A 57,016-nucleotide genomic window follows, 5' to 3' on the forward strand; every position below is an offset into this window, starting at 1 on the left:
GACGGCGGCGGCGAGGCCGTCGTCGGGCACGCCGGAGGAGCCGTGCAGGACCAGCGGCACCGCTACGGCCGCATGGATGTCGTGGATGAGCTCGTTGTCCAGCACGGCATCGCGCGTGAGCATCGCGTGCGAGCTGCCGACGGCGACCGCGAGAGCGTGGATGCCGGTCGACGCCACATATCGCGCCGCTTCGTCGGGATCGGTACGCACACCAGGCGCGTGTACGCCGTCCTTGCCGCCGACCTCGCCGAGCTCGGCCTCCACACGTGCGCCGAAGTCGCCGCACCAGCGTACGACCGCCGCCGTCGCGGTCACGTTTTCCTCGTACGCCAAAGCGGAACCGTCATACATGACCGACAGAAAGCCGAGTTTCACCGCCTCCTGAATGAGATCCTCACGCGTCGCATGGTCCAGGTGCACCGACACCGGCACGGCCGCGGCCTCGGCGATCGCCAGGCAGGCGCGGCCGATCGGCGCCAGCCGGCCGTGAAACTTGACGGTGTTTTCGCTGATCTGCAACACAACCGGCGCGCCGGCCCGTTCGGCGGCGGTGACGATCGCCTCGGCGTGTTCGAGCTGGATGACGTTGAAGGCGCCGACTCCGTGGCCGGCTTTCGCGGCTGGCAGGAGAATCTCGGCGATGTCGACGTGCGCCATCAGATCTCCCGGATCCATCGGCCGGCGCGTACGACTCCGGCCACGTCCAGATTTTCGTCCCACACCACGAGATCCGCCCGCAGGCCGGTGGAAATCGCGCCGACATCGGACAGGTTGTGCAGTCGCGCCGGCGTGAGAGTCGCGGCGCGTACGGCGTCGGTGAAAGCGACCCCCATGCCGACCGTACGAGCGACGACCTGCGCCAACGTCGCCGTACTGGAGGCGATGGAGCCGTTTTCCAGCCGTGCCACGCCATCCACGACGTGCACCTTGAGGTGGCCGAGCTGAAACTCGCCGTCGCCGACACCGGCGGCCGACATCGCATCGGTGACCAGTGCGATCCGGTCGGCGCCGAGTGTCGCGAAGAGCATGTCGACGGTGCCTGGAGCGAGGTGTACGCCGTCCGCGATCACCTCGCAGATCGCGCCGGCGGCGGCCATCGACGCGGCGATCGGACCCGGATCGCGGTGGTGCAAGGGCCGCATGCCGTTGAAAAGGTGCGTCGCCATCGAGGCGCCGGAGTCGAAACCGGCGCGCACGTCCTCGTACGACCCGTCCGTGTGGCCGACCGCCGTCACCACGCCGTGGTCGGCGCATCGCTTGATCAGGTCGAGGCCGCCGGGCAGCTCCGGCGCGATCGTCACCTGCCGCACGTGGCCGCGGCCGGCCTCGAGCACCGACTCCATCAGCTCGACGTCCGGCATCCGCAGCAGCTCGGGATCGTGCGCGCCTTTTCGTGCCACGTTCAGGAAAGGACCTTCGAGATAGATGCCGGCCAGCTCGCCGGCGTCGCAGCTGTCGGCCACCACGGCGGCGGCCGTACGCATGTCGTCCGGCTTGCCGGTCACCAGGCCGCCGAGCATCGACGTCGTACCAAAAGAGCGGTGGAAGTCGGTGACGGTCTGCACGGCTTTCGGCTCTGCGGCGTTGAACGCGGCGCCGTTGCCGCCATGGACGTGAATGTCGATCAGCCCGGGCGTCAGCCACCGGCCGCCGAGGTCGACACCGTCGGCCGGTCCCTCGCCGATCTCGGCGATCCGGTCGCCGTCGATGCGCAGCCAGCCGGCCTCGACCACCCGGTCCGGCAGCACCAGCCGAGCGTTGGACAGCACAGTCATGTCGTCTCTTTCCCGTTGAGGTTGTCCCAGGCCAGCAGGCCGGCGCCGATGACGGTGGCGCGCGCCCCGAGCTTGGCCGGCACGAGCGCGGGCAGTTGCTGGAAAGTGACCCGAGCGGCCATCGCCGCGTGCAGCGGCTCGAACAGCTTCGCGCCCGACTCGGCCAGGCCGCCGCCGACCACGATGACGCTCGGCGCGAGCAGGCTGACGTACGACACGAGTGCGCGCGCCAACGCCTGGACGGCCTCGTCCCAGACCTTGTCGGCGACCGGATCGGTGCCGAGCCGGTCGGCGATCTCGGCGGCCGTACGCTGCGTGCCGGCCTTCGCCGCGTAGTGCCGCGCGATCGCCGCGGCAGAGGAGATCGCCTCGAGGCAACCGCGGGCGCCGCAGCCGCAGAGCGGACCGCCTTCTTCCACGATCACGTGGCCGATCTCACCGGCCTGGCCGTGGCCGACGGTGATCGGATGTCCGCCGGCGGTGATCGCGCCGGCGATGCCCGTACCGATCGCGATGAACAGCTGGTCGGCGACTCCGGCGCCGGCGCCGATGCGCGCCTCGGCGAAGCCGCCGACCGCCAGGTCGTGCACGACCGTCGCGTTGATGCCGAGGCGCTGCTCGACGAGCTTGCGCAGCGGCACGTCGCGCCAGCCGATGTTGGCCGACCACAGCGCGATGCCCTGCTCGGCGTCGACCAACCCCGGCACCGCGAGCGAGGCCGCCTCGACCTCGTACTCGGCGGTCAGCTCGGCGCACAGCCGCAGGATCGTCTCGACGACGGCGTCCGGCCCGCGCTCCGGACCGGTCGGCGTCGTACGCGCGGTGACCGGCCGCAGCTGCTCGTCGAGGACCTCGGCCTTGATCCCAGTGCCGCCGACGTCGACGGCCAACACGGCTCGCATTCCCTGAGTCTGCCTCAGGTCAGGATGACCGAGCGGGTCAGATGCCGCGGGTTGTCCGCATCCAGACCGAGCGCGTTGGCCTTGGCCAGCGCCACGCGGTGCAGGCGTACCAGGTCGGCCAGCGGGTCCAGCTCGCTGGTCTCGAACCGGCCGCCGGTCGCCGCCACCTGCTCGGCCAGGCCTTCCGGCGCCGTGCCGAACATCCAGCTGACCCGGCCGGTCGTGGTGATCGCGATCGGACCGTGGCGATATTCCATCGCCGGATAGGACTCGGTCCACGACTGCGTCGACTCGCGCATCTTGAGCGCGGCCTCGTGCGCCAGGCCGACGGTCGCGCCGCGGCCGAGGAAGGTGTATTGGTCGGCCTTCACCAGGTCCTCGTCGATCGGCGCGTCTAGGGCCTTGCGGCCGTCGGCGATCGTCGCGGTCAGGTCTTCGCCGAGGTGCGCGCGAAAGGTCGCGATCGCGGTCGTGGCGAAACGCGTCTGCACCACCGACTTCTCGTCGGCCCAGTCCAGCGCGACGACGTCGGTGGTCAGGTTGGCGAGCGGGGTCGAGGTGTCGGCCAGGATGGCGGTCGTACGCGTGCCGCGAAGCTGATCGGCGACTTCGAGGACCTCGGTCGTCGTGCCGCTGCGGCTCAACAGGACCACGCGGTCATAGCCGCGGCCGAGCCGGTGCTCGCTGGCCGCGTACGCGTCGGTGAGGCCGTGGCCGGCGTCCTCGCGCAGCGCTGCGTAGACCTGCGCCATGAAAAACGACGTGCCACAGCCGACGACGGCGACCTTCTCACCGGCCGCCGGCAGCGCCTGCCGGACCTGTTTTGCCTGGTCGACCGCGCGTTGCCAGGCATCCGGCTGGTCGGCGATCTCGGCGGCGAGATACTGGTTGGCGTCGGTCACGAAGTCTCCTCAGTTGCGCGTTTCTGCTCGATAAGCGTCTCGTACGAACATGTCTGCGCGCAATTATTACCCTCATCACAGCGGGTGTACGCAGGTATGGTCAGTTTCATGGCGTACGAATTCGTGCTTGTCGAGCAGGATGGCCCGGTCGCCACCATCACGATGAACCGGCCCGGGCGCCGCAACGCGCTCTCGCTCGGCCACCTGCGCGAGCTGCAGGCGGCGTTTGCCGAGGTCGCGGCGTCGGAGGCGAGCGGGATCGTGTTGGCCGGGGCCGGCAAGGTGTTCTCCGCCGGCCACGACTTCGCCGACGTGGCGTCGGCCGACCTGCACGGCGTACGTGCGTTGCTGCGCACCTGCACCGACCTGTGCCAGACCATCCAGTCGGTGCCGCAGGTCGTCGTCGCACGCGTACACGGCCTGGCCACCGCCGCCGGCTGCCAACTGGTCGCCACCTGCGACCTCGCCGTCGCCGCCGAGTCGGCCGCTTTCGCCGCTCCGGGTGGAAAAGGCGGTTGGTTCTGCCACACCCCAATGGTCTCCATCGCGCGCAACGTCGGCCGTAAGCGCGCCATGGAGCTTGCGCTGACCGGCGACATGATCGACGCGCGCACGGCGTACGAGTGGGGACTGGTGAACCGGGTCGTGGCCGACTCGGATCTGGACAAGGAAGTGGCGTCCTTGTTGGCGGCGGCCACGCGGGGGAGCCGGCGGAGCAAGGGACTGGGGAAGGAAACGCTGTACGCCCAACTCGACCGTCCGGAGGCGGATGCGTATGCGTTGGCGCTGGAAGTGATGGCTGCGGCCAGCCAGACGGAGGAGGCGCGCGAGGGGATGGCGGCCTTCATGGAGAAAAGGTCGCCAGTCTGGCCCGGGTGAGTGGCTGGATTTATGGTTGTTGCGGTTGAGGGTTGAGTTTTCCTGATTGTTGCGTTTTGGGGGTGGTTGGGTTTTCGCCTTCGCGGCGGGCGCTCCTGCGCGGAGGGCGACCTCAAGGGGAGGGGCGCGCGGGGTTTCGCTGTTGGTCCGGTTGGGTGCCGCGGGTGCGGTTTCGTACGTGGTGTGGACCAGGAGTGTGGCTGGGGCGCCGGAGCTGCGGTGGCGTCCCGGTGGGTGGCGTGAGGGTCCAGTATGCGGGACGCGAAGGCGTGTGGAGCGCTAAATGTCCGGCTTGTGAGGGTCGCGGATGGCATGAATGTCGAGTTACTTGCGTTGGACGCAAGGAACAAGGCTTTCACGCCACAGTGATCCCCGGAGGCTGTGACGGGTGTGACTACTGAGGCTGATAATGCTGTTGTGGCTGTTGGGCTGCACCAAATGTCTATTTTGATGTCTTGTTAAACAAGTATTACGCAGCCGATCCGCCTCACCCGCATTGCCAGCCACAGTAGCCACACCAGCACCACCCGGACGCTGTGATGGCGTCCATGCCGACGGGTTGCTTCCCATACGTGACCGAGCAAGCCCAGAAAACCCAGCCCCGCCCACAAACCACCGCCCGCACCCCCATGCACACCGATTGGCATCCACGCGCCCCCTCCCTTGAGGTCGCCCTCCGCGCAGGAGCGCCCGCCGCGCAGGCGAAAAAACCAACCACCCACCCAACGCAACAAACAGAAAACCCAACCACCCACCCAACGCAACAAACAGAAAACCCAACCACCCACCCAACGCGACAAAGCAGAAAACCCAACCACTTCACCAACGCGACAACCAGGAGACGCACCACCTCACCAACGCACCAACGCCATCAATCCACCACCAGCCCTCAGCCCGCCCCTTAATGCGCCCCACTAGCAACCAACACCTTCGCCAACCCAGCCCGAGTCGCAACCACAAAAACAGTCTGCCCACCAACCAATCGATGCGCCAGCTCCGGCTGCCAAACAACCCCGCCTTCCTCCGTACGCACCCCAAAAACCCGCAACCGACCCGCCGCGTCCACTGTGGACAGTGCCGCACCGTCCAAGTCGCTGCCAGCGCCGACTGGGACGGCGGCGACGAGGAGGACGCGGCGGCCGGCGGGGATGGCGGCGAGGACCTGGCGGCCCATCATGGCGGCGGCGAAAACTGGCGCGGCGGCGTAGGAGACGCTGCGTGAGACCGACAGGCCGAGCCGGCGGTCGACGCGGTCGGCGAGGTCGGGGTCGAAGAGGCGGAGTACGACGCGCGTGTCGGGGCGCAGCGCGCGTGCCGTCAGGCCGGCTTCCAGGTTGACGACGTCGTCGTCGGTCACCGCGACGACGCAACGCGCGCGACCGGCGCCGGCGGCGGCCAGAGTGCTGGCGTCGCTGGCGTCGCCGCTGACCATCGGTACGCCGAGCCGTCGCGCAGCGGCGAGCATCGCCGGCGAAGGATCGCGCTCGATGCCTACGACCTCGACTCCAGCCGCGCGCAGCTGGTCGCAGACGCGCAGGCCGACCGTACCCATGCCACACACGACGATGTGATCCTGTGGCCGGCCGACCGGCGGTCCCAACGCGCGTACCAACCGCGCGCCGACCAGGTTGTCGACGACCGCGGCCGTGAGGAGCGCGACGACGAGTACGCCCAGCAGCATCACCACGACACCGGCGAGCTGCAGCCAGGCCGGCGCCTCCGCCAGGTTGATGTCGCCATAGCCGGTGGTCGTCACGGTCGTGACGGTGAAATACAGCGCCTCGACCCAATGCAGCCGCAGGCCAAACTTGAACAGTACGGTCGCCAGCACCACGACGACCGTGAGGCTGGCCAGCGCGAGCCGCAGTCGCTGGTCGGTGAACTGACCCAATACGCCGAACCATTCCGTCAGCCGCCGCTTGACGGCACCCGGTTGCGCGGCGGCGGCTGCGACCACTGTTCGCAACAGGGACGCGGATGGCGTGCCGAGCACCAGGAAAGCATCGTCGGTGGAGGCCGGCAGCATGCTGATGTTGCCGTCGTCGCGATAACGCGCGAGCGGCACGACGACATCGTCGACGGCAGTCGGTGCGCCGGCGGTGAAGGTGCGGTCGGCGGCCGCGATTGGCCGGCCGCGGCCGTCGCCGAGGGCCGCCTCGACGAAGGACGGCGCCGCGATGGCCGACGCCGACAGGACCGTACAGTCGTCGAACAGGTCGTCGATGCGCTGGCCGAGTCGCAGGTTGAACATCCGCATGACCAGCCGCAGCCGCGGGTTGAGCTCGGCGGCGACCAGTGCGGCGTGCACGTTGGTCTCGTCGCCTTCGCCGACCAACGCGAGCGCTCTCGCGTTTTCGACACCGGCTTTGACCAGCACGGCGGCGTCGGTCGGTGAGCCGGTGACGACCTCGGCGCCGAGTTCGCGGACCAGCCGTACGACCTCGGGATGGCCGTCCGCGATCACCGCGACCGCGCGCTCGTCGAGCATGGCGAGCTCCTCGAGCATCCGTACGACCAGCGTGTCGTCGCCGCAGACGATCATCCGCGGAGCCCTCGCGTCACTGGTCACGCGCGGATCGTACCGATGGCCGCATGGCCACCATGCGTGCATCGAACGCAAGCATGGTGGCCATGCGGACTACAGCCCGAGGTGGTGCGGAGCGGCGGCCAGCGCGCGCCAGTGGCTGGCGGGGTCGGGGAGCAGCCGGCGGGTACGCAGGTCGAGCAGGCCGCCGACGCTGCTGACCTCGGCGACCGCGGTGCCGTCGGCGAGCGTGAACCGCTGCGAGACGCGGCTGGTTTTGCCGCTGCCGTAGGAAAAAGCCGTTGCGATGTGCACCTCGTCGCCGGCCCGCAGCTCATGCTGGAAACGGACCGTCGTCTCCAGGTTCACCGGTCCGACCCGTGCCTCCGCCAAGGCGTCCAGCGACACGCCGGCCGCGCGTACGCACTCCCAGCGCGCGTGGTCGGCGTAGTCGAGATACGCCGAGCCGCGCACGTGTCCGTTGGTGTCCAGATCCCACAGCCGTACGGCGATCGTGACCATGTCGCCAGCCTGCCGGCCGCGGCCTCAGCGGTCTGGAAGATTCCGGCCAACCTCGCGCTGCGCCGACCAGCGCCGCACCAACGCGCCAGGCGACGACCCGGACAGCGCCAGGCACTCGCGACCCAGATGCGACTGGTCGGCATAGCCGAGATCGGCGGCCACCGCTGCCAACCCGAAACCAGCGGCGACCGCCGGCAGCCGTCGTACGAACCGCTGGAAGCGCAGCACGCGATGCAGCGTCTTGGGGCCATAGCCGACCTGGTCACGAAACACGCGCCGGAGCTGCCGATCGCTCAGACCGACCGCGTCCAGCCGCGACACGCCACCGGCCACCAGCGACGCGGCCGCCAACGCCACCCGGTCCGGCTCGCCGGCCAGCTCACCGACCAGCCGGAGCAAGGCGAGCCGCGGATCGCCGGCCAGCGACTCCTGCCACCGGCGCGCGCGTCGACCGTGCAGAGCCTCGAGCCGGCCAGGCAGCTCATTGGCCGGACAGCCGAAGACCGTACGCGCCGCACCTGGCCGCAGCCGTACGCCGACGCTCACCACCTCGGCCTCGACCGGCTCGCGTACGGCGTGCGCGACCGCGCCGGCGACCAGCAGCTCGCGGCCGTTCCAGACCAGCTCGGTGCAGCCGTCCGGCAGCACGCGCAGCCGCCGCGACCAGCCGGCCTGACCGCGCCAGCTGCCGGCGACGAGGTCCCTCAGCGCTGGTGGCGGTGGATACGCGACGTATTCGGTCAGCCGCCCGCCGGCGCCGGCCAGCCGTCCACCACGCAGCGGCGACGGCAACTCAGACGCCTGTCGTCGCGGCGATCCGGCCGTTTTTCGCCGCGGTCGCCAGCGCCTCGTGGTCGGCCTCCGTGCGGTCGGCGTACGCGACCGCGAAGGTCTCGGTCGCCTTGTCGAACGCGTCGCCGTCCTTGCCGGCACCGAGATAAGCGTGCAGCAGCTTGGCATCGACCGACATGCAGTGCGCGCGACCGAGCACCGCGCCGGTGATGCGCGCGTAGTCATCGAGCTGGTGCGCCTTCAGCAGCGCCGGATCCACGCTGCCTTTCATATCGCGGAACTGGCGGACGAGATAGGGCCGGTCGTCGATCGTCGTCCAGCCGAGCAGGATGTCGTTGACGGTCTGCATCCAGCGCTGGCCGCGGATGATCCGCTCGCCCTGGTGATCATACGGGCCGGGATCGGTCCACGGCGCCAGAGCGCTCGTCCGAGCCTCCTTGACCTGCAGGATCAGCACGTCGTCGTCGCCACCGTTGCCATGCAGCAGCACAACGTAGCCGCGGTTGCCGACGCTGCCGAGACCGCTGACCCGGAAGGCGACGTCGGCCACCGCGAACCGGCCGAGCAGGAAGCGCAGCTCCGGTCCGAGGCCGGCCGCGTACGTCCCAAGACCGCCGAGGATGCCGTCGCGCTCCTCGCCGTGCACGCGCCGCAGGATCGGCGGGTCCTCGACGAAGTGGAACTGGTCCGTACGCGGCCGCTGCGCGAACTTCGTCGCCGCGCGGTGGCTGGTGTTCTTGCGCGCTTTCTTCGACACGCGCTCAAAAGTGTCCTCAAGATCGTCCAGGTCGAAGTGGCCGAGCGTGGTCTCGTCGTTGGTGACATACCAACCGTCCATGGTCGGCAGCGTCGCGATCTCGTGCACGGCGGCGCGATACGTACGCGCGGCGTGGCGTGCGGCCTTGCGGCACGCGTCGTCGTCGGCGCCGGCCTCGCGACCGGCGACGACCAGGCTGGTGGCCAGCCGGCGCAGGTCCCATTCCCACGGACCGCGTACGGTCTCGTCGAAGTCGTTGAGGTCGAAGACCAGCCGCCGCTCCGGGGAGGCGTAGAGGCCGAAGTTGGCGGCGTGCGCGTCGCCGCAGATCTGCACGTCGACGCCGGTCTTCGGCGCTGTCGCCAGGTCGGCCGCCATCAGCGCCGCCGAGCCGCGCAGGAAGGCGAACGGCGAGCTGATCATCCGGCCGACGCGTACGGCGGCCAGGTCGGTCAGCCGCTCCGCGTTGGTCCGCTCGGTGATCGCCACCGGATCGGCGCCGGTGCGGTCCGGCAGCACGGCGTGCCGGTCGTGCGGACACGACTCGCGCAGCTTCTCGCCGGCCGCGCGGACTTGGTCAGGATCGATATGGACGGAGAAGGGATTCGCTTGGGTCACCTCTGGCACGTTATAACCCCGCGGCGACAGTCCGCGGCCGATTCACCTCGGCGGCAGCCGGTGTGAGATCTCGCGGGTCAGCGCTGAGGCAGCGGTGCGGACGGCCGGTGCGAGTCGCTCCGCGTCCAGCCGGCGCGCGTTGCCGGTGATCGAGATCGCCGCCACGATCCGCCGCCGGCTGTCGAAGATCGGCGCCGCGACCGCCGACACGCCGACTTCAGCCTCCTCGTGATTGACCCCGTAGCCGCGCTCCACGACCCGCGCCAGGTCACGTTGCAGCAGGCCAGGCATCACGATCGTGCGCGGTGTGTGCCTGGTCAGGCCGGCGCTGACCGCCTGCCGAAACCACTCCGGCGGACCGAGCGCGAGGAAGGTCTTGCCGGTCGCCGTGCAGTGCACCGGCATCCGGCCGCCGGCACCGGACAGGATCGGCGTCGACCGGTGGCCGTTCAGCTTTTCCACGAACAGTGTGTGTACGCCGTCCGGCACCGCCAGGTGAATGTTTTCGTGCGTGGCCTCGTAAAGATCCTCCAGATACGGCAGCGCCGCCTCACGCAGGTCGCGCCGCCGCGGCACCCGGTGGCCGAGCTCGAACAGCTTCATGCCGAGCCGATAGCCGCCGGCCGTGCGCTCCACGCCACCCCACTCGGCCAGGCCGTTGACCAGCCGGTGTGCGGTGGGTTTGGGCAGGCCGGTGCGCGCGGCCAGCTGCGCGAGCGTCAGCTCGGTGTCCGCCTCGCCGAACGCGTCGAGCAGCAGGAGACCACGAGCCAGCACCGACTTCGGCAGCTCCATCCGTCGATGATGCTACTGGCGGCGGTGGCTTGTCACCGGAACGTCGACCAACAGCGGACCGTCGCGCCGAATCGCGGCGCGCAGCTCGTCGGTGTCGGCGACTCGTACGGACGGAATGCCGAAAAAGGCCGCGGCGGTCGTCCAGTCCAGCCCTCCGAGCGTCAGGCCGGTGTATTCGCCGAGCTGCGTCGACCTGCTCTTGTCGCGGTCCAGCGTTTCCTTGAGCGTGCGGTATTCGCCGTTGTTGATCACCACAAACGTCACCGGCACGGCGTAACGCGCCGCGCTCCACAGTCCCTGCAGGCCGAACATCGTGCAACCGTCGCCGAGCACCGCGACCACCGGCCGGTCCGGCGCGCCGAGTTTCGTACCGATGGCCGCGCCGACTCCCCAGCCGAGGCCGCCGCCGATCGTGTGGACGTACGACCGGGGCCGGTCCTGCCGGAGCACCTGGCGCAGGTGTACGCCGGCGGTGATCGCCTCCTCGACCACCACCACGTCTTTCGGTAGTGCCGCAACGATCGCGCGTACGGCCGTGAGTGGATCGATCGGCGCGTCGGCTTTCGCTACTTCTATCGCTGCTTGTGCCTTATGTGGTTTTGGTTGTGATGATGGCAAAAGCTCGGCGATGGCGGCGAGCGACGGTGCGAGTCCACCGACCAGTCCGGCGCGTACGGCGAAATTCCGGCCGATCTCGGCGGCATCGGTGTCCAGCTGGACAACCGTCGCGCCGTCCGGGATCGGCGAGCCGGGTGTGTAGTGGTGCGGCATGAATGCGTGGCAGCCGACGATCAGCACGACGTCGTATGGACTCAGGGCCGCGCGGATCGCCGCGTTGGTCGGAGTCAGCGGACCGGCGAAAAGCGGATGGTTGCCGGGAAAGTTGACGCCGTCGTTCATCGGCTGGTGATAGACGTGCGCGTCGAGCGCCTCGGCGACCGCCACCAGCTCGTCGACAGCGTCGTCGCGGCCGACGCCGTCACCGGCCACGATCACCGGATTTCGCGCATTCTTGAGGATTTCCGTGGCATCGGCGACCTCGGCGGCCGCGAACGGCGCGACCGTGGAGCGGCCCGGCACCTGCACCGAGGTCTGCTCGGCGAGCAGATCCATCGGGATGGAAAGGAAAACCGGTCCGGTCGGCGGCTGCGTGGCCAAGGCGAAGGCGCGCCGCAGCGCTGTCGGCAGATCGTAGGCGTGCTGCACCTCGTACGCGTGTTTCACCGCAGCGGAAGCCAAACCGACCAGGTCGCCGGACAACATCGGGTCCTGCAACCGGTGCCGGCGGTCCTGTTGGCCGGCGGTGACGACCATCGGCGTACGCGACCGGCTCGCGTTCAGCAGGCCGATCAGGCCGTTGGCGACGCCGGCGGCCACATGCAGGTTGACGAAGGACGGCCGGCGGGTCGCTCGCGCATAGCCGTCGGCCATCGAAACCGCCGACAACTCCTGCAATGCGAGCAGATACTCGAAGTCCGGGTTGCCGGCGAGTGCGTCGATCAGCGGCAGCTCGGTCGTACCCGGATTGCCGAAGATCCGGTCGACGCCTTCCTCGCGCAGGATCTGGAACAGCGCTTCAATCGGTGTCACGGCGGTCCTTCCCAGACGCTAGACGAAAGCGGAGCCGCCATCGACGTTAATCGTCTGTCCGGTCAGAAAACCGCTGCCGTCGGCGCAGACGTAGAGCAGAGTGGAGATCAGGTCCGCCGGGCTTTCGGTGCGGGGGATCGCCTGCATCGCGCGTACGCGCTCAAACCCGCCGTCCGCGCCGGTCGTACGCGCCGCTGTCTCGGTCGACGCGAGACCCGGTGAGATCGCGTTCACGGTGATGCCGTCGGCGCCGACGGCGTTGGCCAGAGCCCGGGTGAAACCGACCAGGCCGGCCTTGGATGTCGTGTATGCCACCAAATCCGGCGGTCCGAGAAAGACGACCGCCGACACGATGTTGACGATCCGGCCCCAGCCGGACGCCTTCAGATGCGGCAGGGCCGCGCCGGTCACCAGAAACGGACCGTCCAGGTTGAGCCGCATGATCCGGTGCCAGTCGTCGATGGTCGTCTTCTCGAACGGGATCGGCGGATAGATCCCCGCGTTGTTGACGACGATGTGCACCGCGCCGAATTTCCTTATGACGGCCGCGATCGCCGCCCGCACCTGGGCAGGCTCGGTGACATCTGCCTTGACCGGCAGGAACTCGCCGCCGGTGTGCGCGATCCGCTCGGCCGTCTCGGCCTGGTCGGCGATGTCCCAGCCGGCGACCGGATATCCACGCGCCGCCAGCGCGACGGCGAACTCCTGGCCGAGTCCACGCGCGGCACCGGTGACGACCGCGATCCGGTTGGTCTGCATGCGGCCAGCCTGAAACGTCCGGGATGTCGCGGACAAGAGTGGCGTTTCTTTCAGTGAAACGCGCGCCTTGCCGGTCGCGTCCGCAGCCTCGACGCTGACGCCTGTGACGCACGCCGCAAACCGAAGCCGCTCGCTCGGCATGCTGCGCGACCAGCTCGGTGTGGTCGTCGTCCTGGTCATCCTGGTGGCCGCCGTCGGCATCGCCCAGCCAAACTTCCTGCGTACGTCCAACCTGCTCTCCACGGTGCAGGGATCGGTCTACGTCGGCCTGATGGCGGCCGGCATGGTTTTCGCTTTGGCGATGCGGGAAGTCGACCTGTCCGTCGGTGGCACGTACGCGCTGACGGTCGTCGTCGGAGCGGTGTTGATCCGCGACGGGTTCTCGCCGTGGGTCGCGATGCTGGTCATTCTCGCCCTGGCCGCGCTGCTCGGTGCCGGCAACGGCGTGGTCACCACGTATCTGCAGTTGCCGTCCTTCATCGTCACGTTGGCCAGTTCGTTGCTTTTCCGCGGCGTCGCGCTGGCGATGGCCAACGGCAAGCAGATCAGTGGCCTGCCGCAGGACCACCCGTTTTTCGCCGTACTCGGCGGAAACGTCGCCGGAGTGCCGGCGTCGATCTGGATCCTGCTGATCGCCACGGTGGTTTTGGCGGTGTTGTTCGCGAAAACGCGGTTTGGCGCGCGCGTACGCGCGGTCGGCTCGAATCCGGACGCGGCGCGGTTCAGTGGGCTCCCGATCGCGCGTACGCGCATCTTGGCACTCGGCCTGTCCGGCCTGATGGCCGGCGTCGCCGGCGTGCTCGGGCTGGCTTTCTACACGGCCGGCGATCCGACCATCGGCGGTGGCTACGAGCTGACCGCGATCGCCGCCTGCATCATCGGCGGCACACCGCTGGCCGGCGGCCGCGGATCGGTGCCTGGTGCGGTGATCGGCAACCTGATCCTGTCGACGGTGGCGGCCAGCCTGGTGTTCTTCCAGGTGCCGATCAACTGGACGACCTTTGCCACCGGTGCGGTGATCCTGATCGCCGTCGCGTTCGACAGCGTGTTGCGCCGCCGCGGCTTTTCCTGGTTTCGCAGGCAAAACTCCGGGAGGACGGAATGAACCGGAAAGCGACCGTCGCCGTGGTCATGGCGTGCGTGCTGTTCGCGGCCGGATGCGGTGGATCCGGTGGTGCGTCCGGAAAGCTCAGCATGGGGATCGTGGTCGCCAACATCAGCCTGAACTTCGGCCACGAGATGGCGCAAGGTGCCACGCTGGCCGCGCAGCACGAAGGCGGTGTGGACTTCAAGGCGGTCGGCCCGCCGAACACCGATGGTCCGGCGGAGGTGCAGCTTTTCCAGAATCTCACGACGACCTCGCCGGACGGCATCATCGTGATGAACCTGGATCCGCCGCTGTTCACCAGGCCGGAGTCGCAGGCCATCGACAAGGGCATCCCGGTGTTGGCGCTGGACACCGCGCCACTCAGCGGCAGCAAGGTGAGTTTCTACGTAGGAAACGACAACTACGATCTGGGTGCGCAGCTGGCGCAGGAGGCGATCAAGCGGCTGCCGAAGAATCCGACCGGCCAGGTCGTTGTCGGCGTACCGAATCCCGGCACGCCGGTGCTGGACTCGCGCGCTCTCGGCATCAAGGAGACTTTTGCCAAGCTGGCGCCAAATGTGCAGGTGCTCGGACCGTTCCAGACCTACAGTGACCCGAACCAGAACTACACCGCGTGGAGTGCGTTGGTGCACGCACATCCGCAGGCGCTGGCGTTTCTCGGGGTCGGCGACGCGGACAGCTACGACCTGGCCAAGATCAAGCAGACCGAGAAGGGAAGATATCTGGTCGCCGGCACCGATGTCGACGCGCAGACGCTGCGATATGTGAAGGCCGGCGTGGACTTCGTGACGATCGATCCGGAGCATTTCCTGAAGGGCTACATCGCTGGCGCACTGCTGGTCCGGTTGCGCAAGGCCGGCAAGCCGTTGCCGCAGGGATGGCTGCGGATGCCGGGTCTGGTGGTCGACCAGTCCAATGTGGACAAGGTGATCGCCAGGGAGAAGTCGCCGCAGGCCGCGTACGCGTTCTACAAGCCGCAGATCGACCAGATTCTCGGCGACCAGGCGGCATACCTGAAACCGCTGACCTCGGCGCGCTGACATGGTCGTGCTGGCCGCCAGCGGGATCGTCAAACGCTATGGCGGTGTGACCGCGCTGGACAATGTGGACATCCGGTTGCGTCAGGGCGAAGTGCACGGACTGGTCGGTGAGAATGGCGCCGGAAAGTCCACGCTCGTACAGGTGCTGTGCGGTGTCACCCGGCCGGACCGCGGCACCATCGAGCTGGACGGCGAGCCGGTCACGTTTGCCAACGCCCGCCGTGCCGCGGCCAACGGTGTGGCCATCGTTTCGCAGGAACTGAGCCTGTTTCCCGACCTGACCGTGCCGGAAAACCTGTTTCCGCACGACCTGCCGGTCTTCCTGCGGCCGCGGCGGATGGAGCGAGCCGCGCGACCGGTCCTCGACGAGCTCGGTCTGGACGTGCCAGCACGCGCTCGGGTCGGCACGCTGAGTCTGGCCGACCAGCAGTTGCTGGAGATCGCACGCGCGTTGCTGCAGAATCCCCGCGTACTCATCCTGGACGAGCCGACTTCGGCGCTGCCGAAGGAATCCGTCGACCGACTGGAGGCGGTCATCCGTACGCTCGCCGCTCGCGGCATCGCCGTGCTCTACATTTCGCACTTTTTGGAGGAAGTGCTGCGGTTCGCCGACCGTATCACGGTTTTTCGCGATGGTCACACGGTTGTCGACGGCGCCGAGACCGGCACGGTCACTCTCGACAACCTGGTCGCCGCGATGCTCGGCGGAAGTGTCGCCGCAGCTGAGATCGTGCGCTCGTCGAAGGTCGGCGCAGTGACCGTACGCTTCGACCACGTCAGCGTTTCCGGCTATCTGGACGACATCTCTTTCACCGCCGCGGAAGGCGAGATCGTCGGCCTGGCCGGCCTGCAGGGCGCCGGGCACCTGACCGCACTGGAGGTCCTATGTGGACGGACCGCCGTCACGTCGGGATCGGTGTGGCCGGCATCGCGCTCGTTGCGCGCCGCCGTACGATCCGGCGTCGCCTTTGTCTCCAGCGACCGCAAGCGTTACGGGCTGATGATGGACAAGCCGGTCTGGCAGAACGTCAGCGCGGTAAGCTGGCTCGGCATCGGTCGCGGCGGTTGGTGGCTGAACCGTGGCCGGTTGACTCGTGTGGCGACCGAGCATGGCCAGCGCCTCGGCATCCGCGCCACCGCCGACGCCGTGACGGCGAGCCTTTCCGGTGGGAACCAACAGAAAGTCGTCTTCGCCAAGTGGCTCGTCGCGGATCCGTCGGTAATAGTCCTCGACGACCCAACCCGCGGTGTCGACGTTGGCGCTCGCGCGGAGATGCATGCCGTGACGGCTCGTCTTGCGGCGGACGGGAAGACGGTGTTGTTGGCGTCCAGTGACCTGACTGAGTTGGTGGAGCTTTGTCAGCGCGTGTTGGTTTTCCAGCGGGGACGGTTGGTGGATGAGCTGGCGGGGCAGAGGCTGAGTGAGCAGGAACTGAGTGTGGCAATGAATGCCGGATTCGCGAGTTGAGCCGAGGAGAATGGCTGGTGACCAACGCGCGGCTCACCGACCGCGAGCTGAGCCAGCTCGGCAAACAGGTGCACGGCTGGATGCGCCGCGGCATCCAGCCCTTCCATACCGAGAACGATGGTGATGTGCTGTTTGCCATGACGACCGACGAGGTGGACCTGACCGGAGTCGAGCCGACCGGCCTCGGCGCGCTGGCGTCCGAGCTGGCGTGGGACGCGATTCTGTGTGGTGCGGCATGAGTTTCCCGGTGACCGACCTGACCGGACGCGCGTTCGGTGAACGCTGGCACGCCGACATCCACGCGACCGTCGCCGGCTATGCGGAGCTTTTCGCCGCGCACAAGGCGAAACGCGTGCGCGTGTGGAGTGAACAGGCGTTGGCGGCGATCGATGCCTGGTCACCGGATCTCGCGACCGAGATCCGCGACATCGCGGCCGGTGCCGGGTTGGAAGCGTGGCAGGTCGCGTCGCTCAACGCGCGTACGGAGATTTTGGCCGCGGCGCGGGTAAGCGGCGTTGGCGAGTGCTCGACGGCGGTGCTGCTGGACCCGGTGCCGCGGACGATCCAGACCTGGGACTGGGTCGACAGGCTCAGTTTCACGCCGGTTTTGTGGCACTTCGGCAAGGTGCGGACCTTCACCGAGTTTGGTGTGCTGGCAAAGATCGGCCTGAACGCCAACGGTCTCGGCCTACATTTCAACATCCTGGAACACGTCTCGGACAGCGACCAGATCGGCGTGCCGGTGCACGTGCTGGCGCGGCGGATCCTCGACGAGGCCGCCACGGTCGCCGAGGCGGTCGACATCGTACGGTCGGCGCGCACGTCCGCATCGACCGCGATCACCGTGGTGACCGGGAAAGAGGCCGCGACGATCGAAGTCTCACCGGCTGGGATTGGCGTCGTGCCGGCGCGGGACGGTGTTTTGTTGCACTGCAACCACTTCCTGGATGACGCGCTGGCCGACGGCGAGCGGCTCGGGCCGGTGCGGCCGGGGACCTACGACCGGCTGGCCTATCTGCGCGAGCACGCCGACGACCTGCGTACGGACGACATGACCAAGCGTGCGACCGCGATGCTCAGCCACCGGCCGGCGGCCCCGGTCTGCGCGCATCCGGAGCCGGACGTGCCGTTCCAGGAGCGCTGGGAGTCGGTCGCGACGATCAGCCTCGACCTGGCCAACGGCCGGCTGCTGGCACATCAGGGCGGTCCGTGCCGCGTACGACCGTCCACCTGGCAGGTCATCTGACGCGCCGCCAGGCGGTCGGACTCTGGCCGTGCCTGCGTTTGAAGGCCGCGCTGAAGGCAAAAGCGTTCTGATAGCCGACCTGACCGGCGACCGCGGCGATCGTGTCGTCGGTGTCACGCAACAGATCCGCGGCCAGGGTCAGCCGCCAGCCGGTGAGATAGCTCATCGGCGGCTCGCCGACCAGACCGGCGAACCGCGCGGAAAACGCGGCGCGCGACATGCCGACCTCGCCGGCCAGCGCCGCCGTCGTCCAGCCGCGTCGCGGATCGGCGTGCAGGATCGTCAGCGCCTCGCCGATGGCCGGATCGGTGGCCGCGGTCAGCCACGCCGGCAGCCGCGATCCGTTGGCGCTCCACCACCGCAGCGCGACGACGAGTACGAGGTCGAGCAGCCGGCTGAGCACCGCGTCCTGTCCCGGCTCGTCGCGCTCCGCCTCGGTGGAGAGCAGCTCGAGCGGTCCGCGCGTACGCGGTCCGGCCGGCACCACCGTCACCGTCGGCAACATGTCCAGGAGCCGGTCACCGACGCTGCCGTGCAGGTCATAGATGCCGTGCAGCATCACGATCGCGCCGGGACAGCGGTCACCGTACGTGCGCGACGAGATCTTCCTGGCTCGCGCCGTGGCGACCGCCTCCGGGCCGCCGACGATGTGCTTGACTCCCTGCCGGATGACCACCTGGTCCGGCGTGGTCGGATCGTCGGCGATCGTGTACGCGCCACCTTTGACCAGCGCGATGTCACCGGTCTGCAGCGTGACGCCGCCGGCATTGCGCGGCGACACCGACACGCCTCCGGCCAATGCCGCGACCACCGACAGCGGTTGGCGGTCGGCGAGCGTGATCGACCACGGTGGCTGCTGGATGAACTGCCGTACGACCGCGTTCTTCGCTCGCGCGCGGTGCAGCAGATCGCTCAGGACGTCCACGCCCCGACCGTAGACGATCACGAAGGAATCGTGGACAGACAACCATTCATCGTCCGCCGCGGAGACGCTTTGCTGGCAGACATGGACGACATCCTTCTCATCGGCGGCACCGGCACGACCGGCCGTCGCGTCGCGCAACGGCTTCAGCACGTACGTGTCGCCTCCAGGACACGCGGCGACGTACGTTTCGATTTCGACGATCCGTCGACCTGGCCGGCCACCTTTGCCGGCATCGCCGCCGCTTACATCGTGTTTCCGGACATGCGCACCGCCGCGGCGGCACCGCGGCTCGTGAAGACCGCCGTGTCGGCCGGCGTACGGCGGCTGGTCATGCTGTCGGCGCCCGGCGTCGACGGCAACCCCGGTCATCCGCTCTGGCCAGCGGAGCAGGCGGTGCGCGGCTCGGGTCTGGAGTGGACGCTCGTACGGCCCAACTGGTTCGCACAGAACTTCAGCGAGACCTTCTGGCGGTCGGGGATCGTCGATGGCACGCTGGCGCTGCCGACCGGCGATGGAGCGACGGCGTTCATCGACGCCGAGGACATCGCCGACGTGGTCGCCGCCGCGCTCACCGACGATGGCCACGACGGCGAGGCGTACGTGCTGACCGGGTCGCGCGCGATCACCTTCGGCGAGGCCGTCGAGATCATCGGCCAGGCGATTGGCCGCACCGTCCGCAATCTCGACGTCGGTCCGGACGAGTTCATCGAGGCGCAGGTCGCCAACGGCCTGCCCGCAGATGCCGCCAAGCAGCTGGCGAGGCTCTACACCTCGATCCGCGACGGCCGTGCGACGGCGATTTTCGATGGCGTACAACGTGCGCTCGGCCGGCCGCCGCGCTCCTTCGAGGATTACGTCCGCGCCGCGGCAGCCGCCGGGGCCTGGAACGTGGCCGCCGGCTGATCTTCTACGCTGGGCCGGGTGCGCCTGGTGATTGCTCGCTGTTCCGTGGATTACGTCGGCCGGCTGACGGCTCACCTGCCGATGGCCGAGCGGCTGTTGATGGTGAAGGCCGACGGCTCGGTGCTGGTGCATTCGGACGGCGGCTCGTACAAGCCGCTGAACTGGATGTCACCGCCGTGCCGGCTGGAGGAGGACACCGGGGCCGGTGTCTGGCGGGTGATCAACAAGGCCGACGAGAAGCTGATCATCACGCTCGACGAGGTGCTGCACGAGTGGCACTACGACCTCGGCGTCGATCCGGGCCTACAGAAGGACGGCGTCGAGGCGCACCTGCAGGAGCTGCTGGCCGAGCACGTCGAGGTGTTCGGCACCGGCTGGCGGCTGGTGCGCCGGGAGTATCCGACCGCGATCGGGCCGGTCGACCTGATGTGCCGCGACGCCGACGGCGTACACGTGGCGGTCGAGGTGAAGCGACGCGGCGAGATCGACGGTGTCGAGCAACTGACGCGCTATCTGGAGCTGCTCAACCGCGACACGCTGCTGGCGCCGGTACGCGGAGTTTTCGCCGCGCAGCTCATCAAGCCGCAGGCTCGTACGCTGGCCGAGGACCGCGGGATCGACTGCCTGACCGTCGACTACGACGCGCTCCGCGGCGCCGACGACCCGTCCGCTCGCCTGTTCTGAGGCTTGTGGTCGCATGGCCCCATGCGTGCGCTGGATGCACGCATGGGGGCCATGCGGTCGTACGTGGGGAATGCCACCCGCACAGCCGCCGGGGTCGTGACAGACTCACCAACAGTCCGTAACTGCTGGGAGGGATGATGGCGCGAGAGTTCTCGACGGTCGGGGTGGTCGGCCTGGGCACGATGGGGGCCGGCATCGCCGAGGTGTTCGCGCGGGCCGGCCTGTCGGTGATCGGGGTCGAGGCCGACCAGGACGCCAAGGAGCACGGCCGCGAGATCCTCACCGCCTCGACCCAGCGCGCGGTCGACCGCGGCAAGCTGGAGGTCGCCGACCAGCAGGCGCTGCTCGGCCGCGTGTCGTACTCGACCAGCCTCTCCGACCTGGCCGACGTCGACCTGGTGGTCGAGGCGGTGCCCGAGCACCTGGAGCTCAAGCAGCAGATCTTCGCGCAGCTGGACAAGGTCTGCAACGACGACGTGATCCTGGCGACCAACACTTCTTCGTTGTCGGTCACCGAGATCTCGGTCGCCACCGGGCGGCCGAGCCGGGTCATCGGCATGCATTTCTTCAACCCCGCGCCGGTGATGAAGCTGATCGAGGTCGTACGCACCGTGGTCACCGACCAGCAGGTGGTCGACGACATCGAGAGTTTGGCGCGTACGCTCGGAAAAGTCGACGTGACGATCGGCGACAAGGCCGGTTTCATCGCCAACGCGCTGCTGTTCGGTTATCTCAACCACGCGGTCAGCTTCTACGAGTCCAAGTACGCCTCGCGCGAGGACATCGACGCGGCGATGAAGCTGGGCTGCGGCCTGCCGATGGGGCCGCTCGCGCTGATGGACCTGATCGGCGTCGACACGGCGTACGAAATCCTTGACACGATGTACAAACAGGGTCGTGACCGGTTGCACGCGCCGTCGCCGCTGATCAAGCAGATGGTCACCGCCGGCCTGCTCGGCCGCAAGTCCGGCCGCGGTTTCTACACCTACGACAAGCCGGGCTCGCCGAAGGTCGTCGATGACCTGGAGACGCCGGACAACGGAAAAGCCAACGGCTCGGCCAAAAAGGTGGTTTCGGTCGGAGTCGTCGGCTCCGGCACGATGGCCTGCGGCATCGTCGAGGTCTTCGCGAAGGCCGGCTATGAGGTCACGTTTGTCACGCGTGCGGCGGAAAAGGTGGCCAAGGTCCGGTCCACTGTGGAGCGTTCGCTGGAAAAGGCCGTACAGCGCGGAAAACTCGACTCGGCAGACCGCGACGCGGCGCTGAAACGGCTGCACGGCTCGACCCGGCTGGACGATCTGTCCACTGTGGACCTGGTGGTCGAGGCGGTGGTCGAGGAGCTGGCCGTCAAGCAGGCACTTTTCGAGAACCTGGACGAAATCTGCAAGCCCGGCGCCGTACTCGCCACCACCACGTCGTCGTTGCCGGTGATCGAGTGCGCGCAGGCCACCAGCCGGCCGGCCGACGTGGTCGGCCTGCATTTCTTCAACCCCGCGCCGGTGATGAAGCTGGTCGAGGTGGTGCACACCGTGTCGACGTCGCCGGAGACGCTGGCGACGGCGCGCACGGTCACCGAGCAGCTCGGCAAGCATCCGGTGGTCTGCCGCGACCGGTCCGGCTTCATCGTCAACGCGCTGCTTTTCCCGTATCTCAACGACGCGGTGAAAATGCTGGAGGCCAATTACGCCTCCGCCGACGACATCGACGCGGCCATGAAGGTCGGCTGCGGCTATCCGATGGGGCCGTTCGAGCTGCTGGACGTGGTCGGCCTGGACGTGTCGCTGGCCATCGAGCGCGAGCTCTACCTGGAGTTTCGCGAGCCCGGTTTCGCGCCGGCGCCGCTGCTGGAGCACCTGGTGACGGCCGGATATCTGGGTCGCAAGGCCGGTCGCGGTTTCCGCACCTACACGTGAGTCTCGGCGGCATCCTGCGTGCCGCCGCCGACGGCGAGTTTCCGCCTGTCGACGGCAAAATCGAAGTGGTGCCGCCATATCGCACCGGCCTCGAGGCGGTCGTCGCGTTCACCGGTCACGCGGTTTTCGCGACGACGCTTGACGTCGAGGTCATCCGTGGCCTCGGCGCGGACGGTTATGGCGGCGCGTACGCGCCATCGGTGATGGCCGCTCTCGGTGGCGCCGGCGCGCGGCTTGACTGCCTGGACGCGATGTTGGTCGCGCGGGGGACCGGCGGTGGTGGGTTGGCCGTACGCGCCGATCTCGACGACCATCCGCGCGTACGGTTGGCGCGGTCGCTGCGCGACGACGTCGCCGTCTATGGCTCGGGTGCCGGCTTTGTCACGCTCGGCCGCGGTGTCGGTGGTCTGCCTGAGCTGAGCGTCGAGGTGTCGGCTCCCGGTCGCGGTTTCGGTCGTAGGCTCATCCGCTCGGCGCTCGGTCTGGTGCCGGCTGGCGAGGTCGTGGTCGCCTGCGTGGCGCCTGGCAACGCCATCTCGACGCGTGCCTTCCTGGCCACCGGCTTCACGCCGATCGGCTCGGTGCAGCTGGTCCACCCTGGTGTCCGAATGTGACCGCCGCCGGCATCCCCCAGCTCACCCACCCCCCGAGGTTCCAATCGGCTTCCGATTGCGTCGTCTGATGCCGGGGTTAGCGGCGGCCGTAGAGCATGCGGGCGAGCCGCAGCAGCTGGCGGTCGTCGGACGCGCGGCGGGTGAACGTCGTCGTACGCACCGGCGACGCGAAGCGCTGCCGCGTGATGGCCTTGGGCCGCGCGAACTCGCGCAGGCCGTCCGGTCCGTGGATGCGGCCGAAGCCGGAGTCGCCGACGCCACCGAACGGCAGCGACGGTACGCCGGCAAAGGTGATGACGCCGTTGACAGAGGTCATCCCGGACCGCATCCGCCGCGCCAGCTCCAGGCCGCGCGCGCGTGAGAAGACCGCGCCGCCGAGGCCGTACGAGGTGGTGTTGGCGCGCTTGAGCGCCTCGTCCATGTCCGGCACCTTGGCGATCGTCAGCGTCGGCCCGAAGGTCTCCTCGCGTACGGCCGCCGACTCCTCCGGCACGTCGACCAGCACGGTCGGCTGCACGTAGCGGTCGCCGACCGCGTCCAGGCCGCCGACCAGCGCGCGGCCGCCGTGCTCGATGGCGTCGGCGATGTGCCGGCGGATGATGTTGAGCTGCGACGGCATGGTGATCGGACCGATCGGCTCGCCGTCGCCGGCCTTGAGGTCCTTGGCCAGTCCGACGACCTTGTCGACGAAGGTGTCGTAGACGCGCTCGTGTACGTACACCCGCTCGACCCCGACGCAGGTCTGGCCGGCGTTGCTCATGCCGCCCCAGACCGCCGCGTCGGCGGCCGCGTCCAGGTTGGCGTCCTCGTCGACCAACAGCGCGTCCTTGCCGCCGGCCTCGATGATGACCGGCGTCAGCGTCTCGGCGCAGGCCATCATCACCTTCTTGCCGGTCGCCGCGGAGCCGGTGAACGCGAGCTTGTCGACGCCGGAGCGGCAGAGTGCGGCACCGGTCGCGCCGAGGCCGGTGACCACCTGGAACAGCGGCAGGTCGCCGGCCACCTCGCGGAAGCTGTCGGCGAGCCACTGGCCGACGCCCGGCGTGTATTCGCTCGGCTTGAAGACCACCGCGTTGCCGGCGGCCAGCGCGTACACGATCGAGCCGGCCGGCGTGAACACCGGATAGTTCCACGGACCGATCACGCCGACCACGCCGAGCGGCTGGTATTCCAGCGTCGCGCTCTGGTTGATCATCAGCATGCCGGACGACACGCGCCGCTGTCCGAGCGTCTTCTTCGCGTGCTTGCTGGCCCAGTCCAGGTGGTCGGCGGCCAGTACGATCTCGATCATCGCGTCGGCGTGCGGCTTGCCGTTTTCCTGGTGCATCAGCTCGGCCAGCTCGGCCGACCTGCGGATGAGTACGGACCGCCACGCGCGCAGCACGCGGCCGCGGTCGGCGAAGCCCAGCTCCGCCCACCACGCCGCCGCCTTGCGCGCGCGTTGGACGGCCTCGTTGACCTCGGCGTCGGTCCAGATCCGGTGCCGGCCGACAACGTCGCCGGTCGCCGGGTTGAGAGAGTCGAAGGTCTGCTCGGTGGCCGCGGCGGGCTCGGTGACAGTCATGTGAGGCAGCTTATTACCGGTGAGTACGGTTTGCCGAGCGTCCAGGTTCGATTCAGCTTCATACTGGACGCATGGGACGGCGTAACCGGCGATCGCAACCGGCGTCACGTCGGTCGGCACAGCCGGTGCGTACGGACCCGGTCGAAGACGCCGACGACGGTGCGTGGGTCGTACGGCCGATCGCCGGTGGCATGTCGTCGAAGGCCTATCGCTGTCCCGGCTGCAACCAGGAGATCCGTCCCGGTCAGGCGCATCTGGTGACCTGGCCGGCCGACGGTGGCTTCACCGCCGTCGACGGTCCGGACGACCGCCGCCACTGGCACCGCGCGTGCTGGCAGGCCCGCGGCCGGCGCCAGCCGCCGGTCGACCGTACGCGCAACGCACCCCGCTACGGCTGATCTGCCACAACGGGGTGAGGCAGGATGGAGGGTGTGGTGAGCATCCGAGCCAACACGATCCTGCCGGCGCAGCGTACGGACATCGAGCTGCAGACCGCCGACGGCCTCAAGCTGGTCGGCGAGATCGCCGTGCCGCTCGACCGCGAGCTGGTCGCCACCATGGTCTGCCTGCACCAACTGCCGACGCACGGCGGCATGATGGACAGCCATCTCTACCGCAAGGCCGCCTGGCGACTGCCGGCGCTTGCCGGCCTCGCCGTACTGCGGTTCAACACCCGCGGCACCTGGTCACTGCGGGGGACCAGCGAAGGCAGCTTCGACGGCGACCCGTCCGGCGACGGCATGCTGGAACGCTTCGACGTGGCGGCGGCGCTGGAGTACGCGGAGTTCGAGGAGCTGCCGGCGCCCTGGCTGGTCGGCTGGTCGTTCGGCACCGACCTCGCGCTGATGTACGGCTGCGATCCGGCGGTGGTCGGCGCGATCCTGATCTCGCCGCCGCTGCGCTGGGCCCAGGATGCCGACCTGCGGCGCTGGGCCGACTCCGGTAAGCCGGTGACGGCCTTGGTGCCGGAGTTCGACGACTACCTGCGCCCGGCCGAGGCCAAGCAGCGGTTTGCCGCGATCCCGCAGGCCGACGTCGTGCCGATCGACAACGCGCGACATCTGATGGTCGGCCACGCCGAGCGGGTACTCGACGAGATCGTCAGGCGGCTCAACCCGTCCGCCGCGCCGGTGCCGCAGGAGTGGGACGGGCCGTACGAGATGGGCGACGCGCGCGCGTATGCCGACCGTACGGTGGCCGCTTTCGCGAAGGTTCCGGTTCCCGGTGTGAAGAGGTCCACTGAGGGCCAGTCCTAGGCACACGGCCAAAGGGGCGGACCGGTAGATTCGCCGGCATGACGGTCACGCTGCGTTTTCAGGACAGCGGCGAGGGAATCCCCCTCGTGCTGCTGCACGCCTTTCCGCTTTCCGCGCGGATGTGGGCAAACCAGCGCGCCGCGCTGTCGGACACCTGCCGGGTGATCACCCCTGACCTGCGCGGCTTCGGCGCCTCGCCGGCCGGTGACGGCGAGCCGTCGCTTGAGGCGATGGCCGACGACCTCTATCAGCTGCTCGACCGGCTCGACCTCGGCTCGGTGGTGCTCGGTGGCCTGTCGATGGGGGGTTACGTGGCGATGGCTTTCCTGCGCAAATATCCGCATCGAGTGGCCGCGCTCGTACTCGCCGACACCAAGGCGGCCGCGGATACGCCGCAGATCCGGGAAAACCGCCACAAGCTGGCGCATGAGGTGACCGAGACCGCGACGATCAACGCCGTCTACGACCGCGTGCTGCCGACGCTGCTCGGCCGCTCGACGCGTGACCACCGGCCGGAGGTCGTCTCGGAGGTACGCGACATCGTCGGCGACGCGACGCCGGCGGGCGTGGCCTGGGCCGCGCAGGCGATGGCAGCACGGCCCGACTCGCGCGACGTACTCGCCAAGGCCAACGTCCCCGCGCTGGTGATCGTCGGCGACGAAGACCAGATCGTCACGGTCGCCGACACCGAGGCGATGGCCGACGCGCTGCCGAAGGTCACGATGGCGCGGCTGATGGCCGCCGGCCACCTGTCGGCGATGGAGGACCCGCGCGCGTTCAACGCCGCCGTACGCGACTTCGTCGGCAGCCTCATCTAGCGGCGTTCCGATAAGAACTCGGGTCAGGGGGAGTCGACGATCGTCCAGGTGTCGCCGGTGATGACGACGGCTTGGTCATCGTTGATGGAGACGCGTTCTTGTCCGCCGCTCGCGGCGATCTCGCGGTCGTGGCGCGCGGCTCGGCCGCGGTTGCGGTGTGCCAACAGGAGGAACGGCGCCAACTCCAAGCCCCTGGTCGACTCCGGCCGGCCGGGATCGTCGGGGTCCACGACGGCGTCGGCCTTGCCGAAGTACGCGAGATCCGGTGCGGCCAGCGCGGCGCCGGCCGAGATGCCGACATAGCCGAGGCGACCGGTGCGTACGGCCGGGGGGACCAAACGGCTGAACCCGCTGCGATTGGCGTGCTCCAACAGAAAAAGCGGATAGCCGCCGGAGACGAAGACGACCTCGGCCGCCTCGAGCGCGCGTCGCACATCGGCCTCGCCGGCGCGCTCAAGCTCGAGCCGGTCGACGGCGATGCCTTCACCGCGCAGCAACCGGTCGGCGGCATCGACCCACGGCGCCGACGGCAGCGGATTGGACGCGGTCGGGACGAGCACCGCGCGCCGCACCGGCTTGGAGCCGAGCCACTCCGGCAACGCGCCGAGGCCCGCGGAGCCGAGAAACAGCCGCTGGTCGGTCATCCGGCGACTCCTCCTGTCCTTGCCGCTTCATGCCGGCGTACGGCCAGCCACCCCAGGATCGCAACCAGGCAGAAGCCGGCCGACACCGCGTTCGCGCCAATCCAGCCGGCTCGGTCGTACGCCATGACGCCGGCCGTCGTGCCGAGCGCACCGCCGGCGAAGTAGGTCGTCATGTAGACGGTGGTCAGCCGCGACCGCGCGGCGTCGACGAGGTCATAGATGACCGCCTGGTTGGTGACGTGCACGACCTGGCAGCACACGTCCATCAGCAGCGCACCGACGACCAGCCAGGCCAGGCCGTCGATGCCGGCGGCGAGCATGCCGAAGGAGATCAGCAACAGGACGATCGCGGCGCCGGTGATCTGCCAGCGCAGCTCGCGCAGCCGATCGAGCAACCGGCCGCCTAGCAGCACCACCCCGGCACCGGCCGCGCCGACCAGCGCGAACAGGCCGATCTCGGCCTCGGTAAAGGCGAACGGCCGGCCGGCGAGCAGGAACGGCACGGTCGACCAGAAGCAGCTGAACATCGCAAACTGAGCGGCCCCGATCAGCGCGCGCCAGCGCAACACCGGCGAGCTGCGCGCCAGCCGCAGCACCGCTCGCATCTGTGCCAGATAGCCGATCTCGACCTCGCGTCCGGTCGGCGGCAGGACGCGGCTCATCGTCACGGCGAGGACGACCATCGCCGCGGCGGCCGCCGCGTACACACAACGCCAACCGGCGAGGTCGGCGACAACGCCGGCGAACGTACGCGACAGCAGCACGCCGAGCAGCACCGCACCCATCAGCACGCCGATCGTGCGTGCTCGCTCGGCCGCCGGCGCCAGGGTCGCCGCGTATGGAATGAGCATCTGCACGACGACCGACGACGTACCGATCAGCACGGCCACCGAGCTCAACATCCACAGCGCCGGCGCCGCGGCGGCGGCTGCGAGCGCGATGGCGTCGACGGCCAGCAACGCGGTGATCAGCCGCCGGCGCGCGAGGATGTCGCCGAGCGGCACCACGAAGACCAGCCCGGCGGCGAAGCCGACCTGCGTCGCGGTGACCAGGGCTCCGACCGCCGGGCGGCCGACCCGCAGGTCGTGCGCGATCGTGTCGAGCAGCGGTTGTGCGTAGTAGACGTTGGCGATGGTGATGCCGCAGGTGAACGCGAGCATCCGCAGCAGACCACGGGAAAGCGACACGACGCACCAATCAGCTGGTCCAGGACGAGGGGACCGCTGGGATCAGCCAGCTCGGAAGCGAGCCGGCCATCGGCGGGTGGGCGGTCGGCCGGCGTCAAGCAAACGATATCGCGCGCCGTGCTTGGTCGACGCCGCGGTGCGTACGGCTAGGGCCTGTCTCCATATTCCGCGGGGCGATAGCCGAGCCGCTGTCACATCTGTCTCGGGCCGCCTGACGGCACGGCGAAACCGCCCACGTGGCGCTGCCGCGCCGGGCGGCTCCGCCGCACCGCCAGACGACATTTGGATCTCGACTCTCATCCCCCGGAATATGGGGACAGGCCCTCGTGTCCCGAGTCTGACTCGGGACACGAGGCCTACGTCTTCTTGGCGTCGGTCGCCTTCGCGCCGGTCGCCTTCGCGCCGGTCGGCTTGCCGTCAGCCGGCTTGGCGCCGCTCGGCTGGGAATCAGCCGGCTTCGAGGCATCAGCCGGAGCGTCGGCCGCTTTCGGGTCGGCTGGTTTCGGGTCGGCTGGTTTCGGGTCGGCTGGTTTCGGGTCGGCTGGCTTGGCGTCGGCTGGCTTCGCAGCGGCGGCTGGAGCGTCGGCTGGCGGTGAGCCGGCAGGCGACCCAGCGGCCGGGGCTGCCGTGGCCGGTGCGGCAGGAACGGGGCTCGCGCCGCTCGCCGGTGGCGGGTCGAAGAGGTTGGTGGGGATGCTCGCACCGAGCTCGTTCAGCGACGCGGTCATCTGCGCCAGGTCGCGCGTCACGTCCTCGCGCTGCTTGGTCAGCCGCTCGACCTCGGCGCGCGCGTCGCCGGTGAGCTTCTCCGCGTCGCGGCGCGCCTTCTCCAGCAGGTCGTTGGCTTCCTTGCGCGCGATCGTGCGATATTGCTCGCCGTCGACGGCGGCGGCCGTACGCACCTTGTCGGCGGCGGCAGCGGCCTCGGCGGCGGCGCGTTCGCCGTCCTGCCGGCCGGCCGAGATGAGGGTCGCGGCATGCGCCTCGGCGTCGCGGCGCAGCCGGTTGGCGTAGACGTCCGCGTCGCGGCGGGTCTTCGCGGCGTACTCGTCCGCCTCGGTGCCCAGCTTGGTCGCCTCGGCCTCCGCCTCGGCGATCGTGGTCTTCGCGCGTGCCTCGGCGTCGGCGCTGGTCTTACGCGCGTGCTCCAGCGCCTCCTGGCACTGCTGGTGGGTGGTTTGCCGCAGCTCGGTCAGCTCGCGGTCGGCCTCGGCGCGCCGGGACGCCAGCGCGGCCTGATAGTCGCGCTCGACCGCGGCGGCGCGCTGGCGTGCCTCCTCGAGGATCTCCTCGCCGCGCGCCTTCGCGGCGTCCTCGATTCGCTGCGCGTTGGCGAGCTTCTCGTTGGCGTCGTCGTGCGCGAGCTGGAGGATCTGCTCCACGCGTACGCCGAGGCTCGCGTATGACACCTCGCCGCCGCCGGCAGCCGCCTTGCGCCGCCAGTTGACCGCCTCGATTTTCGCCTGTTGGGTCTCCGCCGCCAGCCTTTCCAGCTGTGCCAGCAAATTGTCACGCTCGGCGGTCAGGGTGGCGAGAATCCGGTCCTGGTCGGCAAGGTAGGCATTGACCTGCCGGGGATCGTATCCGCGCAGCACCCGCTCGAAATCGGCGGCCGCCGCGCCGGACAGCCGGAAAACATCGCCGGTGCCATGGCTGTCGGTGGACATGACCCCATACTCACACGGACCACCGCCGAATGTCGCCTCCGTGCGGCGGCAAATTCCCGTGTCGCGACGATTTTCGTACGGTCAAAGAAAAAACCGGTGGAAACGAATTCGTGTCCACCGGTTCTCTCAGCCGATATTAATGTCAGCTCGGCGACGGGGACGGCCGGCCACCCTTGGCCTCGGAGATCGCCGAGTCGACCTCGGCGAGCCGCGGTGCCGCGCCGCCACCGACCAGGCCGGCGAGCATCTCGCGGAGCTGGCCGAGCTGGCTGGTGATCGCGTCGCGCTGCTTGATCAGGTCCTCGACCTGACGCTTGGTGTCGCTGGTGAGCTGCTCGGCCTGAGCGCGCGAGTCGGCCAGCAGCCGGTCGGCCTCGGAGCGGGCCTCGCTGGTGGTCTTGGCCGCGAACGCCTTGGCCTTCTCCACGGTGGCGCGAGCCTGTTGCTCGGAGTCCTTGCGGCGAGCCTCGGCGGCGACCTCGATCTCGCGAGCCCGCGCGTCGGCGGCCTGCGCGCGCTCCTCGGCCTCGCTGATCAGCTTCTGGTTGGCGGCCACCGCGGCGGCGTGCCGCTCGGACTGCTGCTGCTCGGCGCGCTCGCGCCGCTCGGCCAGGTCGAGCTCCAGGCTGCGCAGGTCGTTGTCGCGCTTCTGGGTGGCCTCGGCGAGCATCCGCTCGGCCATCGACCGCTTCTCCGCGGACTCGCGCTCGGCCTCGGCCCGCAGGTTGGCGGCGGCGGCCTGTGCGGCGGCGCGCAGCTGGTCGATCTCCTTACGCGCGGCGGCGCGCAGTTGCTCGACCTCCTGGGTGGCCTTGCCGCGCAGCTGGGTCACCTCGCGCTCGACGGTGGCCCGCAGCTGGGACACCTCGCGCTCGACGGTGGCGCGCTGCTCGGTGACCTGGTGCTCGGTGGTCTTGCGCAGCTGGGTCGTCTCGCGCTCGGCGTTGGCCCGCAGCAGGGCCGCCTCACGCTCGGCGCGGGCGGTCAGCTCGGCCGCCTCGCGCTCGGCCACCTCGCGGGTGCCGGACACCTCGCGCTCGGCGCCTTCCTTGACCGCCTTGGCCTCCTGGCGCGCCTTCTCGGTCATCTCCCGAGCGGAGGCACGCGCGTTGGAGAGGGTCTCGGCGGCGACCTTCTTCGCTTCCTCGGTGTGCTCGGTCGCCTGCTCCTCGGCCAGCCGCAGCATCTGCTCGACGCGAGTGCCGAGGCCGGACAGCGACGGCTTGGCGTTCTCCTTGAGTTGCTGCTCCTGGTCGGCGACCCGGCGCTGCAGGGTGGCGAGCTTGTCTTCCAGGCCGCGGATGCGGTTGCCGGCGTCGTTGAGCCGCGACTCGGCCTCGGCGCGAGCCGCCGAATGCTGGCCGAGCTCGACGGAGGCCCGCCGCATGTACTCGGTGACCTGCTGGCGGTCGTAACCGCGCAGCGTGATCGCGAATTCCGGCTCGTTCTGGATGTTGTCGAAGAACTGCACGTCGGTGTCGGAGGCCATGTCGCTCACTATCGCAGAGGCGGTGGACGGGTCCTGGACTGGTGTGCTGCCTGGTGCTGCTCCAGAGAAAGCACACCTTAGACCCGTAGTATTCACCCCTCGCAGGCGGCCTGTGAGGTCACCCCCGGAAATCGGTCAAATATTCTGGAAGCGCATGATTTCCTGCAGGTGCCGCGCACGCTTCTCCTCGTCGCGTACGCCCAGGCCAGGGCTGGGCGCGAGGGTCAGGACGCCGACTTTGCCGTGATGTGCATTCTTATGCACGTCATACGTGGCTTGTCCGGTTTCTTCGAGCGCATATGTCCGAGAAAGCGTCGGATGGATGATTCCGCGCTGGATCAACCGGTTCGCCGCCCAGGCTTCGCGGTAGTTCGCGAAATGTGACCCAATTATCCTTTTCAGGTTCATCCACAGATAGCGGTTGTCGTATTCGTGCAGGAAGCCGGATGTGGACGCGCAGGTCACGATGGTGCCGCCGCGGCGAGCCACGAAGACGCTCGCGCCGAAGGTCTCGCGGCCCGGATGCTCGAACACGATGTCCGGGTCGTCGCCACCGGTCAGCTCGCGGATGGCGGCGCCGAACCGCTTCCACTCCTTGGGATTCTGCGTCGTCTCGTCGGACCAGAACTGAAACTTCTCCGCGCTGCGGTCGATGATCAGCTCGGCCCCCATGGCGCGGCAGATCTCCGCCTTCTCCGGACTGGAGACCACACACACCGGTGTCGCGCCGGCCTTCAGCGCCATCTGGGTCGCGTACGACCCGAGGCCGCCGGAGGCGCCCCAGATCAGCACGACGTCGCCAAGCCGCGCGTTGGCGCCGTTGGCGGAGATGAGCTGGCGGTAGGCGGTCGAGTTGACCAGCCCCGGACTGGCCGCCTCCTCCCAGCTGAGGTGGTCGGGCTTGGGCATCAGCTGGTTGGCCTTCACCAGCGCCAGTTGCGCCAGGCCGCCGAAGTTGGTCTCGAAGCCCCAGATCCGCTGCTCAGGGTCGAGCATCGTGTCGTTGTGGCCGTCCGGGCGCTCCAGCTCCACCGAAAGGCAGTGCGCGACGACCTCGTCGCCCGGCTTCCACACGTGTACGCCGGGACCGGTGCGCAGGACGACGCCGGCCAGGTCGGAGCCGACCACCTGGTAGGGCAGGTCGTGCCGCGCGGCCAGCGGAGACAGCTTTCCGTAGCGCTTCAGGAACCCGAACGTCGACACCGGCTCGAAGATCGAGGTCCAGACGGTGTTGTAGTTGATCGCGCTGGCCATCACCGTCACCAGCGCCTCGCCTGGGCCGAGCTCCGGAGTCGGCACCTCCTGGACGTGCAGCGACTTGCGCGGGTCCTTGTCCTTCGTCGGCAGGCCGTCGAACATGTCCGCCTCGTCGGCGCGTACGACCACACCCTTGTAGGACTCCGGCACGGGCAGCTGGCCGAGCGCCTCGCGCTCGCCGGCCATGATCGCGTCGAGGATCTGCTTCACCGCTTCGCCTCCCGAATCAGCAGGTGGCACCGCACGTTACCGATGAGTAACGATCCAGTGCATCCCCATGTGAGACATGGCTCAGTGGTCAGCCGGCTGGACGAGCTCCACGAGCACGCCGCCGGCGTCCTTCGGGTGCACGAAGTTGACCAGGCTCCCGGCGGTGCCGCGGCGGGGCTGGTCGTAGAGCAGCCGCAAGCCCTTCGCGCGCAGCTCAGCGGCCACTTGCTCAAGGTCGTCGACGCGATAGGCGATCTGCTGGACGCCGGGTCCGTTGCGGTCGAGGAACTTGGCGATCGTCGACTCCGGCGTCAGCGGAGCGAGCAGCTGGATCTGCGTGCCGGAGCGGTCCGCGGCGGGCACCAGCATCGCCTCGCGTACGCCCTGCTCCTCGTTGACCTCCTCGTGTGCGACGGTCATCCCGAAGGTGCCCGTGTAGAAGTCGAGGCCGGCCTGGTAGTCGGCGACCGCGATGCCGACGTGGTCGATGGCGGTGAACATCAACCCACGGTAAGTGATGTGGATCGAGTCACCAGGACATGTTGTGAGCCATTGCATCTCATAAAGTGGGCCACCAAACCACCGTTAAGCCGAGGAGGACGCGATGGCCGGGTCAGTGATCGTGGCGGGTGCGCGTACGCCGATGGGTCGGTTGCTCGGGTCGCTGAAGGACTTCTCCGGTGCGCAGCTGGGCGGCATCGCGATCAAGGCTGCGCTGGACCGCGCCGGCATCGCGCCGGAGGCCGTGCAGTATGTGATCATGGGCCAGGTGCTGCAGGCCGGCGCCGGCCAGATCCCGTCGCGGCAGGCCGCGGTCGCCGCCGGCATCCCGATGACCGTACCGTCGCTGACGATCAACAAGGTCTGCCTGTCCGGCCTCGACGCGATCGCGTTGGCCGACCAGCTGATCCGGGCCGGCGAGTTCGACATCGTCGTCGCCGGCGGCATGGAGTCGATGACCAACGCGCCGCATCTGCTGCCGAAATCGCGTGCTGGCTTCAAATACGGCGCGATCGAGATGCTGGACGCGATGGCCTACGACGGCCTCACCGATCCCTTCGACCACATCGCGATGGGTGAGTCGACCGACCGCTACAACGCCAAGCTGAACATCGGTCGCGAGGAGCAGGACGCTTTCGCCGCGCGCTCGCACCAGCGCGCCGCGCGTGCGCAGAAAGACGGCGTCTTCGCCGACGAGATCACGCCGGTTTTGGTGCCACAGCGCAAAGGTGACCCGATCGAGGTGACCGACGACGAGGGAATTCGCGGCGACACGACGGTCGAGGGCCTGGCCAAACTGCGGCCGGCTTTCGGCAAGGACGGCACGATCACGGCTGGTACGGCGTCTCAGATCTCCGATGGCGCGTGCGCGGTTGTCGTTGTCAGCAAAGCGAAAGCCGAGGAACTCGGGCTGGAGTGGATCGCCGAGATCGGCGCGCACGGAAATGTCGCCGGTCCGGACAACTCCCTGCAGTCGCAGCCGTCGAACGCGATCAAGCACGCGCTGAGCAAGGACGGGCTCGGCGTCGGTGACCTGGACCTGGTCGAGATCAACGAGGCCTTCGCCGCGGTCGGCATCCAGTCGGTCAACGACCTGGAGATCGACGAGGAGAAGGTCAACGTCAACGGCGGCGCGATCGCGCTCGGCCATCCGATCGGGATGTCCGGCGCGCGGCTGGCGCTGCACCTGGCGCTGGAGCTGCGCCGGCGCGGCGGCGGTGTCGGCGCGGCCGCGCTGTGCGGCGGCGGCGGCCAGGGCGACGCTTTGATCTTGCGCGTACCAAAGAAGTGAAACCACTCCGTCGGGACGCGCCGCTCTCCGAAGTCCTGGAGCGCGCTCAGGCCGCTGATCCGCGCGCGGTGGCGCGGCTGGTCAGCCTGGTCGAGGACGACAGTCCGCATTTGCCGGAGATCGCGGCCGCGCTCGCGCCGCACACCGGACGCGCACAGATCCTCGGCCTGACCGGCTCGCCAGGCGTTGGAAAGTCGACGTCTACGTCGATGCTGGTGAAGGCGTTCCGTGAGCAGGGCAAGCGGGTCGGCGTGCTGGCCGTCGACCCGTCGTCGCCGTTTTCCGGTGGTGCGCTGCTCGGCGACCGCGTACGCATGCAGGACCACGCGACCGACAGCGGCGTCTTCATCCGCTCGATGGCGTCGCGCGGCCATCTCGGCGGCCTGTCATGGGCCACTCCGCAGGCCGTACGCGTGCTGGACGCCGCCGGCTGCGACCTGGTCCTGGTGGAGACGGTCGGCGTCGGCCAGGCCGAGGTCGACGTGGCGTCGCTGGCCGACACGACCGTCGTACTGTTGGCGCCTGGGATGGGGGACGGCATCCAGGCCGCGAAGGCCGGCATCCTGGAGATCGCCGACATTTTCGTTGTGAACAAAGCCGATCGCGACGGCGCGGACCAGGTCGTACGCGACCTGAACGGCATGCTGCGACTCGGCGGCCGGCACTCCGAGGCCGGTGCCTGGCGCCCGGAGATCGTGTCGACCGTCGCGTCCACCGGCAAGGGGATCCCCGACGTACTCGAGGCGATCGAGAAGCACCGCACGTGGATGGCTGGCGGCGAGCTGGCGCGGCGCCGGCAGCGGCGAGCGGCGGCCGAGATCGAGGCGATCGCCGTGAAGACACTGCGCGCACGAATGGGTGACCTCCACGGCTCGAAAGCCCTGGACACCCTCGCCGCCGAAGTCGTCGCCGGCGAACAGGACCCGTACGCCGCCGCCGACAAGCTGATAGCCGGCATCGGTGCCTCCAGCCCCTGACCTTTGTGGCCCGGATGGGTGAGCGGCTCAAGATATCTTGTTAGACACGTATTAAGCGGACAGGTCGCCTCATCTGCATTATCGGCCACGTGAGTCACGGTAGTAACACCCAGTCGTGTGCAGGCTATCAACACAAACCGACAAAGCGAACATTTAGCGCTATGAAGAGAGATTAACGCCCGCGCTGACGGGTTACCCCGGCCGAGACGGCCGCGGCGTCCCAGTAAGGGGCGCGAAGGTCCATTATGTGAGACTCAAGAGCGCGTGTAACGCTAAATGTCCAACTTATGTAACTCCGGGTTGGCGTGAAAGCCGATCTACTAGCGCTGGACGCAAGAAACAAGGCTTTCACACCCGCAGTTTCGTCGGATGCTGTGACGCCTGTGACTATTGAGACCGACAATGCGTTTGTGACTAATGTGCCTTGGCAAGCCTAGAGAACCCAGCCCCGCACGCAACCGCCGGCCGCACCCCTATGCACACCGATTGGCATCCACGCGCCCCTCCCTTGAGGTCGCCCTCCGCGCAGGAGCGCCCGCAGCGCAGGCGAAAACCAACCACACACCCACGCAACAAAGCAGAAAACCCAACCACCCCCTGACGCAACAAAGCAGGAGACGCACCGCCTCTCCAACGCAACAACGAGGAGCCGCAACCCTGTCGCCTCCGCGCCCCATGCGCCACCACCACCCCCCGACCGCGCCATGCGGCGCCGCCACCACCTCCCGACCGCGCCGTGCGCCACCACCCCCCGACCCGCGCCGTGCGGCGCCGCCACCACCGCGCGACCGCCCCGTGCGGCGCCACCACCATCCCCGACCGCGCCATGCGGCGCCACACCGCCTCCCGCCGCACCACGCCGCGCCGTACCCCCTCCACCACCGTGACACCACCACCCACCCCTGAAACCCAAGATCAACTTCAAATACTTACCTACATTCCACGCGAACCCACCCCCCACCCGTTTTGGGTGGGGGCAATTTTTGCGGACAGGTACGACAATTTCGCGCCGTAGCAGGTAGTTGTCGCCTCCATTGGCCTGGATAACGATTTCCTTACGGGCTGAAAACGATCAGGTGACGATTCCGGTGGCGGGTTGGCCGGCGGGTGAGGCTTCGACGTATGGGTCCGATATCGGTGGCAGTGCGGGGACTGTGGTACCGGCGGGGGAGGTCGGTGACCGTCCTCGTGGTGGCGGTGATCGCGATGACGGCGGCGGTGGTCGGACCGGCGTACGCGCGCGCGGCGGAGCAGTCGTTGTTGGTGACGGCACTGCGTGCGATCTCGCCGGCGGTGGTGGGGATGCGGGTTTCGCAGACGAGCTATGCCGATGACAGCGGGTTGGCTTCCGCGCTGCGCGATGCCAAGCTGGCCGATCCGCTGCTGGACCGGCCGGTCACCGGGGTGGAGTCGCCGGCGCGGTTCGACGGAGCGACACACGAGACCTTCGCGACGTACGGCCTGTCGCGTACGGACGTCTGCGCGCACATCCGGATGGTCGCCGGCACCTGCAAGATCGACGGCAACTCTGCGCTGCTCTCCAAACGCACCGCCGATCGCGCCAAAGTGCGGCTCGGCGACACGATCACCCTGCAGGCCCGGCCGAGCTCGGTGCGGCAGTCGCAAGGGGTCGTCGCGGGCATTTACCAGCCGCTGGCCGCCAACGAGCGCTACTGGCTCGGCCAGCCGTACTTCCAGTTCCAGCCGGTCACCCTCGACCCGCAGAACGCGGCCGACTCCAACCTGGTGCAGGGCGTCGACCCGGTCATCGGCGGCACCGGCTTCGTCGCTCAGCTGCCGGGCCGGCCGAAGGCGTACGCCGACGTGGCGCTGCGCGCTGACGACGTACGCCTCGACGACGTCGACCGGCTCACCGCGCTCTACAGCCAGGCGGCGAGCGCGCTGACCGGCGAGGGGTTCGCGGTCGAGCAGCGGCTGACGACCGCGATCGAGCCGGTGACGGCCGACCGCCAGCTGGTGGCGCTGTCGATCCCGCTGGTGGCCGCCGAGCTGGTGCTGATCGCCTGGTTCATCCTGATCCTGGTCGTGTCCGACGCGACGGAGGCTCGCGGACCGGAGATCGCGTTGGCCAGGCTGCGCGGCTATCGCAGCCGCTCCACGACCGTCTTCGGACTCGGCGAGTCTCTGCTGTTGGTGGTCGTGGCGGCGCCGATCGGCCTCGGTCTCGGCCTGCTGGTGACAGAGCTGATCGGCCGGCTGCTGCTCGCGCCTGGCGTCCACGTGGAGTTACGCCTGCCAGTCCTGTTGATCGCGCTGCTCGCCCTCGGCGGCGGCTTGGCGGCAGCGGCGGCCGCCGGCCGGCGCGTACTCGGCCTGAGCGTCGCCGAGCTGCTCCGGCGCGTGCCACCGCGCCAGCACAAGCTGCGCGCCGGCATCGTCGACGGCCTGGTGGCGGCGCTCGCGCTGGCCGCGCTCGTCCAGGTGCTCACCGACCGCGGCCGTTCCTCGTCGCCGTTGTCGCTGGTCGCGCCAGGAATGCTCGCCGTGGTGACCGGCATCGCGGTGTCTCGGTTGGTGCCGTTGCTCGCGTTGTGGCGCCAGCGATCGGCGCGGCGGCGCGGCCGGCTGGCCGAGATGGTCGGCTGGACACCGCTCGCTCGGCGTACGGGCGGCCGGCGGTCGGCGCTGGTGGTCACGGTCGCGGTCGCCCTGCTCTTTTTCTCGGCGATCGCCTGGGACACCGCGGCGGCCGATCGGAAGGCGCGCGCTGCGGCGGACGTCGGTGCGGACCGGGCCGTGACCGTACGCGCGCCGACCGAGCAGGCGTTGCTGCAGGCCGTACGGTCCGCCGATCCGACCGGCCGCTATGCGATGGCCGCGGTCAAGTACGCCGGTGGTCCGGCCGACCCGATCCGCGGCGTACTCGCCGTCGACGCCAGCAGGCTCGCCGCCGTCGCACGGTGGGACCGCGGCGAGCTGACCGCGCCGATCGACGCGATCGCGCGCGACCTGAGCAAGCCGGCGCCGAGCCCGGTGCTGACCGTACGCGGACCGCGGCTCAGCCTGTCCGTCACCGTCACGCAGGCCGACTCGGCGCGGCCGCTCAGCATCTCGCTCGACCTGCGCGACGGCCACAACCAGCCGGTCTCGCTGCCGCTCGGTACGGTCCGGCCGGGCGGACAGACGCTGACCGGCTCGGTGGCCGAGTGCGCCGGCGGCTGCCGGTTCGAGTCGATCCGGGTGACCCGCGACCCGCTGGACAGCGGCCGGATCCACGGCATGCTGGCCGTCACCGGACTGGCCGACAACGGAAAGCCGGTCGCCGGCTTCGCCGACTCGACCAGGTGGCAGGTGCCGGAGGAGGGCTTGAGTTATCCGCACGCCGGCCTGAGCCGCGCGTCCGGAGGACTCGGGATCTCCTTCGACAGCGAAGGCGCCGAGCAGATCGTCGCCCGCCGCGCGGACGTACCGTCGCCGTTGCCAGCCGTCCTCGCCGGCAGTGCGCCGCCGGCTCCTGCACCCGGAAGTGGCGGTGGGCAGGCGACGACCGACCCGGACGCCTCCGACGCCGGTCCGAGCCGGCCGGGCTCGCTGATCCAGGGGTCGGACCTGTCGACGCAGCCGCACACGTATGTCGTGGCCGCACGTGCCGCGTACATCCCGAGCGTCGGCGCGTCCGGCCTGCTGGTCAACCTGGAATACCTCGACCGGATCTCCAACACGTACGGCCGGACCGCGCTGGTCGACCAGGTCTGGCTGGCTCCGGACGCGCCGCCGTCGATCACGCGGAAGCTGGCGGCGGCTGGCATCCTGCCGGTCGATGAGCAGAGTTACGCGGGTCGGCTGGCGGAGCTGGATCAGCAAGGGCCGACGCTGGCGTTGCGGCTCTATCTCGTCGCTGCGGTGGCGGCGCTGCTGCTGGCGGCCGGCTCGCTGGCGGTCGCGGCCTATCTGGACGGTCGCGTGCGTGCGTACGAGTTCGGCGTGCTGCGGCTGACCGGCGTATCCAGACCGTCGTTGCGACGAGCGGCGCGGATCGAGCAGCTGGTGCCGGCGGTGATCGGCTGTGTCGCCGGAGTCGTGGCCGGCGCGCTCGGTGCGCTGCTGGCCCTGCCGGCGGTGCCGGTCTTCTCCGACTCGCCGGCATATCCACGACTGGACTACGTGCCGGGGCCGGTGTGGCCGGTCGCCGCGGCCGTCCTCGCACTGGTCGTCCTGGCGGTCGTGGCCGCGCTGGTGGCGGCGCGCTCGGAGCGCGGCGGCACGATCCGGCGGGTGCAGGAGGGACAGCAATGACCGGCGTGGCCGTGAACTGCGAAGGCCTCGTGCACATCTACCGCGCTGTTGACATGGGGGTGGACACCGAGGTCGTCGCGCTCGCCGGCATCGACCTGCACGTGTCGGCCGGCGAGTCGGTCGCGCTCCTCGGGCCGTCCGGCGCGGGGAAGTCGACGCTGCTGTCGATCCTCGCCGGCGTACTGCGACACAGCGCCGGTCGGCTGCGGATCGGCTCGCATGTCGTGGAGTCGATGACGGCCAAGCAGTTGCAGAGAATGCGCGCCAGCGAGGTTGGCGTTGTGCTGCAGGGCGCCTCACGCAATCTGCTGCCTTATCTGACCGCCTACGACAACGTACGGTTCGCGCAGCGTGCCGCGCCGCGCGGTGCCGAGGTCGACAAGCCTGACGACGTGCTCGACCTGCTCGGACTCGGGTCGCTGGCGAAGCGCAAGCTGGTCGAGCTGAGCCCGGGACAGCGGCAGCGGCTCGCGGTCGCGGTCGGTGTCGCGCACTCGCCAGGCCTGCTGCTGGCCGACGAGCCGACCAGCCAGCTCGACCACGACGCGCGTGGTGAGGTGCTGGAGGCGCTGGCCGAGGTCAACCGGGCGCGCGGCACGACCGTCATCGTGGTGACGCATGATCCGGAGGTCAGCCAGCGGGTACGCCGGACGGTCACCATCCGGGACGGCCGGATCGGTGCCGAGGGCCATCGCGGCGAGGACTTCGCGGTCGTCGCGCGCGACGGCAGCCTGTCGCTGCCGCTGGACGTCGTGGAGAAGTTTCCGCCGGGGACGCTGGTGCGCGTCCAGCTGCTCGACGACGGATCGGTCCGGCTGTCCGCCGAGGAGGTGTCATGATCGCGTCCGGTGTGACCGTCCAGCGCGGCGGTCGGGACGTGCTGGTCGACGTGACCGTACGCGCGTCCGGCGGCCAGATGGTCGCGGTGACCGGTGCGTCCGGTGCCGGCAAGTCGACACTGCTGTGGACGCTGGCCGGCCTGCTGCCGGTCGCGGACGGCTCGGTGGACACGCCTGACGACGTGGCGCTGGTGCCGCAGGACAACGGCCTGGTACCGGTGCTGACCGCCGCCGAGAACGTCGAGGTGGCGCTGCTCGCGCGCGGTGTGCCGGCGGCTGCCACGCGGCAACGTGCGGCCGAGGCGTTGGCCGCGCTGGGGCTGGACAAGCACGGCGACCAGCTGGTCGAGGAACTGTCCGGCGGTCAGCAGCAGCGCGTCGCGGTCGCCCGCGGCCTGGCGGTGGCACCGGCCGCGCTGCTGGCCGACGAGGTGACCAGCGAGCTCGACGCCGCCAACCGCGAGCGCGTACTCGACCTGCTGGCCGCCCACGCCGCCGCCGGCAACACGGTCGTCTTCGCCACCAACGACGAGGAAGCCGCGCAGGTCTGCCCCATCGAACTCCACATCGCCGACGGCCGCGCCACCCTCGTACGCTCCTGAGCCGGCCACCGATACCCGCTACAGCCCGAAACTGTCGTACCCCCCTGCCAATCTGGGCCCCCACCCAGATCGGGCGGGGGGTGGGTTCGCGTGGCAACTTACATATGTATGAAAACCGTCCGGATTGACCTTTTGTCACCTCCGGCGGCAAAACCGCAGGTCAGGCCACCTCGGACGACGCAATCGGAATCCGATTGCGTCGTCGGTGGTAGGTAAGCTCAAGCTGCTGGACGCCGACGCGCTGATCATGGCCTTCTGACGCGGCGCACACGCGCCACGTTCGAGTTAGCAGTTGGTGAGGTGCAGCTGGCCGGTCGTACGGTCGAACTTCAGCCGCCGGTGCAGCTCCAGCAGCGGGATCTCGTCGGCGATCCGCAGTGTGCTGATCCGGTCACCTGGCCGGTGCGGCCGCTCGGTCGTCCGCGGCGTGTCGTCGGCGTCCGCGCAGACACCGACAACCTCGCCGTGCCGGTCTATCAACGCTCGCAACAACATCGGCGTCCCCTCCGATCGCGCCGCCCGCACGTTCGAGAGTGCCTGTTCGTGCAGAGCGGCGCATGAGTAGGACGTACTCATTTTCGGCGGGGCGGTGACTGTCGGTGGCGAAATCAGCCTTTCAGTGCACCGGCTGTGACGCCGCGGATGAAGTAGCGCTGGAAGACGAAGAACAGGATCGCCATCGGTACGAGGCTGATCACCGTCGTCGAGGTGAGTGAGGACAGGTCGTTGGAATACTGCGTGCTGGTGGTCGCCAGGCCGACGGTGAGCGTCTTGAGGCTGTCGCTCTGGATCACCAGCAGCGGCCAGATGAAGCTGTTCCAGTTGGCCACGAAGGTGAGGATCGCCAGCACGGCCATCGGCTGCGCGGACAACGGCAGGATCATCGAGATGAAGATCCGTGCGTTGGACGCGCCATCGACACGCGCCGACTCCAACAGCTCGTCGGGGATCCCCTGGACGAACTGGCGGAGCAGGAAGGTGCCCAGCGGCGCGGACAGACCGGGCAGGATCAGCGCCGCGTAGTTGTCGGTCAGGCCGACGTTGTTGGCGATCAGGTACGTCGGCACCAGCGTCACCGAGAACGGCAGCATCATCGTGCTGATCAGGAAAAGGAAAAGCGAGTCGCGGCCGCGCCATTTCAGCTTGCTGAAAGCGAAAGCGGCCATCAGGTCGATGATGACCGCCAGCACCGTGCTGGCCAGCGACACCACGACCGTGTTGAACAGCCAGGTCTGGATGTTGCCGAGCGCGAACAGCTTCTGGTAGCCGGCAAGGCTCCACCCCGACCAGCTGAGGTTGAGGTCGGTGAAGGTGTGCACGTTGCGAAAGGACGCGAAGACGATCAGTGCGATCGGTGCCACACAGGCGAAAGTCGCGACGATCGCGCAGACCTGCAGGCCGGTCTGGCGCAGCACTCGGTTCGTCGTGTCAGCCACCGGAGCGCTCCGATCGGGTCGTACGCAGGTAGATCGCCGAGATCACCAGGGTGATCACCAGCAGGATGACGCTCATGGTCGCCGCATAGCCGACCGAGCCGCCGTTGAAGACGTTCTGGTAGATGTACCACATCGCGGTGTACGTCGCGGTGCCCGGACCGCCTTGTGTCATCACGAAAATCACGTCGAAGACCTGCACGGAGGCGATCGTCGTGAGGATCATGACAAACTGCATGACCGGCCGGATCAGCGGCAGCTTGATGCTCCAGAACGTACGCCACGCGCTGGCGCCGTCGATCCGCGCGGCCTCGATCAGCTCGTTGGGGATGTCATTGAGGCCGGCCATGAAGATGATCGAGTTGAAGCCGAGCGACGACCACATCGTGATGACCGCTATGAAGAAGATGGCGAACGTGCCGTTGGACAGCCAGGGCACCTCGATGCCCAGCATGTCACGGAAAAACAGGTTCAACGGACCCGACTGCGGATCGGCCATCACCCGCCAGATCAGGCCGGTGGCCACGATCGAGAGCAGCGACGGCAGATAGATCAGTGAGCGATAGAACCGCAGACCGGCGAGCTTGCTGGACAGCAGTACGCCGACGGCCAGCGGCACGGTCATCGTCAACGGCACCAGGATGACCAGGAACAGCAGCGTGTTTTTGAGCGTGGTCAGGAAAAGCGTGTCAGAGAAGATGGTGGTGAAGTTGTCCAGGCCGACCCACTCGAACTCGCCGAGCAGCGAACCGTTCTGGAACACCAGGACGAAGGTGTAGACGAACGGCACCAGGATGAAGACCGCGAACAGCAACGCCTTGGGCAGCAGGAAAAGCGCGGCATCGCGATAGGTGGCCAGCCAGCCGACCGGCCGGCGCCGGCGTACGGCCGGCGCCGCCTTCTTCCGCGGTGCCGCGGTGCTCCGTTCTACGGTGACCACCTAACGTACCGTCGAGGCCAGCTGCTTCACGTGCGCCGACGTGTCCTTGAGCATGTCGTCCAGGCTCGTACGGCCGAGGAAGTAGTCGTTGAACTTGCCGAGGATGTAGTCCTGCGGGTCGAACGGCAGCACCGGGGTGAGCCGCACGTACTTGGTCTGCGCGGCGACCGTCGTCAGGTAGGCCTCGACGCGCTTGTCGCCGACACCGGCGTAGTAGTCGGCCGGCGGGTCGCCGAACGGATAGACGCGGATGCTGCGGATGTAGTCCTTGCGCCGCGCGTCGTCGAACATGAACTCCAGCAGCGAGTACGCCGCCTTCTTGTTCTTGCTCTTGCTGGCGATCGAGTAATAGCCGCAGCCGCCGACGACGAACGTACCGGCCGGTCCCTTCGGCAGGTCGATCGCCCGGAACCGGGTCTTGTACTTCTGTTCCTGGATCGGCGAGATGTTCGGCATCCACTGCAGGCCGGCCTTGCCCTGCAGCATGAGGTCGCCCCAGGCGTCCTGGTCGGAGTACAGGCCCATCGGGGTGGCGCCGCCGGAGTCGACCAGTTTCTTCATGTTCTGCAGGGCGGCGCGGCCTTCGTCGCCGGCGAAGCCGATGTCCTTGCCGTCCTTCGACACGATGTCCGCGCCGTAGGCCCAGAGATAGTTCCAGACGTAGTTGGTCTCCGCGCCGGGCGTGCCGGCCCAGGTCATGCCCCAGTGCGCGATGTTCTTCGGGTTGAAGCCGGCCTCGCCGAGCCGTTTGCCGGCCTTGTCAAAGGTCAGCTTCTGCGCGAACGGGATGATGTCGTCGTAGGTCACCGGCAGTGGCGGCTTTCCGGCCTTCTCCCAGATCTCCTCGTTGAGGGTGAGGCCGAAGTGACCAGCCGAGAACGGTACGGCGTACCGCTCGCCGTTCTTGCCGGTCGCTCCGTCGATCGCGCCCTGCGGCACGTTCTGAAAGTACTTGTCGACCGCGGAACCGCCCAGCTTGCGCAGGTCGGCGAGTGCGCCGGTGCCTCGGAACTTGTTCATCCACGGCAGGATCTCGTACGCCAGGTCCGGCGGGTTGCTGCCGGCATAGCCGGCGGTGTACTTCGGCAGCGCGCTGTCCCACGGGATGACCAGGAAGTTGACCTTGGTGTCCTTCTGTTTCGCGGTAAAGTCCGCGATCAGCTTCTTGTTGTAGGACTGCTCGAAGGCCAGGTCACCGACCGGTGTCTTCCAGAACGAGATCGTGCCGGAGCCACTGCCACCGCCGCCGCCGCAGGCCGACAACCCGGCTGCCGCACCCAGCCCGAGTGCGGTGGCGGACAGGAACGTACGCCGGCTCAACGGTCGGGACTGAATGTCACGCATCTGTTACTCCTTGACCCGACGAACTTTCGAAATAGCGGAAACATTTCCGGTAATGCGAGATAGTAGGGCCGCCGACAGGCCGGTGGCAAGCGAAACCCCGACAGTCGGCGGACGCATCCGGCCATGTCGGGAGGATTCCCGGAAAAAGACGGTTTGCTGTTTACTCTCGTGTTACGCCGTACGCACCGCACCTGGAGGTAGCCGATGACAACACCTGCTCCGGGCCGCACTCGATCGGTCGCGGCGAACGTCGTCAGAGGGTCGATCGGCAACCTGATCGAGTGGTACGACTGGTATGCGTACACGGCGTTCGCCATCTACTTCGCGCAGGTCTTCTTCCCCAAGGGCGACGCGACCGCTCAGCTGCTCAACACCGCCGGCATCTTCGCGGTCGGCTTCCTGATGCGGCCGCTCGGCGGCTGGCTGCTTGGCCGCTATGCCGACCGGTTCGGCCGCCGCGCCGCGCTGACCCTGTCGGTGCTGATGATGGCGGCCGGCTCGCTGATCATCACGTTCACGCCCGGCTACGCGACGATCGGCATCGCCGCGCCGCTGTTGTTGCTGCTCGCCCGGCTCGGCCAGGGCCTGTCGCTGGGTGGCGAGTACGCGACCTCCGCGACCTATCTGTCCGAGGTCGCGACTCCCGGCAAACGTGGCTATTACTCCAGTTACCAGTACGTCACGCTGACCTCCGGCCAGCTGCTGGCGCTCGGCGTACAGATCGTGCTGCAGCAGTTTCTCACCGCGGCCGAGATGAAGTCGTGGGGCTGGCGGGTCGCCTTCGGCCTCGGCGCGGTCTTCGCGCTGGTCGTCATGTATCTGCGGGCCACCATGGACGAGTCGGAGAGCTATCGAAAGGCGGCCGGCACCGACGACGGCCGCGGTGCGCGCGGCACTATCCGCGCGCTGCTCAACCATCCGCGCGAGGTGCTGCTGGTCTTCGGCCTGACGATGGGTGGCACGGTCGCGTTCTACACGTACACGACATATCTGCAGAAGTTCATGGTCAACACCGGCGGCATCTCGGTCGAGGCGGCCGCCTGGATCAACTTCCTGGCTCTGCTGGTCTTCGTGATCCTGCAACCGGTCGTCGGGGCGCTGTCCGACCGGATTGGCCGGCGGCCGATCCTGATCACCTTCGGCATCGCCGGCACGCTGGCCACGGTGCCGCTGCTGACCCTGCTCGCACACACGAAGAACGTTTTCGGCGCGTTCGCGCTGATGATGTTCGCGCTGCTCATCGTCACCTGCTACACGTCGATCAACGCGATCGTGAAGGCGGAGCTGTTTCCGACGCGCGTACGCGCACTCGGGGTCGGCCTGCCGTACGCGCTGGCGGTGGCGATCTTCGGTGGCACCGCCGAGTACATCGCGCTGTGGCTGAAAAAGGCCGGCGTCGAGTCCCTGTTCTTCTGGTATGTCGCCGGCTGCATCCTGGTGTCGCTGATCGTCTACGCGACCATGCGCGAAACCTCCAGGGAGTCCCCGATCGACGAGCACGAGTCGTCGTCGAGCCCGGTCTCGAGCTGACCGGTCGCATGGCCACCATGCGTGCGCTCGATGCACGCATGGTGGCCATGCGACCTAACGGTCAGGCGGGGGTGGCGCGCTGGAGGGCGGCCTGCTCGACCTCCAGCACCGACTCGCTGTGCAGGTGCGCCTCGTGCGCGGCGCGGCCGCCGCGCGCGCCGAACAGCCGCTTGGTCCACACCAGGTAGATCACCGCCGCGATGTTGATCAGCAGCGCGCCGATCCGGATGACCGTGACCTTCTCGACCAGCTCGTAGACCTCCAGCGGGATGAACAGCGACGTGCCGACCACCGCCACGTACTCACCCCACCGCTTCAACAGCCACAGGCCGACCGCCTCGGTGAGCTGCAGCGCACCGTAGAGCACGATGCCGCCGGCGATCAGCAGCAGAGCGTTGGCGCTGACCGAGAACGCCTCGTCGATCAGCCGCACCGGGCCGGCGTTGGTGAGGTCATAGCCGATCTCGTCGGCCAGCGGTTTCACCAGCGGCAGATAGTGCTCGAAGGCCTGCTGCAGCGAGCCCTTGACCGTACGGAACTCGAAAACGCCATAGGCGGCGAGCAGCAGGAGCACGCCACGGATGGCGCGCTCGGCGGACAGCAGCCGCAGGATGACCGCGTCGCGCAGCGCGGCGCCGCGCAGGACGATCGGCGCGTCCTCGGCCGGCCCGGTCAGTTTCGGCTCGCCGACGGTGAAGTCGCCGCAGCGCAGGCAGCGCCACACCTGGCCGACCGCGGTCTGCGCGGTCAGCCGGTCGGCGAGGTCGGTCTCGGTCGGCCGGTAGGTGAGGTGTCCGCGGCGGCCGCACGCGCGCAAGCTCCAGTCCACGTCGGTCAGCGTAGAGACTCGCCACCAGTCTCCAGTCACCTGGAGCCCGGTAACCTGCGGTCATGTCCGAACCCGCGGCCGGCCTGCCGTTCGACCCGATCGAGCGCGCCGGCGACATCTGGACGCGCCGGTACGGTCCGGCCGACGCGATGCGGGTCGCCACCTCGGTGATGCGGGTGCAGCAGATCCTGTTGGCGCGCTATGACGCGGTGCTGAAGCCTTACAAGATCACGTTCTCGCGCTACGAAGCGTTGGTGCTGCTGGACTTCTCGCGCGCCGGCGCGCTGCCGCTCAAGGTCATCGGCGAACGGTTGCAGGTGCATCCGACCAGCGTCACCAACATCATCGACCGGCTGGTCGCGGCCGGTCTGGTCGACCGGCGGCGGAACCCGGACGACGGCCGTGGCGTGCTGGCCGTGCTCACCGACGCCGGCCGCGAGGTCGTACGGGAGGCGACCCGTGACCTGATGGCGATCGACTTCGGCCTGTCGGCGCTGGCGGCCGCGGATCGTGAGTTGCTGTTCGACCGGCTCCGGTCCGTACGCTCGGCGGCCGGCGACTTCATCGCCGACTAGCGCGATTCGGGCGTTCCCAGCCTGACGGTCGCATGGCCACCATGCGTGCGCTGGACGCACGCATGGTGGCCATGCGCATAAAACGGCCCCATAGCGGGTAAAGAAAGAGCGACAATGGCGTCAGCTGGTCGACGAAGGAGTCCTCTATGCGGGTCGCGGTGCTGGCGGACATTCACGGAAACCTGCCGGCGCTGGACGCCGTACTGGCCGACGTCCAGGCGGTGGGGGTCGACCGCATCGTGCTCAACGGCGACCTGCTCACTGGCCCGATGCCAATGCAGACGCTCGAGCGGCTGCGTGGCCTTGGCGACCAGGCGGTGTGGATCCGCGGCAATGCCGACCGCGAGCTGGTCGCCGCGTACGACGGCGAGCCAAACGACCTGCCCGAGGTCGCCGTGGCGCCAACCGAATACTGCGCGGCGCACCTGAGCCGCAAGCATCGCGACTTCCTCGACGGCCTGCCGCAGTCGGCCACGCTGGAGGTGACCGGCCTCGGCAAGGTGCTGTTCTGCCACGCGACCGGCCGCAGCGACACCGAGATCGTGCTCGTCGACTCGCCGCTGGAACGCTTCCGCGAAGCCTTCGCCGGCTCCGACGAGCCGACCGTGGTGCTCGGCCACACGCACATGCCGTTCGACCGGCTGGCCGACCGCCGGCGGTTCGTCAACCCCGGCAGCGTCGGCATGCCGTACGCGGCGACGCCGGCCGCCTACTGGGGTCTGCTCGGCCCTGACGTGGTGCTGCGCCGCACCGCGTACGACCCGAAGGCGGCCGCCGACACGATCCTGGCCGCCGCGCCGGACTATCCGGACGTGCACGCCTTCATCGCCGACAACGTCCTCAACATCCCGTCCGACGCAGAAGCCCTGGCCGCCTTTTCTTAAGAGCCTGTTGGTCAAAGCCCAAACGCCGCCAGCCGGCACCGGACGAAAACCCACCATAGCGCGCTATTTGGGCTTCCGTCGGGCATCGGCTGGACGACGTTTGGACCTCGACTCTCTCGCGCACCATCGTTGACCAACAGTCTCTAAGAGTCTTTCTTGGGCCCGAAAAGTCGGTCGATGTTGTCCAGCGCGGCCTGCAGGGCCGGCGACGGCAGGAAGTGGATGTAGATGGTCTTGGAGTCGACGATCCGCTCCGGATCGGCGTCGAACGGACCGTCGTGGCCGACCGTGCTGATCTCCACACCGGACTCGTTGGGCCGCAGCTGGTCCCACTCCTGCTGGCAGACATACCCGAGCGCATAGCGGATCGAGTCAGGCGGCAGGTTGGTCGACTTGGCCAGCTTGTTGATGCTGGTGCGCCAGTGTTCGGGACTGCGCCGGCGATCCCACTGCATCCAGAACGCCTCAATGGCCTCGGCCAGCGCGCTGCCCCAGCGCAGCCGGCTGTCCTCGGCCAGCCACGACTCGTCGATCGTCAGCACCTCGTCGGGCCGCGGCAGGAACCGGTGCGTACGCCACCGCTCGTCCGGACCGCCGCGACCCTCCACAGTGAGCAGGCCGAGCCGCACCATCACCTCGGCGAGCTCACGTACGGTCGACGGCACCGGGATGCCCGCGTCGGTCAGCGCCGCGACGCAGACCCCGCGCCGCCACGCCGTGCGCTCCTCCGGAGAATTGGTCCGCTCGTCGATGCCCCACTCCCACCGCGGCGCGGTGTCCAGGCCGCCGTACGCGTTGCGTTCGAACCAGCTCTGGCCAACCCGCAGGACGAGCGCGTCCAGGCCGCCGTCGTAGTCGTGGATCTCCGCCTTGATCGCCAGCAGCCGCAGCGACTCGGCCGGCGGAGGCAGCAGCCGGGACCAACCCGAGTCGTACCACTCGGTGTCGGCCGGCATCGCCTCGAAGCCGCTCACTGCCACCTCCTCCTGCTCGCGCGTCACCGACATTCTTCCAGCACTCGGTGACATTCGAGTGTCCGGCGCGAGCGCGGCGCGGCGGCGTTACGGTGGCCCGATGACGGAGATCACCGAGGAGACCATCTTCACCTGGGGTGCGCCGCCGCTGAAGTTCGGCGCGGGTGCCTCCGACGAGATCGGCTTCGAGATGTCGCAGTACGGCGTGCGGCGCGTGCTCATCCTGACCGACGCCGGCCTGGTGGCCGCCGGCATCCCGGAGCGGATCGCGGACAACCTGCGCCGCTACGAGATCGCCGCCGAGGTGTTCGACGGCGTACACATCGAGCCGACCGACGACAGCTTCACCAAGGCCGTCGGCTATGCGCGCGAGCAGGGACCGTGGGACGGGTTCGTCGCGGTCGGCGGTGGTTCCTCGATCGACACCGCCAAAGCGGTCAACCTGCTCACCTCGTATCCAGGTGAGCTGATGGACTATGTCAACAAGCCGATCGGGGCCGCCAAGCCGCCGCCGGGCCCGCTGAAGCCGCTGATCGCCGTACCGACCACCGCCGGCACCGGGTCGGAGAGTACGGCGATGTGCATCATGGACATCCTGTCGATGAAGGTGAAGACCGGGATCAGCCACTGGCGGCTGCGTCCGACGCTGGCCGTCGTCGATCCGCTGCTCACGATGACGCTGCCGGCCGGCGTCACCGCGGCCGCCGGCATGGACATCGTCTGCCACGCTCTCGAGTCATACACGGCGCGCTGGTTCACGACTTTTGACCGTAAGAAGCCGGAGGAGCGGGTCACCTACTGCGGCTCCAACCCGATTTCCGATCTGTGGTGCGAAAAGTCGATGGCTCTGCTGGCCTCCTCGTTTCGCCGCGCCTACACGCACGGATCGTCCGATGTGGACGCTCGTACGGACACGATGATGGCGGCCACTTTTGCCGGGATGGGGTTCGGAAACTCCGGCGTGCACATCCCGCACGCCAACGGCTATCCGATCGCCGGCCGGGTCCGGTCGTACGTGCCGGACGGCTATCCGCCGGACGAACCGATGGTGCCGCACGGCCAGGCGGTGTCGCTGACCGCGCCGGAGGCCTTCCGGTTTTCCTTCGACAGCGCGCCGGAACGACACCTGAGGGCGGCGTCACTGCTCGGGCCGGACGACCAGAAGCAGAACGATCCGCGCGAGCAGCTGCCGAGCGTACTGGTCAGCCTGATGCGCGACATCGGCATTCCGAACGGGATCAGCGCGGTCGGCTATACCGAGAACGACATCCCCGATCTGGTGCCGGGGACGATGAAACAGCAGCGGCTGCTGGCGACCTGCGCCAAGGTGCCGACCGAGGACGACATCGCGGCCATCTTCGCCGGCTCCCTCACCAACTGGTGATTTTTTCGGAAACTAGGCCCTAGGCGGCGGAGGTGGTGCGGCGGGCCACGTCGGCGGCGACGCCGGAGAAAGTGGTGATGCCGCGGCCGCGTTCGGCGATGGGGAAGCGGGAGATCCGCTCGCGGGCGAACCGGTCCCGCAGCGAGCTCCAGCCTTCCCGCTCGGCCAGGTGCGGATGCAGCTCACGCAGTACGGTGATGATCTCGATCATGGCGCGCTCGTCGCGCAGCACCCGCGCGCCGAGCGGACGTACGAGCAGCAGATGCGCGGCCAAAAACGCGAGCAGGGCCGCCAGGCCGGTCAGGACCGCGTACGTCAGCGACACCGGCGTCAGCGACACCACGGCGAGGATGCCGATCAGCAGCACCAGCGTCTGCAGCACGCGCGCGACGCCGACGCGGTGCCGGCCGTGGTCGACGCCGGCCAGCAGCCGCTCGGCAACCTGCAGTGCCTCGTCGAAGTCGGCGCCGCTGGCCGGCCGCGCGTCCGATGTCACAGATACCTCCCCAAAACCGTGAAAAACTGCCGGCGTACGGCGGTCGTCTGCGCGTCGTCGAACTGGCGCGGCTGTTTCGGCAGGCCGACGCCGAAGTCGTGGCCGGCGGCGTACGAGCTGATCGGCAGCACGGCGAGCTGGACGTCGTTCTTGCCGTCGGCGGTCAGGCCGCGCAGCACCTCGCCAAACGGCGAGTCGGCGGTCGGATGGCCGGGCACCGGGATGTAGTACTCGCGCGCGGCCGCGATGTCCGACCAGAACAGGTCGCATTTGGCCACCGCCACCACCAGCCAACGCAGCCGGTCGAGCGCGCCCGAGGTGGCGAGTTTGTCCGCCAGTACGCGGAAATCGGCCAGCTCGCCGGCGCGGTGCCAGGCGCGTACGGTGTCCGCGTTGACCGGCTGGCCGGCGGCGCGGATCTCGTCGAGCATGGTGGCGCGGTTGCCGGCGTTCCAGGCGGTGTTGTAACCCCAGCACACCACGTGGATGATGCCGGCCGGACCGGCGCCGGCGGCCAGCAGCTCGTCGAACGCGGCGGCCTGGTTGTTGGACCGCTGGCCGGGCACCACGATGACCGACGAGCGCCGCCGCTGGTCGCCGCGCGCCACCGCCAGCCGGTGTTTTTCCCGGTCGTGGCTTTGTCCCGGCGGTTGGTAGGCCGGTCCGGTCCGGTCCACCAACGCGTCGAACAGCACCGACTTGCCGGCTCCTGGCTGGCCGGTGATCGCGATCCGTGCGCCCGTCCGGCCGAGCCGCGCCCTCCGCAGCCGCAGGTCCGGCGGGTCGGCCGCGGCCGGCTCGGTGCCGGCCTGCTCGGCCTCGGCCCAGGTGGTGCTCACGTCTTCCCAGAAGTCAGCGGACACTCACACCTCCGTCGCCGGAGTTTTCGTTGGATTCTCGGCTCAGACAGTACGGCACGAGGTGAAGCAGCCGTCATCGGATCCGGGGGTCGCCTACGGCGGCGTGACCAGGCCGGTCCGGTATGCCATCGCGACCAGTTGCGCGCGGTCGCGTGCGCCGGTCTTGGTCAGCGCGCGGCTCACGTGCGTTTTCGCCGTGGTGGGGCTGATGAACAGCCGCTCGGCGATCTCGTCGTTGGCCAGCCCCTCGGCGACGAGCGTGACCACCTCGCGTTCGCGCTCGGTCAGCGCCGACAGCGAGCCGAGGTCCACAGTGGACGGTTCCGGTGTGCTGGCGATCCTGGCGATCATCCGCCTGGTCACGCCGGGCGACAGCAGGCCGTCGCCGCTCGCGATCACCCGGATCGCGCGCAGCAACTCGGCCGGATCGGTGTCTTTCACCAGAAATCCGCTGGCACCGGCACGCAACGCGCCGAGCACGTGCTCGTCGTGATCGAAGGTCGTCAGCACGAGTACGCGCACGCCGGCCAGGTCCTCGTCGGCGGCGATGGCGCTGGTCGCCTCGATGCCGTCCATGCCGGGCATCCGGATGTCCATCAACACCACGTCCGCGCGTGACTGGCGTACCCGGTCGAGCACCTCCTGGCCGGTGCTCGCCTCGCCGACCAGCTCCATGTCGTCCTCTGTTTCCACCAGCGTACGAAAACCCGCGCGCACCAACGCGTGGTCGTCGGCGATCAGCACCCGGATGCGGCTCATCGCGGCAGCTCGCAGGCGACCCGGAAGCCGGTGGTGACCCGGCCGGCGTCGAACCGGCCACCGAGCGTACGCGCGCGTTCGCGCATGCCGGCTAGGCCGTTTCCGTTTCCTGACGGCGATTCGGCGGCCGTGCCGTCGTCTTCCACAGTGATACGCAGGAAATCCGGCCGGTAGGAGAGCTCGATGGTGACCTCACTGGCTTTCGCGTGCCGTACGACGTTGGTCAGCGCCTCCTGCACGATCCGGTAGGCGGCCAGCTCGACCGCCGCCGGCAGCGCGGACACCTCGCCGGTCACCGACAGCCGAGCGCGTACGCCGGCGGCCTCGACCATGCCGGTCAGCTCCGGCAGCCGGCCGAGGCTCGGCGAGTGCTCCTCGGCGCCGTCGGAGCGCAGCGCGCCGACCACGCCGCGCAACTCCCGCAGGGCCTCGGTGCTCGTCTTTTTGATGGCTTCCAACGCTTCTCTCGCCTTCTCCGGCCGCCGGTCCAGCACGTGCGCGGCCACGCCGGCCTGCACGCTGATCGAGGCGATGGTGTGCGCGACCACGTCGTGCACCTCGTACGCGATCCGCAGCCGCTCCTCGTTGACCAGCCGCGCCGCCTCGGCGTCCCGGTCGCGCTCGGCACGCGCCACCCGGTCCAGCATTTCCTTGCGCCAGGCCAGGTAATAGCGGATCGCCTCGCCGACGGCGACCGAGGTGGTGAGGATCAGCACCGCGTTGATGCTGTAGTCGTACGCGTGAGGGCTGTCGAAGACGGCCTGGATGACGGCGATGCCGCTGGCGGTGGTCAACGCGCCGGCCGCGACTCCCCACCACCGGCCGAGCACGACGGTCAGCGTCACGCAGACGATCATCGGCACCGCGATCACGGCTCGGCCGTAATAGCCGGCGCCAAACCATGCGAACGTCGTTCCGATCGCGACGACGGCCGCCGGCACCGGATATCGCCGGCGGACCAACAGCGAAGCGCTCATCAGCAGGAGGAGCGCGCCGGCCAGCAGGTCGAACGGCCGCCGGTCGACGCCGGCCGGTCCCATGCCGGTGATCCCGGACCAGCCGACCGCTGCACCGACCAGCACGGCCAGCGCCAGGTCGGGCCAGCCGGGCCGTCGATCGCGAAACCACAGCCTGCGCACGACTCCACGCTAGCCGGTGACCAGCGCGGACGCGTCGCCGTCCGGCAGTACGCGCGCGTACATCCGGTGGCGTAGGTTGAGAGGCCGACGATGCGGAGGACCTGATGGACGTCACGGCGATCACGAACGCTCGGGTTTTCGACGGCGACAAGCTGTCCGGCCCGCGGACGGTCGTCATCGACGGCGCGGTGATCGGCGACGATGCCGCGACGCCGACGCGCGTGGTCGACGCCGGCGGCGCTGTTTTGTTGCCGGGCCTCATCGACGCGCACGTACACCTGCACGATCGTGTTGTTCTGGAGAAACTGGCGCGACACGGCGTGACTTCCGCGCTGGACATGGCAACCTGGCCGCCGGATCGGCTGGCGTCGCTGCGTGAGGTGCCGGGCCTGACCGACATTCGCAGCGCCGGCCTGCCGGCGATCGGCCCCGGCGGCATTCACGCGCAGATGCTCGGCCTGCCGCCGGAGGCGATCGTCACCGAGCCGGAGCAGGCCGAGCCGTTCGTCGCCGAGCGGGTCGCGGAAGGCTCCGACTACCTGAAAATCGTGCTGGAAGCGCCAGGTGGCGGCGGCCCGGAGCTGTCGGCCGCGACGGCTCTGGTCGAGGCCGCGCACCAGGCCGGCAAGCGGGTCGTCGCACATGCCACCTCGGTCGCCGCATACGAGATGGCGATGACCGCCGGAGCCGACGTCATCACGCACTCGCCGATCGGTGGGCCGCTGACCGGCGACCATGCCGAGCGTCTGGTGGCGGCCGGCCGGGTCGTCATCCCGACGCTGATCATGATGCGTAAGGTCACGGAGCAGTTCGGCAGAGCCGAAGGATTTGCCGGAGCTCTGCGATCGGTCGCCGAGATGCATCGTGCGGGCGTCCCGGTGTTGGCCGGCACCGACTCCGCCAATGCCGTGCCGGGGATGGCGTTTCAGGTCAACCACGGCGAAAGCATCCACGAGGAGCTGGCGCTGCTGGTCGAGGCGGGACTGACCACGGTCGCGGCGTTGCGTGCCGCGACCGAGCTGCCGGCGCGATATTTCGGCCTGGCCGACCGCGGCCGCGTCGCCGCCGGTCTGCGCGCCGACCTGCTGCTCGTCGACGGAGATCCGCTGGCCGACATCACCGCGACCCGCAACGTCGTACGCGTCTGGTGCGGTGGTGTCGAGGTCTGAGTAGTTTTGCCGATGGCCGCGGGGCGTACGCGGCGTAGCGTCGGCCGTATGAAGCCGATGCAGAGGATTTTCCTCGTCGCGGCCGTCGTCCTGCTGGCGGTGCTCGTGCTGGTCGGTCTCGCCTTCGTCGGTTGGATGGTGCTGGTGATGATCGCGTTGAGCAACTACGGAAGCAACAAATGATCCGGCGGCTGCGGTTGGTCGTAGTCGTCGCGCGTCCAGCGGTCTGCGTGTTGTTGGCCATGTACGCCGGAATCGGCTTTTTCCAGTCCGGCCACCGCGAGGACTTCTGGTTGCTTTTCCGCGTGCTGCTGGCGGTGGCCGGTTTCCTCGCGTTTTCGGTCGCCTGCAACGACATCGCCGACGAGCGGATCGACAGGGTGAACCTCGGCGGCGATCGCCGAAGGCCGCTGGTCACCGGTTTCGGCCGTCGTACGGAAATCCGCGTCATCGGAGCCACCGCGGCGATCGTCGCGCTCGCCGCGAGTGCGTCGCTGGGCTGGCTGGCGTTGCTCGTCCTTTCCTGCGGTCTGGTGCTGAGCGCCGGATATTCCATCCGGCCCGTACGAATCGCCGACCGCGGCGCCGTCGCGTCGCTGATGCTGCCGGCCTGTTACGTCGCGGTGCCCTACCTGCTCGGCCATATCGCCGGCGGATCGACGTCGAGCGTCTGGCTGCTGGCCGGCCTTTACGTCGGTTTCATCGGCCGGATCCTGCTGAAGGACTTCCGTGACGTACGCGGCGACGCGCTGTTTGGCAAGCGTACGTTCCTGGTGCGGCACGGACGCCGCTGGACCTGCGTCTTCAGCGCGTGCTGCCTCGCCATCGGTGGGGCGCTGTTGGTGGCGACTGTGTCCGCGCCATCGGCGATCCTGGTGACCGGTTACCTCGGTGGCACAGCCGCCAGCATCGCACTTCTGTTTGCCTTGGCGAAAGATCGTGGTCCGCGGCGTGACGAGGCCGTTATTTCCGCGATCGCGATCGTCGGCCGTGGCGTTTTGTTGGTGCTGCTCATGCATCTCGGTGCGCTGACCGTGCATTTGGCGGCATTGCCGTACAACCTGCTGCAGGCGACTCTGATCGCGATCACCGCCACGCAGGCCGTCATGATGTTTCGATCGGGGCCGCCGTTTCCGGTGGTCGCGCGCTTTCGCCAGGACATGGCACCATGGACCACCAGTGCCACGTCGAGCGTGAAAGGACCGGATGGAGCACGAACAGCGGTCACGGGTCGAGATCCTGGGCCCCTTCCGCTGCTGGTTGAACGGTAGCCAAACCGTCATTGTCGGACGGCAGCGCACAATGGTGGCGGCGCTCGCCCTCGCCGCCGGACGTACGGTCTCCAGTGACCTGATGCTGGAACACCTGTGGGGTGACCGGCTTCCCGCGCAGCCGCGCCGCGCGTTGCACACCGTGGTGGCACGC

General features: G+C 68.8%; 55 protein-coding genes (2 of these 55 running past the window's edge). 26 read left to right on the forward strand and 29 right to left on the reverse strand.

Annotated elements, in window-relative coordinates:
* The 4 genes in view from GNX95_RS22975 to GNX95_RS22990 are tightly spaced (at most 14 nt apart) and all read right to left on the reverse strand, a layout consistent with a single transcriptional unit that may run on beyond the window.
* Positions 1-675: the 5' portion of a class II fructose-bisphosphate aldolase gene (locus tag GNX95_RS22975; RefSeq protein WP_246281711.1), read on the reverse strand. Its footprint begins 177 nt before the window's first position; the window shows 675 of its 852 coding nt (coding positions 1-675); it begins with the start codon at positions 673-675; its stop codon lies off the left edge, out of view.
* The gene (gene nagA, locus GNX95_RS22980) at positions 657-1,775 is read right to left on the reverse strand and encodes an N-acetylglucosamine-6-phosphate deacetylase (protein ID WP_163509451.1); all 1,119 of its coding nucleotides are present in this window, start codon (positions 1,773-1,775) and stop codon (positions 657-659) included. The genes GNX95_RS22975 and nagA overlap by 19 nt, the downstream gene beginning before the upstream one ends.
* A complete protein-coding gene (locus tag GNX95_RS22985) occupies positions 1,772-2,677 on the reverse strand; it encodes an ROK family protein (RefSeq protein WP_163509452.1) in 906 nt (301 codons plus the stop codon). Before GNX95_RS22985 ends, nagA begins: the two co-directional genes overlap by 4 nt.
* A gap of 14 nt (positions 2,678-2,691) precedes the next feature.
* Positions 2,692-3,579 (reverse strand): SIS domain-containing protein, encoded by an 888-nt coding sequence (locus tag GNX95_RS22990; protein ID WP_163509453.1) that lies wholly within the window; start codon positions 3,577-3,579, stop codon positions 2,692-2,694.
* 108 nt (positions 3,580-3,687) lie between these two features.
* Here GNX95_RS22990 and GNX95_RS22995 point away from each other — a divergent pair, with 108 nt between their 5' ends.
* A complete protein-coding gene (locus GNX95_RS22995) occupies positions 3,688-4,458 on the forward strand; it encodes an enoyl-CoA hydratase-related protein (protein ID WP_163509454.1) in 771 nt (256 codons plus the stop codon).
* Between the two features lie 901 nt (positions 4,459-5,359).
* On the opposite strand, the gene GNX95_RS23000 is transcribed toward GNX95_RS22995, so the two are convergent.
* From GNX95_RS23000 to GNX95_RS23030, 7 genes are all read right to left on the reverse strand, one after another.
* A complete protein-coding gene (locus tag GNX95_RS23000) occupies positions 5,360-7,027 on the reverse strand; it encodes an NAD-binding protein (RefSeq protein WP_163509455.1) in 1,668 nt (555 codons plus the stop codon).
* Positions 7,028-7,096: 69 nt separating this feature from the next.
* Positions 7,097-7,504, reverse strand: coding sequence for a thioesterase family protein (locus tag GNX95_RS23005; RefSeq protein WP_163509456.1), 408 nt, complete (start codon positions 7,502-7,504; stop codon positions 7,097-7,099).
* 24 nt (positions 7,505-7,528) lie between these two features.
* A complete protein-coding gene (locus tag GNX95_RS23010) occupies positions 7,529-8,296 on the reverse strand; it encodes a helix-turn-helix domain-containing protein (RefSeq protein WP_163509457.1) in 768 nt (255 codons plus the stop codon).
* Between the two features lies 1 nt (position 8,297).
* A complete protein-coding gene (locus tag GNX95_RS23015; protein WP_222853827.1) occupies positions 8,298-9,671 on the reverse strand; it encodes a DUF2252 domain-containing protein in 1,374 nt (457 codons plus the stop codon).
* A gap of 42 nt (positions 9,672-9,713) precedes the next feature.
* Positions 9,714-10,466: an IclR family transcriptional regulator gene (locus GNX95_RS23020; RefSeq protein WP_163509458.1), complete on the reverse strand. Its 753-nt coding sequence runs from the start codon at positions 10,464-10,466 to the stop codon at positions 9,714-9,716.
* A 12-nt stretch (positions 10,467-10,478) separates the two neighbouring features.
* Entirely contained in the window at positions 10,479-12,056 is a 1,578-nt protein-coding gene (locus GNX95_RS23025) for a thiamine pyrophosphate-binding protein (protein WP_163509459.1), read from the reverse strand.
* An 18-nt stretch (positions 12,057-12,074) separates the two neighbouring features.
* On the reverse strand, positions 12,075-12,815 hold the full coding sequence (locus GNX95_RS23030; protein WP_163509460.1) for an SDR family NAD(P)-dependent oxidoreductase: 741 nt from the start codon (positions 12,813-12,815) through the stop codon (positions 12,075-12,077).
* Positions 12,816-12,918: 103 nt separating this feature from the next.
* On the opposite strand from GNX95_RS23030, the gene GNX95_RS23035 reads away from it, so the two are divergent.
* From GNX95_RS23035 to GNX95_RS23055, 5 genes are read left to right on the forward strand one after another with little or no spacing between them, the layout of a single operon-like run.
* Positions 12,919-13,920: an ABC transporter permease gene (locus tag GNX95_RS23035; RefSeq protein ID WP_222853828.1), complete on the forward strand. Its 1,002-nt coding sequence runs from the start codon at positions 12,919-12,921 to the stop codon at positions 13,918-13,920.
* Entirely contained in the window at positions 13,917-14,963 is a 1,047-nt protein-coding gene (locus tag GNX95_RS23040) for a sugar ABC transporter substrate-binding protein (RefSeq protein ID WP_163509461.1), read from the forward strand. The genes GNX95_RS23035 and GNX95_RS23040 overlap by 4 nt, the downstream gene beginning before the upstream one ends.
* A 1-nt stretch (position 14,964) precedes the next feature.
* Positions 14,965-16,431, forward strand: a complete 1,467-nt coding sequence (locus GNX95_RS23045; RefSeq protein WP_163509462.1) for a sugar ABC transporter ATP-binding protein — start codon at positions 14,965-14,967, stop codon at positions 16,429-16,431.
* 17 nt (positions 16,432-16,448) lie between these two features.
* Positions 16,449-16,670 (forward strand): hypothetical protein, encoded by a 222-nt coding sequence (locus GNX95_RS23050; protein WP_222853829.1) that lies wholly within the window; start codon positions 16,449-16,451, stop codon positions 16,668-16,670.
* Positions 16,667-17,677, forward strand: a complete 1,011-nt coding sequence (locus tag GNX95_RS23055; RefSeq protein WP_163509463.1) for a C45 family autoproteolytic acyltransferase/hydrolase — start codon at positions 16,667-16,669, stop codon at positions 17,675-17,677. The genes GNX95_RS23050 and GNX95_RS23055 overlap by 4 nt, the downstream gene beginning before the upstream one ends.
* On the opposite strand, the gene GNX95_RS23060 is transcribed toward GNX95_RS23055, so the two are convergent.
* On the reverse strand, positions 17,670-18,602 hold the full coding sequence (locus tag GNX95_RS23060; protein ID WP_163509464.1) for an AraC family transcriptional regulator: 933 nt from the start codon (positions 18,600-18,602) through the stop codon (positions 17,670-17,672). The genes GNX95_RS23055 and GNX95_RS23060 overlap by 8 nt on opposite strands.
* A gap of 81 nt (positions 18,603-18,683) precedes the next feature.
* Between GNX95_RS23060 and GNX95_RS23065 the strand changes: the two genes are divergently transcribed.
* From GNX95_RS23065 to GNX95_RS23080, 4 genes are all read left to right on the forward strand, one after another.
* Positions 18,684-19,505, forward strand: a complete 822-nt coding sequence (locus GNX95_RS23065) for an NAD(P)H-binding protein (RefSeq protein ID WP_163509465.1) — start codon at positions 18,684-18,686, stop codon at positions 19,503-19,505.
* Positions 19,506-19,523: 18 nt separating this feature from the next.
* The gene (nucS, locus tag GNX95_RS23070; protein ID WP_163509466.1) at positions 19,524-20,189 is read left to right on the forward strand and encodes an endonuclease NucS; all 666 of its coding nucleotides are present in this window, start codon (positions 19,524-19,526) and stop codon (positions 20,187-20,189) included.
* A 137-nt stretch (positions 20,190-20,326) separates the two neighbouring features.
* A complete protein-coding gene (locus tag GNX95_RS44075) occupies positions 20,327-22,102 on the forward strand; it encodes a 3-hydroxybutyryl-CoA dehydrogenase (protein ID WP_163509467.1) in 1,776 nt (591 codons plus the stop codon).
* Positions 22,099-22,716: a hypothetical protein gene (locus tag GNX95_RS23080; protein ID WP_163509468.1), complete on the forward strand. Its 618-nt coding sequence runs from the start codon at positions 22,099-22,101 to the stop codon at positions 22,714-22,716. The genes GNX95_RS44075 and GNX95_RS23080 overlap by 4 nt, the downstream gene beginning before the upstream one ends.
* A gap of 76 nt (positions 22,717-22,792) precedes the next feature.
* On the opposite strand, the gene GNX95_RS23085 is transcribed toward GNX95_RS23080, so the two are convergent.
* Complete coding sequence (locus GNX95_RS23085; RefSeq protein WP_163509469.1) at positions 22,793-24,280, reverse strand: aldehyde dehydrogenase family protein; 1,488 nt, start codon at positions 24,278-24,280, stop codon at positions 22,793-22,795.
* 71 nt (positions 24,281-24,351) lie between these two features.
* On the opposite strand from GNX95_RS23085, the gene GNX95_RS23090 reads away from it, so the two are divergent.
* From GNX95_RS23090 to GNX95_RS23100, 3 genes are read left to right on the forward strand one after another with little or no spacing between them, the layout of a single operon-like run.
* Positions 24,352-24,678 (forward strand): hypothetical protein, encoded by a 327-nt coding sequence (locus tag GNX95_RS23090; RefSeq protein ID WP_187369676.1) that lies wholly within the window; start codon positions 24,352-24,354, stop codon positions 24,676-24,678.
* Positions 24,679-24,714: 36 nt separating this feature from the next.
* A complete protein-coding gene (locus GNX95_RS23095; protein WP_222853830.1) occupies positions 24,715-25,536 on the forward strand; it encodes an alpha/beta hydrolase in 822 nt (273 codons plus the stop codon).
* A 38-nt stretch (positions 25,537-25,574) separates the two neighbouring features.
* On the forward strand, positions 25,575-26,354 hold the full coding sequence (locus tag GNX95_RS23100; RefSeq protein ID WP_163509471.1) for an alpha/beta fold hydrolase: 780 nt from the start codon (positions 25,575-25,577) through the stop codon (positions 26,352-26,354).
* Positions 26,355-26,377: 23 nt separating this feature from the next.
* On the opposite strand, the gene GNX95_RS23105 is transcribed toward GNX95_RS23100, so the two are convergent.
* The 6 genes from GNX95_RS23105 to mce form a co-directional block, all read right to left on the reverse strand.
* Positions 26,378-26,998 carry a Type 1 glutamine amidotransferase-like domain-containing protein gene (locus tag GNX95_RS23105; RefSeq protein ID WP_163509472.1) on the reverse strand — a complete coding sequence of 207 codons (621 nt, stop codon included), beginning with the start codon at positions 26,996-26,998 and terminating at the stop codon, positions 26,378-26,380.
* Positions 26,995-28,185 (reverse strand): MFS transporter, encoded by a 1,191-nt coding sequence (locus GNX95_RS23110; protein ID WP_163509473.1) that lies wholly within the window; start codon positions 28,183-28,185, stop codon positions 26,995-26,997. Before GNX95_RS23110 ends, GNX95_RS23105 begins: the two co-directional genes overlap by 4 nt.
* Positions 28,186-28,541: 356 nt before the next feature.
* Positions 28,542-29,852: a coiled-coil domain-containing protein gene (locus GNX95_RS23115; RefSeq protein WP_163509474.1), complete on the reverse strand. Its 1,311-nt coding sequence runs from the start codon at positions 29,850-29,852 to the stop codon at positions 28,542-28,544.
* Positions 29,853-29,994: 142 nt separating this feature from the next.
* Positions 29,995-31,341, reverse strand: coding sequence for a coiled-coil domain-containing protein (locus tag GNX95_RS23120; RefSeq protein ID WP_163509475.1), 1,347 nt, complete (start codon positions 31,339-31,341; stop codon positions 29,995-29,997).
* 135 nt (positions 31,342-31,476) lie between these two features.
* A complete protein-coding gene (gene ccrA / locus GNX95_RS23125) occupies positions 31,477-32,808 on the reverse strand; it encodes a crotonyl-CoA carboxylase/reductase (RefSeq protein ID WP_222853831.1) in 1,332 nt (443 codons plus the stop codon).
* Positions 32,809-32,889: 81 nt separating this feature from the next.
* Positions 32,890-33,309 (reverse strand): methylmalonyl-CoA epimerase, encoded by a 420-nt coding sequence (gene mce / locus GNX95_RS23130; protein WP_163509476.1) that lies wholly within the window; start codon positions 33,307-33,309, stop codon positions 32,890-32,892.
* Positions 33,310-33,412: 103 nt separating this feature from the next.
* Here mce and GNX95_RS23135 point away from each other — a divergent pair, with 103 nt between their 5' ends.
* From GNX95_RS23135 to GNX95_RS23155, 5 genes are all read left to right on the forward strand, one after another.
* A complete protein-coding gene (locus tag GNX95_RS23135; RefSeq protein ID WP_222853833.1) occupies positions 33,413-34,600 on the forward strand; it encodes an acetyl-CoA C-acetyltransferase in 1,188 nt (395 codons plus the stop codon).
* Entirely contained in the window at positions 34,597-35,577 is a 981-nt protein-coding gene (meaB, locus tag GNX95_RS23140; protein ID WP_163509477.1) for a methylmalonyl Co-A mutase-associated GTPase MeaB, read from the forward strand. Before GNX95_RS23135 ends, meaB begins: the two co-directional genes overlap by 4 nt.
* 1,176 nt (positions 35,578-36,753) lie before the next feature.
* On the forward strand, positions 36,754-39,834 hold the full coding sequence (locus tag GNX95_RS23145) for an FtsX-like permease family protein (protein ID WP_163509478.1): 3,081 nt from the start codon (positions 36,754-36,756) through the stop codon (positions 39,832-39,834).
* Positions 39,831-40,673 carry an ABC transporter ATP-binding protein gene (locus GNX95_RS23150; protein WP_163509479.1) on the forward strand — a complete coding sequence of 281 codons (843 nt, stop codon included), beginning with the start codon at positions 39,831-39,833 and terminating at the stop codon, positions 40,671-40,673. The genes GNX95_RS23145 and GNX95_RS23150 overlap by 4 nt, the downstream gene beginning before the upstream one ends.
* Positions 40,670-41,275 (forward strand): ATP-binding cassette domain-containing protein, encoded by a 606-nt coding sequence (locus tag GNX95_RS23155; protein ID WP_163509480.1) that lies wholly within the window; start codon positions 40,670-40,672, stop codon positions 41,273-41,275. Before GNX95_RS23150 ends, GNX95_RS23155 begins: the two co-directional genes overlap by 4 nt.
* 285 nt (positions 41,276-41,560) lie before the next feature.
* Here GNX95_RS23155 and GNX95_RS23160 read toward each other — a convergent pair whose 3' ends face one another.
* From GNX95_RS23160 to GNX95_RS23175, 4 genes are all read right to left on the reverse strand, one after another.
* The gene (locus GNX95_RS23160; RefSeq protein ID WP_163509481.1) at positions 41,561-41,770 is read right to left on the reverse strand and encodes a hypothetical protein; all 210 of its coding nucleotides are present in this window, start codon (positions 41,768-41,770) and stop codon (positions 41,561-41,563) included.
* Positions 41,771-41,883: 113 nt separating this feature from the next.
* Complete coding sequence (locus tag GNX95_RS23165; protein WP_163509482.1) at positions 41,884-42,711, reverse strand: carbohydrate ABC transporter permease; 828 nt, start codon at positions 42,709-42,711, stop codon at positions 41,884-41,886.
* The gene (locus GNX95_RS23170; RefSeq protein WP_163509483.1) at positions 42,704-43,648 is read right to left on the reverse strand and encodes a carbohydrate ABC transporter permease; all 945 of its coding nucleotides are present in this window, start codon (positions 43,646-43,648) and stop codon (positions 42,704-42,706) included. Before GNX95_RS23170 ends, GNX95_RS23165 begins: the two co-directional genes overlap by 8 nt.
* Positions 43,649-44,992 carry an ABC transporter substrate-binding protein gene (locus tag GNX95_RS23175; RefSeq protein WP_163509484.1) on the reverse strand — a complete coding sequence of 448 codons (1,344 nt, stop codon included), beginning with the start codon at positions 44,990-44,992 and terminating at the stop codon, positions 43,649-43,651.
* Positions 44,993-45,196: 204 nt separating this feature from the next.
* On the opposite strand from GNX95_RS23175, the gene GNX95_RS23180 reads away from it, so the two are divergent.
* Positions 45,197-46,522: an MFS transporter gene (locus GNX95_RS23180; protein WP_163509485.1), complete on the forward strand. Its 1,326-nt coding sequence runs from the start codon at positions 45,197-45,199 to the stop codon at positions 46,520-46,522.
* Between the two features lie 61 nt (positions 46,523-46,583).
* On the opposite strand, the gene GNX95_RS23185 is transcribed toward GNX95_RS23180, so the two are convergent.
* A complete protein-coding gene (locus GNX95_RS23185) occupies positions 46,584-47,351 on the reverse strand; it encodes a DUF2127 domain-containing protein (protein ID WP_163509486.1) in 768 nt (255 codons plus the stop codon).
* A 62-nt stretch (positions 47,352-47,413) separates the two neighbouring features.
* On the opposite strand from GNX95_RS23185, the gene GNX95_RS23190 reads away from it, so the two are divergent.
* Together GNX95_RS23190 and GNX95_RS23195 are read left to right on the forward strand one after the other, a co-directional pair.
* Positions 47,414-47,926, forward strand: a complete 513-nt coding sequence (locus GNX95_RS23190) for a MarR family winged helix-turn-helix transcriptional regulator (RefSeq protein ID WP_163509487.1) — start codon at positions 47,414-47,416, stop codon at positions 47,924-47,926.
* Between the two features lie 146 nt (positions 47,927-48,072).
* Positions 48,073-48,810, forward strand: a complete 738-nt coding sequence (locus GNX95_RS23195) for a metallophosphoesterase family protein (protein WP_163509488.1) — start codon at positions 48,073-48,075, stop codon at positions 48,808-48,810.
* 143 nt (positions 48,811-48,953) lie between these two features.
* On the opposite strand, the gene GNX95_RS23200 is transcribed toward GNX95_RS23195, so the two are convergent.
* Complete coding sequence (locus GNX95_RS23200) at positions 48,954-49,811, reverse strand: DUF6042 family protein (protein ID WP_163509489.1); 858 nt, start codon at positions 49,809-49,811, stop codon at positions 48,954-48,956.
* A 73-nt stretch (positions 49,812-49,884) separates the two neighbouring features.
* On the opposite strand from GNX95_RS23200, the gene GNX95_RS23205 reads away from it, so the two are divergent.
* Positions 49,885-51,168 carry a hydroxyacid-oxoacid transhydrogenase gene (locus GNX95_RS23205; protein ID WP_163509490.1) on the forward strand — a complete coding sequence of 428 codons (1,284 nt, stop codon included), beginning with the start codon at positions 49,885-49,887 and terminating at the stop codon, positions 51,166-51,168.
* A gap of 19 nt (positions 51,169-51,187) precedes the next feature.
* Here GNX95_RS23205 and GNX95_RS23210 read toward each other — a convergent pair whose 3' ends face one another.
* The 4 genes from GNX95_RS23210 to GNX95_RS23225 form a co-directional block, all read right to left on the reverse strand.
* Complete coding sequence (locus GNX95_RS23210; protein ID WP_163509491.1) at positions 51,188-51,664, reverse strand: hypothetical protein; 477 nt, start codon at positions 51,662-51,664, stop codon at positions 51,188-51,190.
* Entirely contained in the window at positions 51,661-52,527 is an 867-nt protein-coding gene (locus GNX95_RS23215; RefSeq protein ID WP_163509492.1) for a hypothetical protein, read from the reverse strand. Before GNX95_RS23215 ends, GNX95_RS23210 begins: the two co-directional genes overlap by 4 nt.
* 90 nt (positions 52,528-52,617) lie before the next feature.
* A complete protein-coding gene (locus tag GNX95_RS23220; protein WP_163509493.1) occupies positions 52,618-53,283 on the reverse strand; it encodes a response regulator in 666 nt (221 codons plus the stop codon).
* On the reverse strand, positions 53,280-54,422 hold the full coding sequence (locus GNX95_RS23225; RefSeq protein ID WP_163509494.1) for a sensor histidine kinase: 1,143 nt from the start codon (positions 54,420-54,422) through the stop codon (positions 53,280-53,282). Before GNX95_RS23225 ends, GNX95_RS23220 begins: the two co-directional genes overlap by 4 nt.
* Positions 54,423-54,526: 104 nt before the next feature.
* Between GNX95_RS23225 and GNX95_RS23230 the strand changes: the two genes are divergently transcribed.
* The 4 genes in view from GNX95_RS23230 to GNX95_RS23240 are tightly spaced (at most 48 nt apart) and all read left to right on the forward strand, a layout consistent with a single transcriptional unit that may run on beyond the window.
* Positions 54,527-55,591 carry an amidohydrolase family protein gene (locus GNX95_RS23230; protein ID WP_163509495.1) on the forward strand — a complete coding sequence of 355 codons (1,065 nt, stop codon included), beginning with the start codon at positions 54,527-54,529 and terminating at the stop codon, positions 55,589-55,591.
* Between the two features lie 48 nt (positions 55,592-55,639).
* Complete coding sequence (locus GNX95_RS43850) at positions 55,640-55,774, forward strand: hypothetical protein (RefSeq protein WP_281356943.1); 135 nt, start codon at positions 55,640-55,642, stop codon at positions 55,772-55,774.
* Positions 55,771-56,862 carry a UbiA family prenyltransferase gene (locus GNX95_RS23235; protein WP_163509496.1) on the forward strand — a complete coding sequence of 364 codons (1,092 nt, stop codon included), beginning with the start codon at positions 55,771-55,773 and terminating at the stop codon, positions 56,860-56,862. The genes GNX95_RS43850 and GNX95_RS23235 overlap by 4 nt, the downstream gene beginning before the upstream one ends.
* Positions 56,863-56,893: 31 nt before the next feature.
* Positions 56,894-57,016, forward strand: the 5' portion of a protein-coding gene (locus tag GNX95_RS23240) for an AfsR/SARP family transcriptional regulator (RefSeq protein ID WP_163509497.1). It continues 2,511 nt past the right edge of the window; 123 of the gene's 2,634 nt are visible here — the first part of the coding sequence; its start codon is at positions 56,894-56,896; its stop codon lies off the right edge, out of view.

Source organism: Fodinicola acaciae, from assembly GCF_010993745.1.
In the GTDB taxonomy this organism is placed as follows: domain Bacteria; phylum Actinomycetota; class Actinomycetes; order Mycobacteriales; family HKI-0501; genus Fodinicola; species Fodinicola acaciae.

Excerpts from the sequence above, each read along its gene's own strand:
- GNX95_RS23105 (WP_163509472.1), bottom strand. The coding sequence starts at position 26,998 with ATGACCGACCAGCGGCTGTTTCTCGGCTCCGCGGGCCTCGGCGCGTTG.
- GNX95_RS23100 (WP_163509471.1), top strand. The coding sequence starts at position 25,575 with ATGACGGTCACGCTGCGTTTTCAGGACAGCGGCGAGGGAATCCCCCTC.
- GNX95_RS23005 (WP_163509456.1), bottom strand. The coding sequence starts at position 7,504 with ATGGTCACGATCGCCGTACGGCTGTGGGATCTGGACACCAACGGACAC.
- GNX95_RS23115 (WP_163509474.1), bottom strand. The coding sequence starts at position 29,852 with ATGTCCACCGACAGCCATGGCACCGGCGATGTTTTCCGGCTGTCCGGC.
- GNX95_RS23230 (WP_163509495.1), top strand. The coding sequence starts at position 54,527 with ATGGACGTCACGGCGATCACGAACGCTCGGGTTTTCGACGGCGACAAG.
- GNX95_RS23205 (WP_163509490.1), top strand. The coding sequence starts at position 49,885 with ATGACGGAGATCACCGAGGAGACCATCTTCACCTGGGGTGCGCCGCCG.
- GNX95_RS43850 (WP_281356943.1), top strand. The coding sequence starts at position 55,640 with ATGAAGCCGATGCAGAGGATTTTCCTCGTCGCGGCCGTCGTCCTGCTG.
- GNX95_RS23020 (WP_163509458.1), bottom strand. The coding sequence starts at position 10,466 with ATGGAGCTGCCGAAGTCGGTGCTGGCTCGTGGTCTCCTGCTGCTCGAC.
- GNX95_RS23065 (WP_163509465.1), top strand. The coding sequence starts at position 18,684 with ATGGACGACATCCTTCTCATCGGCGGCACCGGCACGACCGGCCGTCGC.
- GNX95_RS23120 (WP_163509475.1), bottom strand. The coding sequence starts at position 31,341 with ATGGCCTCCGACACCGACGTGCAGTTCTTCGACAACATCCAGAACGAG.
- nagA (WP_163509451.1), bottom strand. The coding sequence starts at position 1,775 with ATGACTGTGCTGTCCAACGCTCGGCTGGTGCTGCCGGACCGGGTGGTC.
- GNX95_RS23030 (WP_163509460.1), bottom strand. The coding sequence starts at position 12,815 with ATGCAGACCAACCGGATCGCGGTCGTCACCGGTGCCGCGCGTGGACTC.
- GNX95_RS23195 (WP_163509488.1), top strand. The coding sequence starts at position 48,073 with ATGCGGGTCGCGGTGCTGGCGGACATTCACGGAAACCTGCCGGCGCTG.
- GNX95_RS23220 (WP_163509493.1), bottom strand. The coding sequence starts at position 53,283 with ATGAGCCGCATCCGGGTGCTGATCGCCGACGACCACGCGTTGGTGCGC.
- GNX95_RS22985 (WP_163509452.1), bottom strand. The coding sequence starts at position 2,677 with ATGCGAGCCGTGTTGGCCGTCGACGTCGGCGGCACTGGGATCAAGGCC.
- GNX95_RS23090 (WP_187369676.1), top strand. The coding sequence starts at position 24,352 with ATGGGACGGCGTAACCGGCGATCGCAACCGGCGTCACGTCGGTCGGCA.
- GNX95_RS23175 (WP_163509484.1), bottom strand. The coding sequence starts at position 44,992 with ATGCGTGACATTCAGTCCCGACCGTTGAGCCGGCGTACGTTCCTGTCC.
- GNX95_RS23045 (WP_163509462.1), top strand. The coding sequence starts at position 14,965 with ATGGTCGTGCTGGCCGCCAGCGGGATCGTCAAACGCTATGGCGGTGTG.
- GNX95_RS23235 (WP_163509496.1), top strand. The coding sequence starts at position 55,771 with ATGATCCGGCGGCTGCGGTTGGTCGTAGTCGTCGCGCGTCCAGCGGTC.
- GNX95_RS23190 (WP_163509487.1), top strand. The coding sequence starts at position 47,414 with ATGTCCGAACCCGCGGCCGGCCTGCCGTTCGACCCGATCGAGCGCGCC.
- GNX95_RS23055 (WP_163509463.1), top strand. The coding sequence starts at position 16,667 with ATGAGTTTCCCGGTGACCGACCTGACCGGACGCGCGTTCGGTGAACGC.
- GNX95_RS22995 (WP_163509454.1), top strand. The coding sequence starts at position 3,688 with ATGGCGTACGAATTCGTGCTTGTCGAGCAGGATGGCCCGGTCGCCACC.
- GNX95_RS44075 (WP_163509467.1), top strand. The coding sequence starts at position 20,327 with ATGGCGCGAGAGTTCTCGACGGTCGGGGTGGTCGGCCTGGGCACGATG.
- GNX95_RS23150 (WP_163509479.1), top strand. The coding sequence starts at position 39,831 with ATGACCGGCGTGGCCGTGAACTGCGAAGGCCTCGTGCACATCTACCGC.
- GNX95_RS23160 (WP_163509481.1), bottom strand. The coding sequence starts at position 41,770 with ATGTTGTTGCGAGCGTTGATAGACCGGCACGGCGAGGTTGTCGGTGTC.
- GNX95_RS23040 (WP_163509461.1), top strand. The coding sequence starts at position 13,917 with ATGAACCGGAAAGCGACCGTCGCCGTGGTCATGGCGTGCGTGCTGTTC.
- GNX95_RS23135 (WP_222853833.1), top strand. The coding sequence starts at position 33,413 with ATGGCCGGGTCAGTGATCGTGGCGGGTGCGCGTACGCCGATGGGTCGG.
- GNX95_RS23155 (WP_163509480.1), top strand. The coding sequence starts at position 40,670 with ATGATCGCGTCCGGTGTGACCGTCCAGCGCGGCGGTCGGGACGTGCTG.
- GNX95_RS23180 (WP_163509485.1), top strand. The coding sequence starts at position 45,197 with ATGACAACACCTGCTCCGGGCCGCACTCGATCGGTCGCGGCGAACGTC.
- GNX95_RS23085 (WP_163509469.1), bottom strand. The coding sequence starts at position 24,280 with ATGACTGTCACCGAGCCCGCCGCGGCCACCGAGCAGACCTTCGACTCT.
- mce (WP_163509476.1), bottom strand. The coding sequence starts at position 33,309 with ATGTTCACCGCCATCGACCACGTCGGCATCGCGGTCGCCGACTACCAG.